Genomic DNA, 54,122 nt, shown 5'->3' with positions numbered 1-54,122 from the left:
CACCGAAAAGATCGAGAACGGCCGTTTCAGAATGAAGGATGCGCTGGGTCGTACGATCATCGACCGCCGGGCCACGCCGGCCGATGTGAGCCGTCTGAAAGCCTTGTGAAACTGGCCAGCAGGCAACGGCCAGCGCTTTGCCCGGGAAAACCGTTTCACACTATTCATGGAATTGCTCCAGCGCTTTGGTTTTGCCGCAATTCCGGACGGAAAACTGTTTCACACTTTTCCTGGAATTGCTCTAGGAGCGACTTCTGTCCCGGTCGCGGAACTCACGCACCATGAGAGCCGCTTCAGTGCGGTTTCGCACATTGAGTTTGGACAGCACCCCGGTCATGTGGTGCTTGACCGTCTTCTCCTGCAGCTCCAGGCGCAGGGCAACCTCCTTGTTGCTGAGCCCCTCCGCCACCAGCCGCAGGATTTCCGCCTGCCGTTCGGTCAGTTGCCGCAACCGGTCCGCCACGCCGTCGGCGGATTGCGGGGACTGGAGATCGGAAAGCAGCCGTGCCGACAGCGTCGGCGTAAGGTAACCCTCGCCGGCTGCCACATTGCGCAGGATGTCGGCGAGCGCGCGAGATCCGACGCCCTTGAGGATATAGCCCTGCACGCCTGCGTTCAGCGCCGTGGTTACATCGGCATTGGTCTCCGAAACCGTCAGCATGACGATCTTCTGGGCGGGATGGTCGGCAAGGATGCTGGCAACCGCGGACAGACCGCCGCCCGGCATGGAGATGTCGAGCAGCAAAATGTCAGGCTGCACCGTCGAGGCGATGCGTTCGGCATCCTGCGCTGTCGCGCCTTCACCGACGATCTCGAAACCTCCGATCTCCGACAGGCTGCGCGTCACGCCTTCACGAAATAGCGGATGATCGTCGACAATAGCGATGCGGATAGCGCCAATCATGCTTGCTCCTCGATCGAAAGACTGATCACCAATCGCGTGCCTTGCGCTCCGGTCAAGGTCTCGAACTGGCCGCCAATGCTTTCGACCCGCTCCCTGAGGCCGGCGAGCCCCAACCCATCGACCCGCGCCGGATCGAAACCCGGTCCGCTATCGGACACTTCGACAAAAAGCCTGCCATTCTTCATCCCGGCCCGCACCGTCTGATCCTTGGCCCGCCCGTGGCGATAGGCATTGTTCAGCCCTTCCTGCACGAAACGATAGATGCTGATCTTTTCGGAAGTGCCAAGATCAGGCAAATGCCTGGGCATCGTGAGCAACACGGACGTTCCCGTCCGGTGCTGATGTTCGTCGACCGCCATCCGCAATATGTCCGTTGCCGCGGCCGTTTCGATCTGCGGCAAGACGAGACCGGTGCAGATACCGCGAATTTCGCGCATCGCATCCTCCAGCGTCTTGCGGATCATCGCGACCTCGGTCGCGCGGTTTTCGCCCCAATGGCCGTCGCCGGAAAATACCGGGCTGTCCATGCGCAGCGCCGCCAGGGCCACGAGCTGCGCCGGTCCGTCATGCAGGTCGGCGCCGATCCGGCGCAAATATCGTTCGTTGAGCGCGGTGGCGCGGCGCGACGCCCGCTGCACACGCTGCCGCAAGGCGCTGTTTTGCGTCACCAGGCCTTGCAACTCCGACACCTGACGGCGCAGCGCTCCGCGCTGATCGTCGATGGTGCGGCTGGCGCGCAGCACGATGCTCGACAGCAGCAGAAAAGCCGTCAGGGTGGTACCGGCCACGATCAGCCAGCTCGACAGCAGGGCAGAGGCCAGCGTGGCCTTGAAATCGGTGGCGACCTCGAAGAATTCGGTGACGGCCACCACCTCGCCCGACCAGGGTTCGCGCACCGGATTGTAAATCTCCAGCAACGGCACGCCCACGGCCTGCTCCTTGCTTTCGGTTTCGTCGAACGCATCGAATTGGGCGGTGACGTTGCCCTGGAAGGCGGACCGCAGATCGTCGGTCAGATCAAAGCGGCGGCCGATCAAAGTTGCATCTTTCGCGTAGAGCACGGTGCCGTCTCGGCGCCAGAGCCTGAACGAGACCAGGCGCTTGCCGAGCGCGCCCTGGCCGAGCGTCTCGTCGAGCGCCTGCTTGACGGACTCGCTGAGCTCCTCGCTCTTGCGCAGGTCCGGCAGCAGCGGCGCGATCACGCTGTCGACGTAGAGCGCCGTCGTGGCGGCCGAATTGCGGGTGACGCCGTCCCGGATCTGCGACGTCACCCAGGCACCCACCACCAGCATGACGGCCAGCAGGCCAAAGCCGCCGGCAACGAGGAATTGCAGGGCAAGGGAAAGCTCGCTCCAGCGCCGCGCCAAATTCTGCAGAATACGAATCATGAGTCCCTGATCGCCCTTGGATCGAACAAGCTGGACGATATCGGCACATTGAGCCTCAGTCTTGCCGTTGCCAAGACCTTCGTTAGCAAGACCTTCGTTAGAACGAGGTCGCTTGACGTGTCGAGGCGCTTGGGAAACAAGGTCCGCGGCACATGCGGCGGCAGCCGCTTCGAGGGGATGGGACGTTGAGTTTTTCGGGACTGCTGCAGCTTGGCTTTTCGACGGTGATCTTCCTTTTGGCGGCAACCGCCGCCAAGCAATGGGGACTGGCGCCGAGCCTGGGCAAGATCCTGTTGACGCTCGCGCTCTACTCCCTGGGCAATCTGATCATGCTGCGGCTGATCCGCGAATTCGGCATGTCGGTGTCGTTCAGCCTCTCGGCGGTCATCCAGCTGGTCTCGGTCAACGTCGTGGCGCTGGTGTTCTTCGGCGAGCGCGTCAACGCGCTGCAGGCCACCGGCATCGTGCTGGCGATCGCCGCCGTGGCGCTGATCACGCTCGGGCCCTATCTGCAGGGGAGTTGATCGAGATGAAGATTGCGACACCGGCCCGATGAAAGACACCGCAAGCACCCTGCTCAACCGCATCGAATTCCCGGTGCTGCTGGCCGGCCTGGTCATCGCCGGCGGCCTTTGGGGCTTCGTGGAACTGATGGAGGTGGCGCGGGCAACCGCGCCGCACGCCTTCGACACCGAAATCCTGCTTGCCTTCCGCCAGGTTGGCCAACCGGCAATCCCGATCGGCCCATCGTGGCTGGAAGGCGCCATGCGCGACATCACCAGCCTCGGCAGCGCCAGCGTGCTGGTGCTGATCACTTCGGCAACGATCCTCTATCTGCTGTTGATCCGCCGGCCGGGGACGGCCCTTCTCATCTTCGTCGCCGTGGCCGGCGGCCAGGTGCTGTCGAGCCTGCTGAAAGTCGGCGTCGACCGGCCGCGGCCCGAGCTCGTTTCGCATCTGGTCAGCGAGACGTCGCTTTCCTTCCCGAGCAGCCATGCCATGCTGTCGGCGGTGACCTATCTCACACTCGGTTCGCTCGCGGCGCGCTTCCTGCATGGCAGGGCGACGAAGATCTACGTCTTGTCGCTGGCCGTGCTGACGACGGTGCTGGTCGGCGTCAGCCGCATCTATCTCGGCGTCCACTGGCCGTCGGATGTGCTGGCCGGCTGGTGCGCGGGCTTCGCCTGGGCGATGCTGTGCTGGCTGGTGGCGCGGGTGTTGCAGCGCCGCAAGGTGGTGGGCGACGATGCCGACGGCGCCTGACTGCACCCTCGGGCTTGCGCTCAGATCAATCGGTTGATGAGGTGTCCACCACAGCCTGCCAGAACCAGAACCATCGAAAGCAGGCATGCCGATGTCATCAAGGTCTTGAAAATATTCAACCGCGTTACCCCTGCCCAGATGGGCAACACCCTAGCCTGCAATCCTCGGGAAGTATCGGGAAAAATGGACAATCAGGCGAAGGCGCTTACGCGTCAAAACGTTTATATTGATGCTTGAAACATCATGACAATGGCATTACACATTATTCCTGCAAACTCAGACATGAGGTCCGGCCGATGATCACTGCCGCGCAGATGCGTGCCGCAAGGGCCTTGGCCGGCATCGACCAGAAGACGCTCGCCGAACGCGCAGGCGTTTCGCTTCCGACCATCCAGCGCATGGAAGCGAGCGATGGCGTGGTCCGGGGCGTGGTCGATACGCTGATGAAGGTCATCCAGGCGCTCGACGAGGCCGGGGTGGAGTTGATCGGCGAGAACCAGGCCAGCGAACGCGGCGGCAGGGGCGTGCGCCTCAAACCCGCCGTGCCGCCAGATCGCAGGGCTGAGCCGGCATAAGTCGCGACGGCGACCGCCGACATTCCTGCCGACGGTTCCGCCGCCTTCATGTGCGGAAGGCAGTCCATGGATCAGGCACGGCAGGCAGTGCATCAACCGACCCATAAGTCGGCTCGAGGGTGGGCCCACGGGTCGACAAGCCCGACATTTGCCGAATTGTTCACGCCCAAGCTGGTGACGGTCTGGCGCGAAGGCTACCACCTGCCGGGGCGTCTGCGCAAATACGGCGCACCCTGATCAACCACGGCGTCAAGCGACCGCTGGTGACCTATGCCGCCTCGATCAGCGATGCACGGACGCAACTGGCGGAGAAATGAGAGAGGCAGCCCCTTCGCAGCCAGCGTCCCTCAAGGGAGGAGGGCTGCCGGCCGTCATGGGTTGAGCGAGCTCGGACCGCTGACGAACGGGCTTCCCCTGACATAGAACCGTAGCAGCCTGTCCGCATCCTTGGTGATGCCGATCCTGATGCCCTGCCCGATGTCGCCGGCTTTTTGGCCGTCCTTCGCCAGCCATAGAGGCCCTTCCCGGCAAAGGTCGAGCCCGTCGAGCGACCGGTCGATCCGCAGCGCCGCCGCCAGCCTGCCCGGCCCGCGCGCCAGGTCACGCAAGCGCTCGACGCCGCGATTCTGACGCATGATGGCGATGCCCTCGAGCGGCTCGAGCGCCCGGATCAGGACGCCGGTTCCGGTACCTTCCGCCTCGCTTGAGACATTCAGCATCATGGAGACGCCATAGGCGAGATAGACATAGGCGTGGCCGCGCTCGAGGAACAGCGAGCGGTTGCGCCGGGTCATCCCCCTGAAGCCATGCCCGGCGGCGTCGCCCACGACATAGGCCTCGGTCTCGACGATGCGGCCGCTGACCATGCCCTCTGGCAAATCGCGCACCACCAGCTTGCCGATGAGGAAGCGGGCGAGCGCGACCGTCTCGCTAGGCAGCTCCGGACGGGCGATCGGCGGATGATCTTCCCCATGGCTCACGGCATGCGCTCGCCCGATTGCGGATAGTCGAGCACCGCATCCTCCCGGTAGATCTCATGCTCCGCTTCGAAGTCGCCGGCATCGGAGGCAGCCCAGTGACGATCCAGAGCCGTGGGGATGCCCCAGTCCTCCATGGCAATGTCTTCCATCGCAATCCTCCTTGACCATCATCGTGGGATGGACCGTCGTAGCACGGTCCATCCCACGGCCGTTAGCGAGAGGTCGCGCGGATCGGCCCTGAGCCCTCAGTCGAGCTTCAGTGCCGCGATTTCGCCCTCGTTCATCAGCGGCACGTAGAGGATCGACTTGCCGTCGGTGCCGATGTCGGCGCTGCCCGGCTTGAAATGCGCCACCGCTTCCGGCGCGCCGCCGGCCTTGTAGCGGTAGAGCGTGCCGGTCATGTAGGCGGTGGCATAAATGGTGTCGCCAACAGCGATGACGCCGTCGAGGTCGGCGAATTTCTGCGCGCCGGGCAGCGGCGAAATCGCCTTGCTGGCGAGATCGATGGCGAGCAGCCCGCCCGGCTCCGCCGTGCTGAAGTCGGGCTTGATGCCCTTGCCCCAGGAGGCGACGATCAGCCTGTCGCCGTCGGCGAAGACGCCGTTGGGCGAAGCCAGCAGCGCATCGCTGACGAACAGCTCCGGCCGGTCGCCATCGACGCGGTAGATCGTGTCGGCCAGCATGTCGCTGACATAGACCTTGCCCGTGTGGTCCGAGGTCATGTCGTTGAGGAAGACGGCATTCGGCACCACGATGCTGGCGATCAGCCTGCCGCTGGCCAGATCGACGACGCGGACCTTGGTGATGTCGGCGACATAGAGCTTGCCGCCCGATATCGCCATGCCCTTGGGCGCGTCCATGCCGTCGGTCCAGTGCTGGGTGATCGTCTTGCCGTCGAGGGACAGCACCGAGAGATAGCCATTGCCGTCGGCAGCGCCGGGATTGCCTACGATGTTGGAGACGATGATGCGGTTGTTGGCGGCGTCGAACAGCGCCGATTCCGGCTGTTCGAAGCCCGTGGCGCGCCAGAGCTCACCGGCCTGGGCGACTGGTGCGGCGGCGATACCGATGGCGACGACAAAGGCTGAGAGGCGGTTCATGGCTGTTCTCCTGTGATGACAGGCCAGACCTAGGATTTTCGATACTTTTCGGAAAGCCTAATTGCCGCTAGTATCAAATATCGATACGTAACCGCTGGCAAGAGGTGCATCCCATGAACGGTCTGATCTTCGAGGCGCTGAAGCGGACGCTGAAGGCCAAGGGCGTCACCTATCGCGAGCTTGCCGAACGCATGGGCGTTTCAGAGCCGACGGTGAAGCGCATCTTCCACGAGCGCAACTGCAAGCTCGACCGGCTGGTGGAGATCTGCACGGCCGCCGGCGTCGAGCTGGAAAACGTGCTAGGCTCGATGAACCGCGGGCCGGGACCGGTCAACCACATCGCACCCGAGATCGAGCGCCGGCTCGCCGGCCGGCCGGCGCTGCTGTTCATCTTCGTCATGCTGTCGGAGAAGTTCACGCCTGAAGGCATCATGCGTTCGCAAGGCCTGAGCGAGGCCTCGATGTTCCTCTATCTGCGCGACCTCGAGGAACTCGGCCTGATCGCGCTCGGCCGGGGTCTCACGGCAAGACTATTGGTCGAGACGCCGATCCAGTGGAATTTCGAAGGGCCGCTGAGGCCGCTGTTCGAGATGACCAACAAGAATTTCATCGGCTGGGCCATCACCCATATCGACAAGGAGGCGACCTTCGTCAGCTTCTCCAGGCGCATGCGGCCGGAAACGGCGGAGATGGTGCGGCGCGAGGCCGAGGAACTGGCCGAGCGCGCCAAGCTGCTCGCCCATCACGACCAGCATACGACGCCCGAGGACGGGCTCACCGGCTACAAATTCACCTTTGCCTTCGGCGCGACGCCGTTTCCCGCGATCATGCCGATCGGCTCGCACCCGCGCGATGCCGGCGCCCAGCCCGCCGCTCCTGCAAAGGGACGCCGTCCCTTGCCGGCCTGACCAATCATCCCAAGCAGGATTGCATCTGGCGGCTGAGCATGTCGCGCCCGCTCCGGCGGCGCCGACTGCCACCATTCGCCACCAGCTTGCCGACCGGACGAGCCATGCGACCGGCGATGCCGACCGCGCCCATAGGGCGCGCTGGGATAGAACAGATCCGGCACCAACATTCGTGATAGGATTCGCGCACCGATTTGCCAGACTGTAGAGGACGGCTTGCCGAATGCGTGACACGCCCCCGTGAAATCGAAGTGATCCTATGCCGACCGCACCAACACTTGAACTTCGCCGCTATTCGCGCCTGAAAAATTTGCGGGCGCGCGCAGAACGCCACGGTGCTGCATTGCAGTTCTGGGCGCGTACGGCATCGCTCGCCGTGATCTTCTGCTTCTTTTCATTGATCAGCCGCTGGGATGCTTCGCTGCTCTTCGTGCTGGCGGGCCTCGTGCTGTTCCAGCTCGTCGGCCTGATCCAGTTTCTCTTTGCGCGCCGTCGCACGGCGCGATGGTGGATCGGTTACCTTGTCGGTACGCTGGACATCATTCTGTTGACCGTTCTGCTGGTAACGCCCAACCCGTTTTCCCTGGAGGTCGCGCCGGCCGCGATGCAACTGCGCGAGGGCAGCTTCAAATTCCTGCTGATTTTCGTATGCCTTGGCGCGCTGACCCTTTCGACACGATTGGCGCTCTATCTCGGTGCGCTCGCGGCCTTGACGTGGGCGATCGGGGTGGGATGGGTGATTGTTCATCCGGGGACCGTCATTCCGGCGACGAACCTCTATTCGCTGCCGGTGAAAGAGCGACTGAACCTCTACCTCAACCCCAATTTCGTCGATACATTCGCTCAGGCGACCAACGTGTTGGTCGTGCTGATTATCGGCGCGATCATGGCGCTGGTCGTCTCTCGTTCCCGGCGTCTGTCGGAAGACTATGTCAAGGCAGAGCGCGCCCGCGCCAATCTCGCCCGGCATTTTTCGCCCAATGTCGTCGACCAGCTCGCCACCGATGACGAGCCCTTCGGCCCGGTCCGCCGGCAGGATATCGCGGTGCTGTTCGCCGACATTGTCGGCTTCACACACTATTCCGAGGATCATCCGGCCGAAGCAGTGTTCGAACTTCTGCGTCAGTTCCACCGTCGCATGGAGCAGGTCGTTTTCGACCACAATGGCACCGTCGATAACTATATCGGCGATTGCATCATGGCGACATTCGGGGTTCCGCAAGCCAGCCATGACGACGCCACTCGCGCCATCCAGTGCGCTGAAGCGATGGTCGCCGCTCTCGAAGACTGGAATGTGCAGCGGGTGTCCAGGGGATATCCGCCGCTGGACGTTCGGATCGGTGCACAATATGGCGCAGTCGTCATCGGCGCGGTCGGCAGCGAGCGCAATCTGTCCTTCGCGGTGGTGGGCGACACCGTCAACGTCGCCAGCCGTTTGCAGTCGCTCTGCCGGGAGCTTCAGGCGAATATTTGCTTTGGGTCACGACTGATTGAGGCCGCGAAGGCGGAATCGCCCACGGCACGGTTGAATGCGCGCGATCATGGGCCGGTGAGCATCCGCGGCCGCGACGAACCGGTCCATGTCTGGGTCGAACGCAGAGCTGAAAGCCAGGGCACCGTCGCGGTCTCGGCATGATGCAGGCCGCCATGTGAAACGCCTGCACCTCGGCCGGATAGGCCGCGCTACAGGGGCATGTCCTGACCTAGAGCAATTCCAGGAAAAGTGTGAAACGGTTTTCCGTCCGGAATTGCGTTAAAACAAAGAGTTAGAGCGGGTTGCCGTTTCCGTGAAACGGTGAACGGCTCTAGGCCGAAGCCATCACGTGTCTGGGACGATTGCTCCAGCCTTTGCGGCTCCGGCGTCTGTGCTTGCCTTGTCGTCCCAGACCATCTGCCGGTAGTCGAAACCATATTCCAGCGTCGGCTTGACGATGCGGAAAAACGGCGACAGGTCGAAGTCGCGCGGCGTGTAGAGCGAGTGGTGGCGAATGTGCAGGATCTCCTTGCGCATATAGCTCGATTGCGCCGACGCGCGGCCCGGCGCACGGGTGATCTCGGGCAGGATCGGGTAGTGGATCTCGCCATAGGCCTCGGCGATGAGCGAGGAGCAGATGGCCCGCGTCGGATTGCCGGAGCCGAAGGCCAGCATGCGGCGGCGCCAGCGCACCGGCACCGGCGGCGTCGGAAAGAAGTAGCGCAACATGTCGAAAATGTTCTTGAGGTCGTATCTCAGGCCAAGCTTGCCGATCATGAAGGCGACGACATGATCGCGGTCCTCCGGAGTGAGCCCGCTCGCCCGGCAGATGCGGGTGTTGTAGGTGCGATAGCGCGACAGCGGTACCGCCACGCAGCCTTCGCCGAGCGTCACCTCGATCAGCCGCCGCCGCTCGGTTCCGTCCTCCGGTTCGGCCAGCGCGTCGCCGACATAGAAGGCCGCATGCGACCATGTCGACTGGGTGAGGTATTTGATCGCCGCCGAAATCTTCTGGTTGCCTTCGATCAGCAGGATGTCGCCCGGCTCCAGCGTGCGGCGCAGCGTCTCGGCGTCGGATGGCGTATAGGGCTCATAGCCGGAGGATTCTTGCTGCAGCCGGCCGGCAAGCCAGCGGCCAAGTCAATCCAGAAGCGTGTCGCCGGGCTCGGTCATGGTAGAGCGTGACTAGCACGGCCCGGCGGGGGAGTGCCAGCGCGCCGGCGTTTGGTCAGACGGCGGAAGCGCTCGTCTCGTCATGCGGCGTCGGGCTGGCCAGGTCGTCGCGCGCCTTGCGGGCCAGTTTGCGTGTCGAGCGCTTGGGGCTGTCGCCGAACAGCTCAGCCGCCTCGGCAAGGCAGGATTTCCTCAGGCGCTTCTCCGAACGCTTCAAGAGCTTGCCGAGAAGCTTTGTGTCCTGGTGCGGCCCCAGCGGCTCGTCGTCCGCCTCGAGCAGGGCGCGCATGACGAACAGGTCATGCAGTTCGCCGAGCCGCTCGCCCAGTTCATCGACCGCCTTGCGCCGCGCCTTGATCGGCGTCGGCCACAGCCGGCCCAGCAGGGACAGGTGCATGCCATGCGTTTTGGCGGCCTTGCGCAAATCATGGAAATCATTGGCTTCGCCGCGCGCGCCGGCCTTGTCGAGCGCCTTTTTGGCGCGGCGCAGGGTGACGCGTGCACCTTCGGCAAGCACGTCGGCCGCCTGTTCCGGCTGGTCGGGCAAGGCGAGGCTTTCGATCCGCTTGATGCCGTCTTCGCAGGCAGCGGTTGCCGCGCCGATCGCTGCTTCGAGGCCGGCGCCTTCATGCAAATCGTGCTGACGGGCGACCAGCCTGTCGCGCACGGCGTCGAGCCCGCCATCGGCGCTCTCCTTGGGAAAAGCCGCCGCCAGCCGGTCGAGGGTCTCGATCAGCGCCGTTGCCTCGCGCGGAGCGGCAAGCAGCGCCGCCACGTTGCGATAGCATTGGTTCTCTGTCGTGCAGAATGTTTCGGCGCCGGAATGAACCAGCCGCAGCAAGGCACGCGCGCTCTTCAGCCGCTTGCGGCATTTGTGCAGCCCCTGTTCCGGCCGGCTGCGCGCCGCATCCAGATGCTGGAGCGCCTTGCCGATCTCCGCAGCAAGGATGCGTCTGACCTCGCCGGTCAGCGGCAGGCGCGGGTCGATGCGAAAGCTCATGCGGCGATCTCCGGTATCCCCCCGAGGGCGAGCGACGCGTTGTAGAATTTCTGCTCGCCGGTCACTTCACGGCCGAGCCAGTCAGGCAGCATTTCGTCCGGCACATCTTCCGGAGTCTCGAGTTCGGCCACCACAAGTCCCGCGAGTGCACCGCCAAAGACATCGACTTCATAGAGATAGCCGCGATGCCTAACATGGTGACGTGTCTTCTCGATGACACGTCCGATGGCGAAGTCCAGCATCTCCAGGGCATCCGCCAGAGGGATCGGATATTCGTACTCGTCGCGCTCGCGAGCGCCACTGCCGAATTTGAGCGTCAGCTTGGCAGAAGCGCCGTCGCTGATGCGGATGCGGACGGTTCGCCCGGGCGCCGTGGCGAGATAGAACTGGAGGATGCCGATATCCGCCTCAGCCAGCTCCCGCCATGCGGTGCTGGAGACCAGGAACTTGCGCTCGACTTCCTTGCCCATGGCCGCGCACTAAAGCGTTTGGCGCGGGCGATGGCAAGACAACTCCGAACAGAAGTTGACTTTAATCAATCGATTGATTAAAGTACTGTCATGATCAAATTGCCCGACGCCAAAAATTCCCGCCGCGAGACATCTCCGGCGGAGCCTACCCGCGCCGCGCTCGTGCAGGCGGCGCTGAAACTGTTCGGCCGGCAGGGTTTCGATGGCACCTCGACCCGGGAGATCGCGGCCGCGGCGCAGGCCAATATCGGCTCCATCGCCTATCATTTCGGCGGCAAGGAAGGCCTCCGCGCCGCCGTCGCCGACTATATCGTCGAGACTATCCAGGCGGTCGCCTCCCAGGCACTGGCAGCCGGTCAGGCGCCAGCCGGTGGCCGTGCCGCGCCGGCGGGCGATGCGGAGGCGGCGCGCGCGCAGCTTTTCGCGGCGATAGAGGGGATCGTCGGCTTCGTCGTGGCGCAGCCGCGCGCCGGCGAGATCGTGCAATTCTTGCTGCGCGAACTGCAGCATCCCACCGCTGCGCTCGACCGCATCTATGAAGGCGTGTTCGAGCCGGCGCATCGCCGGCTATGTCATCTCTGGGAGCAGGCGACCGGCGAGCCGGCCGAAAGCGAGCGGACCCGGCTCACCGTGTTCACGCTGATCGGCCAGGTCGTCTATTTTCGCATCGGCCGCGAGGCGGTGAAGCGCCGCATGGGCTGGCACGACATCGGCGCCGCCGAGGCCGCCAAGGTCGCGGCCGTCACGACGGACAATCTCAGCGCCATGCTGGCCGCCCGAATGGGATCAAAACCCCAAATTGGATCAAAACCCCCAATTGGATCAAAACGATGAGTTTCCTCTGCTCCTTGCCGCTTGCCGCTCAACTCTTCGGCGCCTGTGCGCCCGCCGCTCCGCTCGCCGTCGGCTATGTCGAGGGCGACTATGTGCTGCTGGCGCCGATCGAGGTGGCGCAGGTCGAGACCGTCGCCGTCAAGCGCGGCGATCGCGTCACGCCGGGGGCGACGGTGGTGACGCTGGAAAGCGCCGACGCCAGGATCGCGGTGGCGCAGGCCGAGGCAAGCCTCGCGCAGGCGCAGGCGCAGCTCGCCGATCTGCAGGTCGGCAAGCGGCCGGAAGAGATCGCCGCACTCAAGGCGCAGGTCGACATGGCCAAGGCGCAGGCCGACGACGCCAAGCGCAAATACGACCGCGCCGCCGATCTGTTCAAGCGCGGCACCGGCACCCAGGCCGACTACGACACCGCCTCGGCGACGCTGGAGACCGCCAACGCCCAGGTCGGCCAGGCGCAGGCCAATCTCGCCGTCGGCGGCCTGCCGGCGCGGCCCGAGACGATCAAGGCCGCCGACAATCAGGTCAAGCAGGCGCAGGCAACCCTGCGGCAGGCCGAGTGGCGGCTGTCCAAGCGCACGCTCGCCGCCCCTTCGCCCGGCCGCGTCAACGACGTCATCCGCAATCCCGGCGACACCGCCGGCCCGACCGCGCCGGTCATCTCGATGCTGCCTGACGGCGCGGTGAAGCTCAGCGTCTACATACCGGAGGCCGCCTTCGCCTCGGTCAGGATCGGCAGCCTGCTCAGCGTCCATTGCGACGGCTGCGGCCCCGATGTGAAGGCGCGCGTCAGCTATGTCTCGCCCGATCCCGAATTCACCCCGCCGGTGATCTATTCGCTCGCGAACCGGCAGAAGCTGGTCTATCTGGTCGAGGCGCGGCCGGAGGGCGACGCCGGCCCGCTGCAGCCTGGCCAGATCGTCGATGTCGACCTTGCGGAAACGGCCAAATGAACGCCATCGACGTTCACGGCCTGGTCAAGCGGTTCGGCGACAAGACCGTCGTCGACCATGTGACGATGTCGGTCGCCGAGGGCGAGATCGTCGGCTTCCTCGGCCCCAACGGTTCGGGCAAGACCACCACCATCCGCATCATGTGCGGCCTGCTGACGCCCGACGAAGGCGAAGGCACGGTGCTGGGTTTCAACATCCGCACCGACTCGCTCAGCATCAAGCGCGAAGTCGGCTACATGACGCAGAAATTCTCGTTCTACGAGGATCTGACGATCGGCGAGAATCTCGAATTCGTGGCGCGGCTCTACCAGCTGAAACCGGTCGAGGACTATGTCGCCAGGACGCTTGATGAACTCGGCCTCGCCTCGCGCCGCGACCAGCTGGCCGGCACGCTGTCCGGCGGCTGGAAGCAGCGGCTGGCGCTCGCCGCCTGCATCATGCACAAGCCGAAATTGCTGCTGCTCGACGAGCCGACGGCCGGCGTCGACCCGAAGGCGCGGCGCGAATTCTGGGACGAGATCCATCGCCTCGCCAGCGGCGGGCTGACCGTGCTGGTCTCGACCCACTACATGGACGAGGCCGAGCGCTGCCACCGCATCAGCTACATCTCCTATGGCAAGATGCTGGCCACCGGCACCGTTGAGGAGGTGGTGAAAAACGCCGGCCTGACGACGTTCGTGGTGCAGGGTCCACAGCTCGCCAAGGTGGCCGAAGAGCTGCAGGGCCGCCGCGGTGTCGACCAGGTGGCGCCGTTCGGCGCCACGCTGCATGTCGTCGGTTCCGACAGGAAGAAGCTCGAGGCAGCCCTCGCCGATGTCGAGAAGGAGCACAAGGGCGTGACCGTGGTGCCAGGCGAAACCAGCCTGGAGGACGTCTTCATCCAGTTCATGTCGGGGTCGAAGGACAATATGGCATGAGACAATATGGCATGAACAGCGTCTTCTCCTTCGCCCGGCTCGGCGCGCTGCTGATCAAGGAGTTCATCCAGATGCGGCGCGACCGCATCACCTTCGCCATGATGCTCGGCGTGCCGCTGCTGCAGCTCATTCTGTTCGGCTTCGCCATCAACAACGATCCCAAGGGCTTGCCGACGGCGCTGGTGGCGATGAGCAACGACCAGTATACGCGCGCCATGGTCTCGGCGCTGCAGGTGACGGGCTACTACCATTTCGACCATGTCACCGAGAGCGCCGAAGAGGCGGAGTTCCTGATGGCGCGCGGCGACGTTTCCTTCGTCGTCACCATCCCGGCCGACTTCGCCAGCCGGGTCGAGCGCGGCGACAATCCGCAGATCCTGATCGAGGCCGACGCGACCGATCCCTCGGCCGCGAGCGGCGCCATTTCCACACTGAGCACGGTGGCGAGCCAGGCACTGCTGCGCGCGCAAGGCATGCAGGCGGCCGCCGCCGAGAATGCCAGGCAGCAGCTGCAGGTGGTGGTGCACCATCGCTACAATCCCGAAGGCATTTCGCAATACAATATCGTGCCCGGCCTGCTCGGCGTCATCCTGCAGATGACCATGGTGATGATGACGGCCATGGCGCTGACGCGCGAAACCGAGCGCGGCACGATGGAAAACCTGCTCGCCATGCCGTCCAGTCCGGCCGAGATCATGCTGGGCAAGGTGCTGCCCTTCCTTGTCGTCGGCGCGGTGCAGGTCGCGGTGGTGCTGGTGGCGGCGAAGCTTCTGTTCGATATCCCGTTCGTCGGCAGCCTGACGCTGCTGTTGTCGTCGGTACTTGTCTTCGTGCTGTCGCTGGTGCTGCTCGGCTACACCATCTCGACCATGGCCCGCTCGCAGATGCAGGCCATGCAGCTCACCTTCTTTTTCTTCCTGCCGTCGCTGCTGTTGTCCGGCTTCATGTTCCCCTATCGCGGCATGCCGGGCTGGGCCCAGGCGCTGGGCGAAATCTTCCCGCTGACGCATTTCCTGCGCATCACCCGCGCGGTGATGCTGAAGGGCGCCGACTTCCATGCCATCGCCACCGAGATCGGCTGGCTGGCCGTGTTCGTGCTGGTGTTCGCGGGCACCGCGCTTTTGCGGTTCAGGCGCACGCTGGACTGACGGGCGCTCGCGGGAAGGTCGCTGAAAGGCTACCCTACGTGCAAGCCTCTTGATTGGATGGCAGCCCGTCGGACCGCGCCGATGGTGGGCACGGCTGAGAGGATAGGGCGATCAGGCGGCTGCCATGATCCCGGCATAGGTGCCGAAATCGACATTGCCGCCGGAAAGCACCACGGCGACACTTTTGCCGGACAGTTCGATCTCGCCCGACGACAGTGCCGCGAGCGCCACGCAGCCGCCCGGCTCGACCACCAGCTTGAGATAGGCCATGGCATCGCGCATCGCCTGTGCGGTCGCCCTGTCGGAGACGGCGACGGCGCCGGCGAGGTTCCTGCGGTTGATTTCGAAGGTGATGGCGCCCGGCTCGGCGGTCAGGATCGCGTCGCAGATCGAGCTATGGCCCGGTTCGTTCGAAACCCGGGCGCCGGCGGCGAGCGAGCGGCGCGTGTCGTCGAAATGCTCGGGCTCGACCGCCCAGACCGCGGTGCCCGGCGAGACATCCTTGACCGCCACCGAAATGCCGCTCGACAGGCCGCCGCCCCCGCAGGGGATGACGACGGCGTCGAGGCTGACGCCAAGCGCCCTGGCCTGCCGCATGAGTTCGAGGCCGATCGTGCCTTGCCCGGCAATGATGGCCGGATCGTCGAAGGGCGGCACCAGCACCATGCCCCGGTCGATATAGGGGCGAACGACGCTCATGCGGTCATCGCGAAACCGGTCGAACGGCACCACTTCCGCCCCCATCCTGCGGACATTGCCGATTTTCATCGCCGGCGCGTCCGCCGGCATGGCGATGACCGCCTTGACGCCGAACATGGCCGCCGAAGCGGCCACCCCCTGCGCATGATTGCCCGAGGAGAAGGCGACGACGCCACGGCGGCGCTCTTCCTCGCTCAGCGACGACAGCTTGTTGTAGGCGCCGCGGAACTTGAACGAGCCGGTGCGCTGCAACGTCTCCGGCTTGAACAGGATGCGGCCGCCGAAGCGCCTGTTCAGCTCGGCCGATTCGATCAAGGGGGTTTCGACGATCAGGCCGGAAAGCCGCGCCGCGGCGGCGTGGATGTCGGCAATGCCGAGAGGGGTGGTCATGCGAAGTCCAGCAAAAGAGGCAGTCTCTTCTCATGATGCCCGCAAACGGCCGTGGCGCACCATCGAAAAAATGTGACCGTTACAAAGTTGGTGGACTGTCTCCGCCGTCGCCGCGATGCCCCGCCGAAATCTCGCCGGTTTCACCCAAGCAACGTCCGCTGCCTCTTGGTCCCGCCCAGCTTGCGCCAATTGTTGAAGCGGTGGGTGGCGGCGGCAAAGGAGATCTTCATCTGCTGGGCGACCGAATAGCGCGACTTGCCTTCGTCGAACATGCGGTAGCAGCACTCCACCCCTTCCTCGGTCAGCTTGCCGTCGGGGGCCTTGTTGTGTGGGTTGGCGGGGTCGAATTTCTCGATCTGCTGCTCGACCAGGCCCTTCAGGCGCTGCAGATCGGCCTCGATGCTGGCGATGAGATCGAGAACGGGTTTCGGGTCGAAATGCTGGGGGTGCGGCTTCGTCATGCGGGGATCCTCGTTCTTGTCTTAGGTTCAGCTATATAGGGGAATCTTTGCCAATAAGGAAGAAGCGGGGCCGCTCGCACGCTTCAACAATTCTTGAACCCGTGACCCTCAGCGCGATTGACCCGGAGCAGGGCAGGCCATAGTTTAGAACAATTCTAAACTAGGGTCTTTTCCTCATGCTTTCCCGTGTTTTCGGCTTCGGCCGCCGCCCCTTCGAATCGCTCTCCGAACAGGAAATCCTGGCGCTGGCCATTTCATCCGAGGAAGATGACGGGCGCATCTACCGGGCCTACGCCGACGGGCTGGCGGAAAGTTTTCCGCAATCGGCGAAAGTGTTCGAGGAGATGGCCGAGGAAGAGGACGGCCATCGCGACTCGCTGATCGAGCTCTTCCGCAAGCGCTTCGGCGAGCGCATCCCGCTGATCCGGCGCGAACATGTGAAGGGCTATTATGAGCGCAAGCCCGACTGGCTGGTGAGGCCGCTCGGCATCGAGCATGTGCGCAGCCAGGCCGAGGCCATGGAGCGGCAGGCCTACCTGTTCTACGTCGAAGCGGCAAAGCGCACGACAGATGCCTCGACGCGAAAACTTCTCAATGACCTGGCGATAGCCGAACAGGGCCACGAGACGCTGGCGCAGCGGCTGGAGCAGAAGCACGTGCCCGGCGAGGTGAAGGATGAAGAGGCCGCCGCCGAGCAGCGCCAGTTCATCCTGACTTACGTGCAGCCGGGCCTGGCCGGCCTGATGGACGGTTCGGTGTCGACGCTGGCGCCGATCTTCGCCGCTGCCTTTGCCACGCATGACACCTGGCAGACCTTCCTGGTCGGGCTTGCCGCGTCGATCGGCGCCGGCATCTCCATGGGTTTTACGGAAGTGGCTTCCGACGACGGCAAGCTCTCAGGTCGCGGCTCGCCGATAAAACGCGGCATCACCACCGGCGTCATGACATCGGCCGGCGGCCTCGGCCACGCCTTGCCCTATCTCATTCCGCATTTCTGGACGGCGACGGCCGTCGCCGCCGTGGTGGTGTTCTTCGAACTTTGGGCCATCGCCTTCGTCCAGAACCGCTACATGCAGACCCCTTTCCTGCGCGCCGCCTTCCAGGTGGTGCTGGGCGGCGCGCTGGTGTTCGCGGCCGGCGTGCTGATCGGCAACGCGTGAGGGCGGTTCTCCCTTCCCCCACAAGGGCCACAAGGGGGGAAGGAAGAAGGCTTACCCATTCACCGCCCGGCTGTCCGCCGGCGCCTCCTCCCTTTCGGTCAGCCCATAATCCCTCACTACATGCGCGATCCGCAGTCGATAGCCGGCAAAGATTCCGCCGCGGCCGGCCTGCTGCGCCTGCCTGTGTTCTTCGGTGTTGCGCCAGGCCTTCACCGCGTCCTCGTCACGCCAGAACGACAGCGACAGGATGCGGTTCGGATCGGCGAGGCTCTGAAAACGTTCGATCGAGATGAAGCCATCACTGCCGTCGAGCAAGGGACGCAGATTGGCGGCGATGGCGAGATACGCATCGCGCTTGCCCTCGGCAGGCTGCACCTCGAAAATGACGGCGATCACGGCAGCACCAGCTTGGCGTGCGGCCCGGAGACGTGTTTCAGGAACATGCGGTCCTCCTTGAGGATGAATCGTTCTCGCTTGGCGAACTCGTAGTTTGCCTTGCCGGCGGGGTCGGCGGCAAGCCGGGCGCGATAGGCTTCATAGGCCGCCAGGCTTTCAATGTTGTAGGCGGCGTAGGCCGTCGTCGCCGAGCCTTCATGCGGAGCATAGTAGCCGATCAGATCGGCGCCGCAGCGCGGAATGGCCTGGCCCCAGTTGCGGGCATATTCCTCGAAGGCGGCCTTGCCGAACGGGTCGATCTCATAGCGGATGAAGCAGGTGATGGTCATGGTCGTCTCCTTGGGTTCCTGCATCGACGCTTCGAGCGCGGTCGAAACGTCATACGCATCGATGTGCTAGGCATTTCCTGTCAGGAGCCATTGTCCCTTGCGTCGCCGGCGCCTTGATCTGACCGGAGAATAATGGCTATCTGACAAGAATGCTTCGATAAGGAACGAACTATGCGTGAAGGACCCGACATCGCCCGCATCGCCAGCCTGGTCGGCGACCCGGCCCGCGCCAACATGCTGAACGCGCTGATGGGCGGCACGGCGCTGACGGCGAGCGAACTGGCGCTCGAGGCCGGCGTGTCGCTGCCGACCGCCTCGTCGCATCTGTCGAAACTGATGGAGGGCGGGCTGCTGACCTTGGCCAGCCAGGGTAGGCACCGCTATTACGGCCTCGCCGGCCCGCAGGTGGCCGGCATGATCGAGGCCATCACCGGTGTCGCCGAGGCTGTCGGTCCGAAGCGCGTGCGGCCCGGTCCGCGTGACGGCGCCATGCGCGTCGCCCGCGTCTGCTACGACCATCTCGCCGGCGAGCAGGCGGTGGCGATGCTCGACCACCTTGTCGAGAAGGACATATTGCTGCGCGATGACAGGGAGATCAGGCTCGGACCGTCGGCGCCATCGCATTTTGCGGCGATTGGCATCGATGTCGACGCAAAGCCGCGCCGACCGGTCTGCCGCGCCTGCCTGGACTGGAGCGTGCGCCGCTCGCACCTCGCCGGCACGCTGGGCGCCGCCATCCTCGACAAGATCCTTCTGGAAAAATGGGCGCGCCGCGAAAAAGACAGCCGCGCGGTGATTTTCTCGCCGCCCGGCAAGCAGGCCTTCGAGAAGGTGTTTTTGGCTTAGTTTGCCGGCGCCTCAACCTTCGTCATCCTACGGCGGAGCAGCCGCAAAGCGGCGTCGCGGAGACCCTAGGATCCATGCCGCGATCTCAGAGCGCCGCAACGGTGCAGAACCTTGCTGCCAGCACGGCGAGGAAGATCGCTGGATCCTGTGCCGCCGTGTTTTTCCTTGGCGTCCCGGCATGGATCCTAGGGTCTGCGCCGCGTCGCTTCGCTCCTTGCTTCGCCCTAGGATGACGAAGTCGGGTAGGCTCACCCCCGCTTCAACGCCTTCGCCTGCTTGAAGAAATCCACCCACGGATCGGCTTCCGCCAGCTGCTTCAGCGTCGTCTTGTCGCCGATTGGGAACGCGTTCGGCGCCAGGCCGGCCTCGATCTCGGCCCAGGTCACCGGCATCGACACGGTGGCTCCTTTCTTGGCGCGCGAGGAATAGGGCGCGACCGTCGTCGAGCCCCTGCCATTGCGCAGATAGTCGACGAAGATTTTCCCGGTCCGCGCCTTCTTCGACAGTGTGGCCGTGTAGCGGTCGGGGGCACCCTGTTCGAGCGCCTTGGCGAAATCATGCGCGAAGGTCTTCACCGCCTCCCAGTCGGCCGATGGCTTCAGCGGCACCAGCACATGGTAGCCCTTGCCGCCCGATGTCTTGACGAAGTTCGGCAGCGACAGCTCGTCGAGCTTGCCCCTTATATCGAGCGCCGCCTCGCGCACCGCTTTCACATCGACGCCTTCATCGGGGTCGAGATCGAAGATGATCTGGTCCGGCTGTTCAAGCTTGTCGATCGTGCAGCCCCAGATGTGGATCTCCACCACACCGTACTGGACGAGCGCCGCGACACCGTCGAAATCCCGCACGAACAGGATTTCCTCGCCATCCGTCGGGTCCTTCATCCGGGCTATTTTGTCGCTCATGCCGGCCGAGGCATGTTTCTGGAAGAAGCGCGGGCCGCCGACGCCGTCCGGCGCCCGCACAAGGCTGAGCGGCCGGTTGACGACGAATTGCTGCATGCGCGGCCAAACCCCGGCGTAATGGTCGAGCAGCCCCTGCTTGGAGATCTTTTCGTCGGGCCATAGCAGCTTGTCGGGATGGGAGAGTCTTACGCTGGTCGTCATCGTCCCGGTGGCGGTGCCGCTCGAGGCCGGCTTGGCCTTGCCTGTCGCTGCCTTGGGCTTTTCCTGCACAACGTCCTCCGCCGGCTTGTCCTCGCGCAGCCCCTGGAACGAGGCATGGCGTATTATACGGTCCGACGTCCAGCTGCGAAACTCCACTTCGCCGACGAGCTCCGGCTTGACCCAGACCAGGCCCTTGCCTTTCGGTACGGCCTTGTCGAAAGGCGAAGCCGTCGCCTTCAGCGCGTCCAGCTTCTTCTTCAGCGCGGTGGCGCCCTTGGCGGAGAAACCGGTGCCGACACGGCCGGCATACTGCAGTTTGCCGCCCTCGTAATAGCCGACCAGCAGCGAGCGCAGCCCGCGCCCGGTCTTGTCCGACGGCAGATAACCGCCGATGACGAATTCCTGCCGGGCCGTGCATTTCGACTTCACCCAGGTCGGACCGCGCCCGCTGCGATAGGGCGCGTCGGCGCGTTTGGAGACGACGCCTTCCAGTCCCATGCGGCAGGCATGTTCCAGCATGATCTTGCCGGGCTCGGAAAAATGGTCGGAGAAACGCACCGCCGCGTTCTCAGCCTGCTCGCCGAGCAGCTCCTGCAAGGCCTGCTTGCGCTCGACCAGCGGCTCGCGACGCAAATCCTTGCCGTCGAGCCGCATCAGGTCGAACACGTAGTAGATGAAGCGGTGTGTACGCTTCGCCGACAGGTCCTGCTGCAGCAGTGCGAAGGATGAGACGCCGCTGTCGGCCAGCACGACGATCTCGCCGTCGACGATAGCGTCGCTGCATTTCAGCGCGGCCAGCTCCGCGATGATCTCGCTTCCAAACTTGTCGGTCCAGTCGAGGCCGGTGCGGGTCAAGAGCCGCACTTCCGTGCCGGCGATCTGCGCCTGCATGCGATAGCCGTCGAATTTGACTTCATGCAGCCAGTCCCTGCCCGGCGGTGCATCCCGCTCCAGTGTCGCCAGCTGCGGTTCGATGAAGTCGAGTTTGCGCGCCGCTGCCTTCGCCTTGCCGGCGGCCGGCTTGTTCGAATGCCAGATCTCGGGCTTCTTGCCCTTGGCGGTCTTGCCCTCGCCGACCTCTTCGATCGTCAGGCCCGACTTCACCGATTCCGGCCTCTCCTTCAAAATGTCCTCGCCCGGGCGTGCCGCAGCGTCGTCCGACTTGATCAAGAGCCAGTTGTCGCGCTTTTCACCCGCGCGGGGTTTCAGCCGCACCAGATGCCACAGCCCATGCAGCTTATGGCCGTTGAGCTCGAAACTGAGATGCCCCTTCTTCATCGCCTTGGCCGGGTCGGTCTCCGGCACCCACGTTCCCTCGTCCCAGACGATCACCGAGCCGCCGCCATACTCGCCCTTCGGGATCGTGCCCTCGAACGGCGCATAGTCGATCGGATGGTCCTCGACATGAACGGCGAGCCGCTTCTCATGCGGATCGAGGCTAGGCCCCCGCGTCACCGCCCAGCTCCACAGCACGCCGCCATGCTCGAGGCGAAGGTCGTAATGCAGCCTGGTCGCCGCGTGCTTGTGGATGACGAAGATGCCGCCCGCTTCGCTCTTTTTCGTGCGTGCGACCTTGCCCGCCGGCTCCGACGTTTTCTTGAAATCGCGCTTGGCGTGATATTGTTCGAGGCCGGCCATTGCTTGGTCTCCTCAGGCCGATTTGCGCTTGGGCGCCGCTTTCGGCCTGGCGCGTTTGGCCGCCGGCTTGGCTTTCGCCGATGATGGTTTCGGCGAACCGGAATCCGACGACAGGCTCTTCTTCAGCGCGTCGAACAGATTGACGACATTGGAGGGCTTCGGCGCCGCCTTGGCCTTCGGCGCCTTATGCCCCGCCTTCTTGGCGCGGATCAGCTCGAGCAGCGCGTCCTCATATTTGTCGTCGAATTTCGACGGATCGAACTTGGCCTTCTTCTTGTCGATGATCAGTTCGGCGAGATCGGTCATTTCCTGGTCGGTCTTCACCGCCTTGATCTCGCCGAACACGCTGTCCGGCTGGCGCACCGTATTGTCGTAGCGAAGCGTCGTTAGCACCATGCCCTTGCCGAGCGGTTCGATGACCACGGGCCGTTCGCGTTGATAAAGCACGATCCGCGCCAGCCCGGCCATCTTCTTGCCCGCCATGGCATCGCGGATGACGGCGAATGCCTCTTCCGACACCTTGTCGGCCGGCGCGACATAATAGGGCGTGTCGAGATAGATCTGCTGGATCGAGGCCTTGTCGACGAAACCGTCGAGGCTCATCGTGTGCGAGGATTCGATCTGCACCGCCTCGATCTCGTCTTCCTCGATATGGACGAAATCGCCGTCGTCCAATTCATAACCCTTGATCTCGTCGCCATCGTCCAAGGGCTTGCCGGTTTCGGCGTCGACATAGATGCGCTTCACCGTGTTGCCGGTCTTGCGGTTGAGGATGCGAAACGACACCCTTTCGGTGTGGGTGACGACATTGGTCAGTTCGACCGCGCAGGTCACCAGCGACAGCTTCAGATAGCCTTTCCAGGCTGGACGCGGCGCCATGACAAACTCCTTGCAACGGGTTCAATCCAGAACGGGGCAAAGCCCATTCCGGTTCCGACCGCGCGACAAGGCAAGTCGGCGCCGTTGCGGCGCCGATCCTGCCTGCCATCTCACCTATTCGGCAGCCTGGAGATTGATCTTGCTTTCCGCCATCTCGGTGAGCTTGCGATCGGTCGCTTGCTCTTCCTTGAGATTCTTCGCGAGTACGTTGGCGCAATCGCTGCGGCCGAGTTGCTTGGCCCAGGCAATCAGCGTGCCGTAACGGGTCATTTCGTAATGCTCGACTGCTTGCGCAGAGGCGATCAGGGCGGCGTCCAGGACCTGCTTGTCGGCGATGTCGCCGCTCACCTCGTCAGCTTCCTCGAGGATGCCGTCAATGGCCGGGCAGTTGATCGCCTTGGCCTTGACGCCATGCAGCTCGAACACCTCTTCGACTCGTTCGATATGGCCCTTGGTCTGTTCAAGATGTTTTTCGAAGCCTGCTTTGAGCTGCGCGTTGGTGGCCTTGTCGATCATCTTCGGCAACGCCTTCTCGATCTGCTTTTCCGCGTAATAGATGTCGCGCAACGTGTGCACGAACAGGTCGTCCAGCGTTTTGATGTCCTTCGAAAAGAAGCCCATGGTTCTAGCCTTTCCATTTGCTCTTGCGGTGTTGGTGTACATGCCTGCGGCTTGCAGGCAATCTCGGACCGGCCACGCCAGTCCCGACGGTCAACGTCCGCCCTATATGCCGGTTCCTTCCTTTCCTGCCTGAGCAAGGAAATTCCATCGGCCAGCCGGAAGTTGAAACAGAACCGCGCCCAGGCGACATTCAAACGAAACATATGTGATGCAAAAGTCACACTGGCCGGAATGGCGACAAAAGGCGCGGAAACACCCCGAATCAGCCGCATTCCGGCCACGAAGCAACGGGTTTTCGACCAGATATTAACATCGTGTTCACCGACTATTCACGCCTCGATGCTATCCTTCACGCAATTCGGAAGGGACATCCGAAAATCGGGACAGGGACAGGGTAAATGAACTTCCTAACGCACCTCATCGGCTACGCCGCCGCCATCCGCGAATTCGTCGCGCCGACCTATCGGCCCGAGCGCTATTACATGCGCGGCCCCGGTCCGGCTTGCGCCCGTCGCGGCACGTCGCTGGGCGCGCACTGACCATGACGTTCGAGAGCCGCCACAACAGCCGCATCTGCAGGCCGGACACCACGACCCGCGCCACCACTTATCGTTCCGAGCGCCCGGCTCCGAGCGACAGGCGCCGTGCGACATCGCCACGTCTTTGATCCCGCTCTCGGCTGGCCTGGTGTCCCAGGACACGAGCAGCCGAGGCCCGCGTGACCGATCTTTCCCAGTCAAGTCCGCCCCAATCACGCCTGGCCAAGCCCAGTCCTCCGGCTGAACCATCTTTCGATGCCAGCCATCCGCTGATTGTCTTTGATGGCGTCTGCGTGCTGTGCTCCGGCTTCGTGCGCATGGTGGTGAGAGGCAGCCACGCCATGGCTGAGATCAATCCGGCAAGGCCGCGATCGCGACAATTTCAATGACGATGTCGGCTTGAGCCAGCGCGGCGACGCCAATCACCTCCGAGGGCGGCGGGTTGTTGTAACTGCAGTGCTTCGGGCAATGCTCGGCAAAGAACGCGTCCAGAACGTCCAGGCGAAAATTGGCAGAGCTGAGAACGCCGCCGTCGGGAAATGGTCCTCTGACAAAGAAGGTCAGTTTGACGAGGTGTTCAAGCGCGGTGCCCAGCTCCTCCAGATCGGCTTTGATGTTGCCCAGAACCTCGAGCCACTGCGCCGCCGCATCGCCAGCGAAACGACCGCCCTGCTTGCCGGCCGGATCGTAGTCGGCGGCAGTCGCCGTGTTTCCACAAAGGTAGACAAATCCCTTCGCGCCGGTGACAACTGTCCCCTTGCCCCACGGCATCAACCGGTCGCTTTTGAATTTCTTGTGGGTCACGAGTTCCATTGCTCATCTCCCATCCCTGGCGTGACGTGCCTGGATCACAAAGGATAGTGCGGCGGGGCGTCATTGCCAGCCGCCGCGGGCCGTTTGGCGAAACCTGGTCCTTGCGAAAGCGCGTGACGAAGTCGAAAGTTTTTTGCTGCGCCCTGTCGAAATCGGTCGACGCCGCGCGACATACGTCTGGCCCCGCAAGGACGCGGCCTTCGAAACACGGGAGAAGACCCATGCGATACATGCTGATGATCAACAATAGCGAAGCCGCAATGGCGGCCATGCCGATCGAGAAGGCCCAGCAGATGAGCGCGGCCTATAACGCCTATACCGATGCGCTGAAGCAATCCGGCGCTTGGCTGGCCGGCGAACGGCTGCGCCCGACCCAGGCGACCACCTCGGTGCGGATCGCCGACGGCAAGACCAACGTGATCGACGGCCCCTATGCCGACACCAAGGAGCAGCTTGCCGGCTTCTACATGATCGAGGCGGCCGACATCGATACCGCCATCGAATGGGCGGCGCGCTGTCCAGCGGCCAGCACCGGCACGGTCGAGTTGCGGCCGATCTGGGAAATGGCCGATTACATGCCCAAGCAATGACGACGTGCCAAGAAGTGACCATGTGATGGACAGTCGCCCGGAGATCGCCCGGGCGGCCGCCGAGGCCGCCGCCCGGCAGAGCTATGGCAAGCTGGTCGCCTGGCTCGCGGCGCGCACGCGCGACGTGACCGCGGCCGAGGATGCGCTGGCCGACGCCTTTGCCGCCGCGCTCGAACGCTGGCCGAAATCGGGCGTGCCTGAAAAGCCGGAAGCCTGGCTGCTCGCCGTGGCGCGGCGGCGGCGGGTCGATGCGGTTCGCCGGCGGCTCACCCGCGAGGCGGCCCGCGATCATCTCAAGCTGATTGCCGAGGAGATGGAGGCGCGCATGACCGACGAAGAGCTGCCCGACGAACGGCTGCGGCTGATGTTTGCTTGCGCGCATCCGGCGATCGAACCGGGCGTGCGGGCGCCGCTGATCCTGCAGACCGTGCTGGGTTTCGATGCCGCGACGATCGCTTCCGCCTTCCTGGTCTCGCCGGCAACGATGGGCCAGCGCCTGGTGCGCGCCAAGACGCGCATCCGCGAAACCGGCATTCCGTTCCGTGTGCCGGAGCGGGCCGAACTCGGCGAACGGCTGGGCGCGGTGCTGGAGGCGATCTACGCCGCCTTCGCCGAAGGCTGGTCCGATCCGGCCGGCACCGAGACGCAGCGCCGCAACCTCGCCACCGAAGGGATCTGGCTTGGCCGCCTGGTGGCGACGCTGATGCCGCAAGAGCCGGAAGCGCTTGGCCTGCTGGCGCTCATGCTGTTTGCCGAGGCCCGCCGCACCGCCCGGCGCAGTGCCGAAGGCGACTTCGTGCCGCTGGCCGAGCAGGACTGCGACCTGTGGGACCGTGCCCTGATCGACGAGGCGGAGATGCTTCTGTCCCATGCCGCGGCGAGCGGTGTGGTCGGCCGCTACCAGCTCGAGGCGGCCGTCCAGTCCGCCCACGCGGCGCGACGGCTCACCGGCCGCACCGACTGGCCGGCGATCCGCGCACTCTACGACGCGCTGTTTTCGATCGTAGGTTCGCCGGTGGTGGCGATCAACCGCGCGGTGGCGCTTGCCGAGACGGAAGGCGCCGTGGCGGGGCTGGCGGCGCTTTATGTGCTGGGCGACGACAAGCGGCTCAATGAATATCAGCCCTATTGGGCGGCGCGGGCCGGCCTCCTGGCCAGGCTTGGCCAGGTACCGCAGGCAACCGAGGCCTATGACCGGGCGATCGGCCTCGAACGCGACCCGGCGGTGCGCCGCTTCCTGCAAGGCAAAAGGGCGGCGCTGCGAAACTGACCTTCAGCCCGGCCACATCTCATGCGAGGTGTTGAGCGCCTTCAGCAGCGGATGGTCGCGCAGCCTGGCCCAGAGACGTTCAATATCAGGCCATGCCGCCCGCGCGCTGTCGATGTCGGGATGCCAGGCCACCAGCATGACGAGATAGATGTCGGCCAGCGACATCTGGTCGCCAACCAGCCAGTCACGCCCCTTCAGAGCGCTGTCCAGAACGGCGAAGCCGCGGTCCATCTCGGCGATTGCCGCCTGCTTGACGGCCTTCGTGCCGTCGGCGTCGGTCGTGTAGCGATGGGCGTAGTAGAACCGCAGCATCGCCGGGTAGAGCACCGACGACATGAAGGCCATCCAGCGCAGGAAATCGGCGCGGGCGGGCGCATCGACCGCCGGCGCCAGGCGGGCCTGCGGATGGCGCTCGGCGAGCAGGATGCAGATCGCCGCCGATTCGGTCATCGAGCGTCCGTCCGGCAAGGTCAGCACCGGCACCTGGTTCAGTGGGCTGATGTCGAGGAAAGCCGGATCGGGCCGCTCGGACTTCGGCACGTCGACCTGTTCGAACGGCACGTTGGCCAGCGCCAGCGCTGCCTCGACGACGAAGCCGCCGCTGCCGGGACGGGTATAAAGCTTGTACATGAAATTCTCCCCTGGCCCGTGCAAAGCGGACCGCGCGATATGACCCGGAAGCAGGGTTCTGCTCAAGCCGGGTCACAGGCGCCACGGGAGGATTTTTCAACGGGCCAGCGACGCACGGCGGCCCGTCGATGGGGGCTGACCTAGGCCCCCAGCCCCTCGAACAAGATCGTCGACAGGTAGCGTTCTGCGAAATCGGGGATAACCACGACCAAGGTCTTGCCCTTGTTCTCCGGCCGCGAGCCGACGACGATTGCCGCCTGCAGCGCCGCACCCGACGAGATGCCGACCGGCACGCCTTCGAGGCGGGCGACGAGGCGGGCATTGGCGACCGAATCCTCGTTGGAAACCTTGACGATCTCGTCATAGATCGTGGTGTCGAGGATCTTTGGCGCGAAGCCGGCGCCAATGCCCTGGATCTTGTGCGGGCCGGGCTGGCCGCCCGACAGCACCGGCGAGGCTTCCGGCTCGACGGCGACGACATGCACGGATGGCTTGAGCTTCTTCAGCACCTGGCCGACGCCGGTGATGGTGCCGCCGGTGCCGATGCCGGCGACGAAGATGTCGACCTCGCCCTGCGTGTCGTTCCAGATCTCCTGCGCTGTCGTCTTGCGGTGGATTTCCGGATTGGCCGGGTTTTCGAACTGCTGCGGGATGACGGCATTGGGGATCGTCGCGGCCAGCTCGTCGGCCTTGGCGATGGCGCCCTTCATGCCTTTCGGGCCTTCGGTCAGCACCAGTTCGGCGCCGAGCAGCGCCAGCATCTTGCGGCGCTCGACCGACATCGTCTCCGGCATGGTCAGGATCAGCTTGTAACCCTTGGCGGCGGCGGCGAAGGCAAGCGCGATGCCGGTATTGCCCGAGGTCGGCTCGATCAGCGTGGTCTTGCCGGGCGCAATCTTCCCGGCCGCCTCGAGCGCCTCGATCATCGCCACGCCGATGCGGTCCTTGACCGAGGCGATCGGGTTGAAGAACTCGAGCTTGGCGACGAGCTTGGCGACGACGCCCTTCTCCTTGGCGAGTTTGTCGAGCCGGACCAGGGGCGTGTCGCCGATCGTGTCGGTGATGGAACTGTAGATGCGGCCGCGGCCGGGGACGCGGGCGGAGGTGACTGGCTTGTTCATTGGTTTCGCTCCCAGGATTTCAGGCAAGTGGCATTGCAGCCGGCAAGATAAGGCTTTCAGCCGCGCAACATAAGCTGTTGGCCGGAAATATCCGAGTGGGGCCCGTGTCTAAAACGCCCATGTCCCGGAAAAGCATTTCACCGGGAAGCCTGCCCCCGGAATGTTTTGGCTGAAAGCATGCTATTGGCGGGCCGCGATCGCCGCCGCCGCGCCCACCATGAAGCCAGCGGCGGTGCGGTTCAGCAGCTTCAGCGCGCGCGGCGATTTCAAGAACCAGCGCGCCTTGGCGGCGAGCGCCAGGTAGGGAACCAGCACGACGAACAGCACGACCACCGTCAGCGCGGCGAGAATGCCGTAATCGGCCAGCGTAATGGTCTTCAGGTCGACGATGGTCGGCGTGATCGCGAGGTAGAAGATCATCGTCTTCGGATTGCCGAGCGTGACGGTGAGGCCGGCGATGAAACTCGACACCAGCCCGCCCTTGCCCTTCCGGGCCTCGACCGTTTCGGGCGTGATGCCGGCGGTCCAGAAGCGCCAGCCCAGAAATGCCAGATAGGCAACGCCGGCCCATTTGATAGCCAGGAACACCATGCCGAAGGTCTGCGCCACGAAGGCGAGGCCGAGCACCACGGCGGTCAGATAGGTGAGGTCGCCCAGCATCAGGCCAAAGGACATGGCCAGCGACGAGCGAAAACCGGAGCCGAGCGCCCGCGCGACAAGCGCGGTGACGCCGGGGCCGGGAATGGCGGCGGCGATGCCGAGGGCGGCACTGTAGGCGAGGAAGCCGGTGAGGGTCATGGATAGGTCCCAGATTGAAGGGCCATATTGCATACATCCGAATGGAATTGAATTTCCTGAGGATTGGATTTGATTGCACCAGACAGCGCGGTCTTCGCCCTATAAGGCCCCCCTCATCCGACCGCTTCGCGGCCACCTTTGCCGGGGCGAGTCACGGGCCTCGCCCGTCCTTCGGACCCCCGTGGGGGAGAAGAGAAAGTCGCCGGCGCTAACAAGCTCCTGTCCCCGAGGGGGAGAGGTCGGATTGCCCCGAATTGCCCTTCGCAATTCGGTTGGCAATCCGGGTGAGGGGGTCTGCATTGTCCAAGCAGGATCAGGAACGGCCGCCGTCATAGGTCACACGCCAGATCGTACCGTTGCCGTCCTCGGTCATGATCAGCGCCCCGTCATGGGCCACCGCCACGCCGACCGGCCGGCCCCAGACCTCGCCGTTGGAAACGACGAAGCCGGTCATGAAATCCTCATATTCCCCGGTCGGCCTGCCGTCCCTGAACAGCAGGCGGACGACCTTGTAGCCGGTCCTGTTGCCGCGATTCCACGAACCGTGCAGGGCGACGAAGGCATCCCCCCGGTATTCCTTGGGAAAACCGCTGTCGGCGGGCAGGTCCTTGCGGTCGTAAAAGGTGATGTTGAGCGGCGCCGAATGCGCCTGCATCAGCACATCGGGAATGGTTGCCTTGCCGGCGAGGTCGGGCCGCGCGCCCTTGTGACGCGGGTCCTCGTGGTTGCCGATATAGTACCAGGGCCAGCCATAATACGCGCCGTCCTTGACCGAGGTGGCGTATTCGAACGGCACATTGTCGCCCAGCGCGTCGCGCTCGTTGACGACGCACCACAGCGCCCCGGTCGCCGGCTGGATGGTCATGCCCGAGCAGTTGCGCAGGCCGGTGGCGACGATGCGGCCGTTCTTGCCGTCCGGATCGAAGGCTTGCACGTCGGCGCGCCCCTCTTCGGAGCCCCAGCTTGCGCCGAGCGGCTGCGATGTCACCCACGCGTCGAGGCCGCCATCCGGCGCCTTGCCCATGTCCTCGGCGACGTTCGAACCGGAGCCGACCGACAGATAGAGCGTCTTGCCATCCGGCGAAAAGACGATGTCGCGGGTCCAGTGATGGTTCGAGGGAATGTTGGCGACGATGATTTCCGGTTCGCCGGATGCCTTCAGGTCGCCACCGCGGTAGGCAAAGCGCACGATGCTGTCGCTGTTGGCGACATAGACCCATTGCGGATCATCGCCCGGCGGATAGAAGGCAATGCCATAGGGCTGGTTGAGATTGCCGGCGAAAATGCGGTCCTCGGCGGGCTTGGCGCTGTCCTTGGCCAGGCGATAGACGCGGATCTGGTTGGCTTCGCTGTTGGCGACGAACAGGTCGCCATTGGGTGCGACGCGCACGGCGCGCGGATTGTCGATGCCGGAGGCGATCAGTTCGGCCGAAAAACCCGGCGGCAATTGCGGCTTCGCGCCCGTCGGCATGTCGGCAAGGCCGGCGCTGTTCGACACCGACTTGGTGACGTAAGGCTTCGGCAGGTCTTCCGGCTTGATCAGGCGGCGCACGCCCGGTCTGTCGGCACGCCAGTCGCCGAAGGCGGCCGCGCCCTTCAGCACCGGCTGGTCCGCCTGCTGGGCGAATGCCGCGCCTGTGAGAAAGAGGGCGGGGATCACCAGTCCGGCCAATCGGATCATCTTGTCCTCCATCTGGTCGCGAAGGAAACCAACGGCCGGCTTGTCTCCGGGTTCCGCCTCACTCGACCTGATGAGAAAGCGAAAGTCCGGCTTTATGTCCCGGCCGCGTAAAAATCGTCGTCGAGGCGTTTTTCCAGCGCGACGAGATCGGCCGGCAGCGGCAGGCCCATGGCGCGCATTTCCCGCAATTTCTCGCGCAATTGTTCCTGGATTTCGTGCTGGTCTTCCGGCTGGTTGACCATCTCCTCCAGCAGCAGGCTGATCCGGGCCTTGAGTTCTTCGAGCGCCATTCTTTTTCTCCTTGCTGCCCGTTTCGATCTTGGCACTAAGGTGCAGAGCTTCAGGTCAGGCCGAGCCGAAAATGGTCGATACCGAGAACCGGAGCGTACTGGTCGTACGCGAGTACCGGAAGCGCAGGTATCAGCCATTCGCAGGCCGGCATCACCCGAATATCCACACCTTAGCGCAACATGCGCGATATCAACTGCGCCGTATAATCGACCATCGGCACGATGCGGGCGTAGTTCAGCCGGGTCGGGCCGATGACCCCGAGCGCGCCGACGACGCGGGCGTCCTTGTCGCGATAGGGCGCGACAACCAGCGACGAGCCCGACAGCGAAAACAGCTTGTTTTCCGACCCGATGAAGATGCGCACGCCCGATCCCTGCTCGGCGAGGTCGAGCAGCTGGATCAGCCCGTCCTGCGTTTCCATGTCCTCGAACAGATGCCGCAGCAGCTCGATGTCGGCCTGGGCGGTGACGTTTTCGAGCAGGTTGGCGCGGCCACGCACGATAAGCCGTGCCGGCAGGCCGCTTTCGGCGCCCGCCCACACCGCCAGGCCTTTCTCGACGAGGTCCTGCGACAGCGTGTCGAGGGCCGCTCTCGTCTCTTCCTTGATGCGGGCGATTTCGGTGCGCGCCTCCGCCAGCGTACGGCCGCGAATATGGGCGTTGAGGAAATTCGAAGCCTCGTGCAACTGCGAGACGGTGATGCCCGCCGGCAGCTCGACGACGCGGTTCTCGACGTCGCCATTTTGCGACACCAGCACGGCGAGCGCCTTGGTCGGCTCGAGCTGGATGAATTCGATATGCTTCAGCGCCACCTCGTTCTTGGCGGCCAGCACCAGGCCGGCGCCGCGCGACATGCCCGACAGCATCTGGCTGGCCTCGGTCAGCATGTGCTCCAGCGTCGCGCCAGAGCCTGAGGCCCGCACCTGCGCCTCGATGGTGCGGCGCTCCTCGTCGGAGAGGTCGCCAAGTTCCATGAAGGCATCGACGAAGAAGCGCAGGCCGGCCTGCGTCGGCAGCCGTCCGGCCGAAATGTGCGGCGCGTAGATCAGGCCGAGATGCTCGAGGTCGCTCATCACATTGCGGATGGTGGCCGGCGACAGCGAGGACGGCAGGATGCGCGACAGGCTGCGCGAGCCCACGGGCTCGCCATCCCTGAGATAGGAATCGACGATGCGCCGGAAGATGTCACGAGAGCGCATGTCGAGTGATTGAAGTGCGAGCGGCTGCGAACCCGGATCGATTGCCTTGGTCATTCGGCCAAAAACCTCCGTCCTCAGGATATAGACTTCGGCACGGTGGGCGCAACCGGTCTCTGTATCGGATCGCCCGGTCCGTTTTCCTTTGCGCGCTGCCCCCCAATGCGGCTAAAAGCCGGCCACGATTCCGAAAAATGACTGGGAAAGAAGCCTGAATGCGCCCCTCCAAACGCCAATTCGACGAAATGCGCGCCATCTCCTTCGAGCGCGGCGTCTCCAAGCACGCCGAAGGTTCGTGCCTGGTGAAGTTCGGCGACACCCATGTCCTGTGCACGGCGAGCCTCGAGGAGAAGGTGCCGGGCTGGATGCGCAATTCCGGCAAGGGCTGGGTGACGGCCGAATATGGCATGCTGCCGCGCTCGACCGGCGAGCGCATGCGCCGCGAGGCCTCCGCAGGCAAGCAGGGCGGCCGCACGCTGGAAATCCAGCGCCTGATCGGCCGCTCCTTGCGCGCCGTGGTTGATTTGCAGGCGCTGGGCGAGCAGCAGATCACCGTCGATTGCGACGTCATCCAGGCCGATGGCGGCACCCGCACCGCCTCGATCACCGGCGGCTGGGTGGCGCTGTACGACTGCCTGCGCTGGATGGAAGCCCGGCAGATGGCCAGTGTTTCGAAGGTGCTGAAGGACCATGTCGCGGCGATTTCCTGCGGCATCCATGACGGCCAGCCGGTCATCGACCTCGATTATCTCGAGGATTCCGCGGCCGGCACCGACGCCAATTTCGTCATGACCGGCAAGGGCGGCATCGTCGAGATCCAGGGCACGGCCGAGGGCGAGCCTTTCTCGGAAGACCAGTTCGCCGAGTTGATGGGCCTGGCCAAGAAAGGCATTTCGCGGCTGGTGAGTTTGCAGCAAATGGCGGTGGCGTAGGTTTTAGATGCCGAGCCCAGGCACCCCCCTCTGGCCTGCCGGCCATCTCCCCCTCAAGGGGGGAGATCGGATGTCATCTCGGCCTTCGCCAATCTCCGGCGTTGCAAGATGGGCGGCGAGATTGAGGCTGCTGATCTCCCCCCTTGAGGGGGAGATGCCCGGTAGGGCAGAGGGGGGTGCCTCGTGACACCCAATGCAATTTTGGAATCAGCGCTCTATGTGACTGATCTCAACGCGGCCGAGCATTTCTACACCGACATCCTCGGCCTCACGTTCCTCGGCAAGGTCGACGGCAGGCATCTTTTCTTTCGCTGCGGGCCGGGCGTGCTGCTCATCTTCAACGCCGAGGCAACCAAGATCCCGCCGGCGCCGGATGCCCGGCTGCCGGTGCCGCCGCACGGCGCGGTCGGCGAAGGTCATCTCTGCTTTGCCGCCAGCGCGGATGAAATCGTGGCTTGGAAAGCGCATCTCGAGGCGAAGAAGATCGCCATCGAAAGCGAATTCGAATGGCCGCAAGGCGGCCGTTCGCTCTATATACGCGACCCCTCGGGCAATTCGATCGAGTTCGCCGAGCCGAGAATCTGGGGCCTTTGATGCATACACTTGATGGCAAGAAGATCGTCGTCGCCAGTCACAATGCCGGCAAGCTGCGCGAATTCGCCGACCTGATGGGACCCTTCGGCTTCGAGGCGAAGTCGGCCAAGGACTACGGTCTGCCGGAACCGGACGAGACCGGCACGACCTTCGAGGAAAACGCCTACATCAAGGCGCTGGCCGCGGCGAAGGCGACCGGCCTGCCGGCGCTGTCGGACGATTCCGGCCTCTGCGTCGACGCCCTCGACGGCGCGCCCGGCGTCTACACCGCCAACTGGGCCGAAACCCCTGACGGCAGCAGGGACTTCGCCATGGCCATGCAGCGCACCGAAGTGGCTTTGCAGGAAGTCGGCGCCGCCTCGGCCGAACGGCGCAAGGGCCGCTTCGTCGCCGTCATTTGCCTGGCCTTTCCCGACGGCGCGGCCGAATATTATCGCGGCGAGGCCGAAGGCACGCTGGTCTGGCCGCCGCGCGGCGAGCTCGGCTTCGGTTACGACCCGGTGTTTTTGCCCAATGGCTTCGACAAGACGTTTGGCGAGATGAGCGCTGAGGAAAAGCACGGCTGGAAACCCGGCCAGCCAACGGCGCTCTCACATCGCGCCCGCGCCTTCCAGAAATTCGCCCAAGCACGGTTGGATCTGCCTAGATTGGGCTCGGCATGACCGGACCTGGCATGATCATGCCGCTCGACCGCAGCCCCGGCTTCGGCGTCTACATCCATTGGCCGTTCTGCGCGGCCAAGTGCCCCTATTGCGACTTCAACAGCCATGTCCGCCACCAGCCGGTCGACCAGGAGCGCTTTGCCGCCGCCTTTGAGGCGGAACTGGCGACGATGCGTGAGCGGACCGGGCCGCGCGAGGTGACCAGCATTTTCCTCGGCGGCGGCACGCCCTCGCTGATGAAGCCGGAGACGGTGGCCAGGGTTCTGGACGCCGTGGCGAAGAACTGGACGGTGCCTGACGGCATCGAAGTGACGCTGGAGGCCAACCCGTCCTCGGTCGAGGCCGAACGCTTTCGCGGCTATCGCGCGGCCGGCGTCAACCGCGTCTCGCTCGGCGTGCAGGCCCTGAACGACAAGGATTTGCGCTTCCTCGGCCGGCTGCACAATGTCGACGAGGCGCTGCACGCCATCGGGCTCGCGCGCGAAATCTTTCCGCGCCTGTCCTTCGACCTGATCTACGCCCGGCCGGGCCAGACGCCGGAAGCCTGGGCGGCCGAACTCGAACAGGCGATCGGCCACGCCGCCGACCATCTGTCGCTCTACCAGCTGACCATCGAGGAAGGCACGCCCTTCCACGCCCTGCATGCGGCAAAGAAATTCGCCATTCCCGACAATGACCACGCCGCCGACCTCTATGCTTTGACGCAGGAGATCACCACGGCGCACGGCCTGCCGGCCTATGAGATTTCCAACCACGCCCGGCCGGGCGCGGAAAGCCGGCACAATCTGACCTATTGGCGCTATGGCGAATATGTCGGCGTCGGCCCCGGCGCGCATGGCCGCTTCGTCGAGAACGGCCGACGCACGGTGACGATCGCCGAGCGGATGCCGGAGACCTGGGCCAACCTCGTCGAGGCCAAGGGCCATGGCGTCACCGGCGGCGAGATCCTAACACGTTCGGAAGAGGCCGACGAATTCCTGCTGATGGGGCTGAGGCTGGCCGAAGGCATCGACCTTTCGCGCTACGAAGCCTTCTCCGGCCGCGGCCTGTCGAGCGCGCGGCTGTCGGTGCTGCAGGGCGAGGGACTGGTGGCGCCGATCGGCAACGCCCGCCTGCGCGCCACGCCGGCCGGCATGATCGTGCTCGACGCAGTGGTGGCCGATCTGGCGCGCTGACCTTTGAAAAACGTCCTGTTCGTCTGCAGCCAGAACCGCCTGCGCAGCCCGACCGCCGAGCAGGTGTTTTCAACGCGCCGGGACATCGAGGTCGCGTCGGCGGGGACCAATCATGACGCGGATACGCCGCTGACGCATGAGCTGGTCGCCTGGGCCGACATCATCTTCGTCATGGAAAAGGTGCACCGCACGAAACTGCAGAAGAAATTCAAGGCCAGCCTGAAGCAGGCCCGGGTCATCTGCCTCGATATACCGGATAATTATGAATTCATGGATCTCGAGCTGATTGACCTTCTGAAGGCGCGCGTTTCACGCTATCTGGGGTGAACCAGTCATCCCCGGGTCCATGCCGCGTGGCTCCGCCCGCTATAACGAAGCGAGAGCAGTCGCGGCCAGAGATCGCAGTGGTCAGGCGTCGTGCTTGAAACGGCGCTTGCCGCGATCCTTCTCGGCATGCGCCTCTCCGTTGCGGGCCGGTTTGGCGTCGGCCTTTTCGCGGCGAACGCTGTGCTGGTCGTTCATCGGATGTGGCGGCACGCCTTCCCTGGCGCTTTTCGTTTCAAGACGGGTGATGAAGATATCGAAGCGATTGGGCATCGTCCGGTCAGTGCTCCGTCGTGCTGTCTGGTTGGTTGTCGGAAAGCCTGACATTCGTCGGCAGGGCGGTCGTCGCCCGCTCGGTCAGGCTAGTGTCGGTCTTGGCAGGCAGGCGCTTGTCCCTGGGGCCGGCAACGCGCTTGCGGCCGGCATAGTAAGGCTCGAAAGCGTCCTGTATCTTCAGGCTGTCCATCCTGTCCTCCCTTTAGGAATCAGGGGCTAAATCTGCCAATGCCGGTTTGGTTCCCTACTGTGGCGAAGGCATGGCGATCACCTTACATCGGCGTGAGCTTTTGCAAGCCCGCGCCAGCCATGCCAAACAAGATTTGGCAGGCCAACAGGGCTGAATGGAGACGGCATCAGTGACCGACGAGACGGGCAAGCGCATCTATGTCGTCGGGCAGGCCGAATTTCCCGCCCGTCCGCTCGAGCCGGCGCTCTATCTGGTGGCGACGCCGATCGGCAATCTCGCCGACATCACGCTGCGCGCGCTGGAGACGCTGGCCGCCGCCGACATCGTCGCCTGCGAGGACACCAGGGTGTCGCGCGTGCTGCTCGACCGCTACGGCATCCGCCGCCGCACCACGGCCTATCACGAGCACAATGCCGGCGAGGCCGGGCCGAAGCTGATCGCGGCGCTTCAGGCCGGCCAGAGCGTGGCGCTGATTTCCGATGCCGGCACGCCGCTCGTCTCCGATCCCGGCTACCGGCTGGTCGGCGAAGCAATCGACCAAAGCATTCGCGTCGTGCCGATCCCCGGTCCGTCGGCGCCGCTGGCCGCGCTCACCGCGTCAGGCCTGCCGTCCGACGCTTTCCTGTTCGCCGGCTTTTTGCCGGTGAAGACTGGGCAGCGGCTGACGCGGCTGGAGGCACTGAAGGCGGTACCGGCGACGCTGATCTTCTTCGAATCGCCGCGCCGGTTGGCCGAATCGCTCGGCGCCATGGTCGAGGCGCTCGGCGGCGAGCGCAAAGCCGCAATCGGCCGCGAATTGACCAAGACCTTCGAGGAAATGCGCACCGGCACGCTGCGGGCGCTGGCCGACCACTATGCGGCCGCCGACACGCCGAAGGGCGAGATCGTCGTCTGCATCGGCCCCGCCGAGGCCAAGGCGGACGAGCCCGAAGACATTGACCGCCTGCTTTTGTCGCTCGCCGCCGAAATGCCGGCCTCCAAAGCGGCGGCGGAGGCCGCGAAGATGACCGGCGGCCAGAAACAGGCGCTTTACCGGCGGCTGCTGGAACTCAAGGACACCTCAGGAGAAGGCGACGGTGGCTGAGCGCCCGAGCGCCAACCGCCGGAAAGCCTATCGGCGCGGCCATCGCGGCGAGTGGCTGGCGGCTGCCGCGCTGATGCTGAAGGGCTACCGCATCCTCGCGCGCCGCCATCGCACCCGCTTCGGCGAGATCGACCTGATCGCGCGGCGCGGCGATCTCGTGCTGTTCGTCGAGGTCAAGGCTCGGCGTTCGCTGATGGAAGCCATGGAAGCGATCGGCCATGAATCGGAGCGCCGCATCGAGGCCGCCGCCGACATCTGGCTCTCGCGGCAGGCGGATTACGGCAGGTTGTCGATGCGCTTCGACATGGTCGCCGTGCTGCCCTGGCGCTGGCCGGTGCATGTCGAGAATGCGTTTTATGGGCGGAATTAGAGGGGAGGCGCTCCTTGCTCCGCCCGTGGATGACGAAGTCGAGGAGGTTGTTCGAGTCTCAAGCGTTGCTCGCCCTTCGCTGGCTCAGGGCGTTCGTCGTTCGGAAAGCCAAGCAATTGGCTTTCCGTCCGCTTCGCGGACCACTCCTCACCCCCAGATCAGCAATGCGACCAGCCCGACGATACCCACCACCAGCCGCCACCAGCCGAACAGCGCGTAGCCGTTGCGCGAGACGTAGTCGAGCAGGAAGCGCACCACGATGAGCGCCGCGACGAAGGCGGCGACGAAACCGATGGCGATGATCGGCAGGTCGGCGGAGGTCAGCACGTTGCGGTTCTTGAACAGGTCAAAGGCGAAGGCGCCGACCATGGTCGGGATCGCCAGGAAGAAGGAAAATTCCGCCGCCGCCCGCTTGTCGACGCCCAGAAGCAGCGCGCCGACGATGGTCGAACCCGAGCGTGACGTGCCGGGGATCAGCGACAGGCACTGGAACAGGCCGATCTGCAGGTAAAGCCTGGTCGGGAAGCGCTCCACATCGCGATAGACCGGTTTCAGGTTCATGCGGTCCACCGCCAGCAGCACGACGCCGCCGATGATCAGCATGATGCAGATGAGCCTTGGCGATTCGAACAGCACCGTCTTGATGAAATCATGCGCCAGCGCGCCGATGATTGCCGCCGGCAGGAAAGCGATCAGGATGCCGATGACGAAATGCCGCGTCAGCCGGTCATGCGGCAGGTCGAGCAGCATCTGCCACAGGCGGCGGAAATAGACGCTCAGGATCGCCAGGATGGCGCCGAGCTGGATCAGGATCTCGAAGGCCTTGCCGGTTGAATTGAAGCCGAGGAAATGGCCGGCGAGCAGGATATGGCCGGTCGAGGACACCGGTATGAACTCGGTCAGGCCCTCCAGCAGGCCGAGCAGCAGGGCTTCGACGATGGTCTGGCTTTCCATGGCTACCTCGGCTTTGCGCGACGGCTAACTGAACGGCTTGCTTGTCATGGCGTTGAAGTCCCCCTATAGGTCGCAACACCCTGACGGCCCGCTAACCGGGCGGCCAAGACTTACCGGTGCGCCCGGCGATTCGCCAGTGTGCAATCCGGAATTCGCCTCACCTGGGAGTAGCGCGATGCGCGAATTCCGGATTCTGAGCCACACTGTGACTTTAAGTTCTAGTGCGGTTTGGATTTGAAGTTCCTGAACGCTGATGCCATTGAGGGGGGCAGGAACTTCAAATCCACCACACCAGTGCGCTTTATCATCGCGGAACCATGCTGACGCTTTTCCATCATCCCATGTTCGCCACCTGCCGCTTCGTCCGCCTTGCTTTCGGCGAGTATGGCGAGGAGCTGGCGCTGATCGAGGAAAAGCCGTGGACGCGGCGCAAGGAGTTTCTGGCGCTGAATCCGGCCGGCACGCTGCCGATCCTGCTCGCCGAAGGCGATGTGCCGATCGTCGGCGCGACGGTCATCTCGGAATATCTCGACGAGACCCGCGGTGTGCTCAAGCGCGACAAGCGGCTGTTCGCCGAAGACCCGATGCAGCGCGCCGAAATCCGCCGGCTGATCGACTGGTACCTCAACAAGGCCGAAAGCGAAGTCACCCGCCATCTGGTGCGCGAACGCGTGCTGAAGCCGATCATGCCGGAAACCGCCGGTGGCGGTTCGCCCGATTCGGGCGCGATCCGTGCGGCGCGCGCCAACATCCGCCAGCACATGAAATACACCAACTGGTTGGCCGGCACCCGCCATTGGCTGGCCGGCGGCCGGGTCACCTATGCCGATCTCGCCGCCGCCGCGACGTTGTCGGTGCTCGACTATCTCGGCGAGATCGACTGGCGCGAACATGCCGCGGCGCGCGAATGGTACACGCGGGTGAAGTCGCGGCCCTCCTTCCGGCCGCTCTTGACCGACCGCGTGCGCGGCCTGTCGCCGGTGTCACACTATGCGGACCTCGATTTCTGACGCCGCAAAACTGCGCGCGCTGATCGACGCGGAGGCGCAGCGCGCCGGCTTCGATGGCATTGCCGTCACCACCCCCGACGCGATCCCGCTGGCTCCGGCTCGCCTGGCCGAATTCGTTGCCGACGGCTTTCACGGTTCGATGGACTGGATCGCCGAGACGATTGCAAGGCGCAGCGAACCTTCCACGCTTTGGCCTGACGTGCGCTCGATCGTCGTGCTGGCGATGAACTATGGGCCGGACCATGATCCGCGTGTGCTGCAGGCCAGGCATGACCGGGGGGCAATCTCGGTCTATGCGCAGAACCGAGATTATCATGATGTGATGAAAGGCCGGCTGAAGGAAATCGCCGGCAAGATCGTCGCGCGCGCCGGCGGCGACGTTAAGGTGTTCGTCGACACCGCGCCGGTGATGGAAAAGCCACTGGCGCAAGCCGCCGGTCTCGGCTGGCAGGGAAAACACACCAATCTGGTCAGCCGCGAGCACGGCTCCTGGCTGTTCCTCGGCACCATCTTCACCACGGCCGAATTGGTCCCCGACCGCCCCGAGATCGACCATTGCGGCTCCTGCCGCGCCTGCCTCGACGCCTGCCCGATCGATGCTTTCCCGGCGCCCTACCGGCTCGATGCGCGGCGCTGCATTTCCTACCTCACCATCGAGAACAAGGGGCCGATCCCGCACGAATTCCGCGAAAAGATCGGCAACCGCATCTATGGCTGCGACGATTGCCTGGCCGCCTGCCCGTGGAACAAGTTCGCCCGCGCCGCGTCGGAAGCAAAACTCGCCGCGCGCAACGATCTGCGCGAGCCGCCGCTCGCCGATCTGCTCGAACTGGACGACGCGGCCTTCCGCGCCTTCTTCTCCGGCTCGCCGATCAAGCGCATCGGCCGCGACCGCTTCATCCGCAACGTGCTGATCGCCGCCGGCAATTCCGGCGATGCCGCGCTCGCAGTCCCTGTGCGCGCGCTGCTCGGCGATCCCTCGCCGCTGGTGCGGGGCGCGGCAATATGGGCGCTGGCGCGGCTGGTGCCTGACGCCGAATATGCCGAGCGGGCCGCGACCGGTCTGAAAACCGAGAACGATGCGGCGGTGCGCGAGGAATGGCGCCTGGCGCGGCCAGACGGGGCGCATGCATGAGTGAAAAGCAGATCTTCATCTTCGGCGCCGGTTACTCCGGCAAGGCCTTTGCCCGCGCCAACAGGGATGCCGCCGCGATCCTTGGCACGACGCGGTCCAATGAAAAATTCGCGGCCCTGCGCCAGGCCGGCATCGCGCCGCTGCTGTTCGATGGCGCGTTGACCGGCGAAATCGGCGAAGCGCTGCAAAAAACAACCCATCTGGTGATTTCGGTCGCCCCGGAAGAGGCCGGCGACCCCGTCTTGAATGCCGCCCGGGAGGCGATCGCGGGGATGCCGGCGCTCGAATGGATCGGCTATCTCTCGACCGTCGGCGTCTATGGCGACCATGGCGGCGCCTGGGTCGACGAAACGGCCGCATGCCGGCCGGTGTCGAAACGCTCCGTCATGCGGGTCGAGGCTGAGCAGGCGTGGCTGAAGCTCGGCGGGGAAATCGGCAAGCCGGTGGCGATCCTGCGTCTGTCCGGCATTTATGGTCCTGGCCGCAATGCGCTGGTCAATCTGGAAAACGGCACCGCGCGGCGGCTGGTCAAGCCCGATCAGGTGTTCAATCGCATCCATTGCGACGATATTGCCGGGGCGTTGTGGCAACTCATCGAGGACAACAAGGGCGGGATCTTCAACGTCACCGATGATGAGCCGGCGCCGCCGCAGGATGTCGTTGCCTATGCCGCGTCGCTGATGGGCGTCGCGCCGCCGCCGGAAATTCCTTTCGACACCGCCCAACTTTCGCCCATGGCGCGGTCCTTCTATGGCGAGAACAAGCGTGTCGCCAATGCGGCGATCAAGGCGACGGGCTATCGCTTTCGCTTTCCCGACTACCGCGCCGCCTTCGACCATATGTGGGCAAGCGGCGACTGGCGCGACGGCGAAGCGCGCAGCCCGATGAAGGGCTAAGCAATTCCAGGAAAGGCGTGAAACGGTTTTTCCTCAGGAATTGCGCCAAGGGTTAGGGCGATCGAAGCAGGCTGCGTTGCGTGCTATGATTCGGCCTTGGGATGCGGTGGGATCCGGTTTCATGAAGACAGCGTCACGGCCGGTTGTGGCCAAGAAATCACTGCTGGCGGCAGCACTTGGCCTGTTCGTTCTGGCCGCGCAGCCCGCGGCGGCCGAGGAACGGGCAAAAGACCTGTTCGGCGCCGAAAAATTGCCGACCGCGACCACCCCGCAATCCTTCGGCTTCTACTCCAAGGGCTGCTTCGCCGGTGGTGTCGCCATCCCCATGGACGGCCCGACCTGGCAGGTCATGCGGCCCTCGCGCAACCGCCGCTGGGGCCACCCGGCAATGATCGCGCTGATCGAGAAACTGTCGCGCGACGCCGCCGCCGACGGCTGGCCGGGCCTTCTGATCGGAGACATTTCGCAGCCGCGCGGCGGCCCCATGATGACAGGCCATGCCTCGCACCAGATCGGGCTCGATGCCGACATCTGGCTGACACCAATGCCTGACCGCGCCATGACCAGGGCGCAGCGCGAATCGATGAGCGCCACCTTGATGGTCGACGAGAAGACACATCTGGTGAAGGACGCGCTGTGGACGCCGCAGCACACCGCGCTTCTGAAGCGGGCGGCGAGCTACCCCGAGGTGGAACGCATCCTGGTCAATCCGGGGATCAAGAAAAAGCTCTGCGACACCGTCAAGGGCGACCGCGGCTGGCTGCGCAAGATCCGGCCGTTCTGGGGCCACGACTATCATTTCCATATGCGCATCGGCTGCCAGCCGGGCTCGCCCGACTGCAAGGCGCAGGAGGCGACGCCGGATGATGACGGCTGCGGCAAGCCGCTGGCCTGGTGGTTCACCGAAGAACCCTGGCGGCCGAACAAGAACCCGGATGCGCCGAAGGCCCGCGACGTGATGACGATGGCCAACCTCCCCAAGGAATGCCGCGCCGTGCTCGACGCGCCGAGCCCGGTGTCGGCCGAGGCGGCGACCTATCATGGCGGCGCCGTGCCGGTCGCGGTCGCCGCACCCGAACCGGAGGTGCCATCGCAGCCTGCCGTCGCGGCCGGTGGCAGCGGCGATTTGCCAGGCGCGGCAAATGCTTTCGCCGCGACGCCCAGGATGGGCGCGCCGGTGCCACGGCCACGGCCGCCCGCGAACTGATTGCCTCCACGCCACCGGCCGGCTCAATCGGTTTAGCCAGCCGTTTTCGGGAAATAGTGGCCGTTTGGCCGCAGAACCCCTCTCCGTGCGCGGACGGGTTCGAAAACCGTTTCCCTTTTCAAACTCATGCGCTAGTCAACGGAGGAACGGCGAGACGCCGTCAGGGGCGCCGGAGACGGACGAGAGCATGCCAAGCGTGAGCGATACCGACACGTCGTTGCGGTTTCCGATCCTGATCGGCGACATTGGCGGCACCAATGCGCGCTTTTCGATCGTGCTTGACGCCAATTCCGAGCCGACCGAGCCGCAGATCGTCCAGACCGCCAATTTCAACACGATCGACGAGGCAATCCAGGCGGCGGTGCTCGACCGCTCGTCGGTCCGCCCCAATTCGGCGGTGCTGGCGGTGGCCGGCCCGGTCGACGGCGACGAGATCGAGCTCACCAATTGCCCGTGGGTCGTCAAGCCGAGGCAGATGTTCGCCAATGTCGGCTTGAGCGACATCGTCGTGCTCAACGATTTCGAGGCGCAGGCGCTGGCCGTCGTGGCGCTCGGCGAAGAGCATATGGAAAAGATCGGCGGCGGCACGCCTGAGCCCAATGCCGGCCGCGTCGTGCTCGGGCCTGGAACCGGTCTCGGCGTCGCCGGGCTGGTCTATGCGCTACACCACTGGATCCCGGTGCCCGGCGAGGGCGGCCATATGGACATCGGCCCGCGCACGCCGCGCGATTTCGAGGTGTTTCCGCATATAGAGAAGCTCGAGGGCCGCATTTCCGGCGAACAGATCTTGTGCGGGCGCGGCCTCGTCAACGTCTACCGGGCTGTCGCCAAGGCGGACGGCAAGCCGGCGCCTTTCACCACGCCGGCCGAGATCACCGGCGCGGCGCTGGCCAAGACCGATCCGGTGGCGCAGGAAGCGCTGGAGACCTTCGTCACCTGCCTTGGGCGCACCGCCGGCGATCTTGCCCTGGTGTTCATGAGCCGTGGCGGCGTGTTTTTGACCGGCGGCATCGCGCAGAAGATCGTGCCGGCGCTGAAGGAGGGCAATTTCCGTGCCGCCTTCGAGGACAAGGCGCCGCACAGCGCGCTGATGCGCACCATGCCCGTCTATGTCATCACCCATCCGCTGGCCGCCCTTCTCGGCCTTGCCGCCTATGCCAGGAACCCGTCGCTGTTCGGCGTCCAGACGGCCGGCCGGCGCTGGCAGGCCTGAACCCCAGCGCGAATCGTCGGGGCGCCCGCGACGAAGTTAATCAGCCGCGGGCATAGGCAAGCCGGCCGCATGGCGCTAAGAGGAGTGCCGAATTGCAGCCCGGTCCCAGGCGAAAAACCCACGAAGCTCCCGATTTGACACTTCAAGCTCCAAACAAGCAGAAAGCCAGCGTTGGCGAAGTCAACGCCGTGCTGCGCCGCATCCTCTCCGAAAACGGCCGCGATCATCGCTGGTCCTATGTCGTCGCCGTCTCCTGCATGCTGCTGGTGTCGGGCACGACCGCCTTCACGGCCTGGATCATGAGCCCGATCGTCAACCAGATCTTCTACGAACGGCGCGGCGACCTGGTCGTGTGGATTTGCGCCGGGATCATGGGGGCCTTCCTGGTGCGCGGCTTCGCCGGCTACGGCCAGGCGGTGGCGCTGGCCACGATCGGCAACAATCTGGTGGCGCGCTACCAGAAACGCATCTTCGACCATCTGATGAAGCTCGGCGTCGGCTTCTTCAACGATACGCGCTCCGGCCGGCTGGCGGCGCAGGTCAACGAGAATGTCGGCGGCATCCGTGACCTCTTGTCGATCACGCTGACATCCATCACCCGCGACGCGGTGACCCTGGTCGGCCTTGTCGGCATCATGATCTACCAGGATCCGGTTCTATCGCTGAGTTCGCTGCTGATCGGACCGCCGCTGATCTGGGCGGTCGTCCACCTGACGCGTCGGGTGCGGCGTATCACGCGGGAATCCGTGCTGATCAATTCCCGGCTGATCGGCGCTGTCCAGGAAGCCACGCAAGGCATCGCCATCGTCAAGGCCTTCACCATGGAGGAACAGCTGGCGGCCCGCATCGGCGCCTTGGCCGACACGGCCGAACAGCGGTCGAACAAGATCGCCCGCGTCTCGGAGCGGCTGGCGCCGATTTCCGACATGCTGGCCGGCCTCGCCGTCACCTCCGTCATCGCCTATTCCGGCTACCGGGCACTCGTTCTCGGCCAGCCGCCGGGCGCGGTGTTTTCCTTCATCACCGCGCTGATCCTGGCCTACGATCCGGCACGGCGCCTGGCGCGCATGCAGGTCGGCATGGAGCGCGCGCTGGTCAATGCCCGCATGATCTACGAACTGCTCGACCTCGAGCCGCAACAGGGCGACGCGCCGGATGCCGTCGAGGCACACTTCACGTCGGGTGAAGTGCGCTTCAACAACGTGTCCTTCCGCTATGTCGAGGAGACGCCGGTGCTGCAGGAGCTGAGCTTCGTCGCCGCCGCCGGCAAGATGACCGCCATTGTCGGCGCCTCGGGCGCTGGCAAGACGACGCTGGTGGCGCTACTGCAGCGTTTCTACGACGTCGAGTCCGGCACTATCGAGGTCGATGGCCAGGACATTTCCAAGGTGACCAAACAGTCGCTGCGCGGCTCGATCGCCTATGTCTCGCAGTCGCCCTATCTGTTCGAAGGCACGATCCGCGACAACATCCGCTATGGCCGCATCTCGGCCACCGACGCCGAGATCGAGCGCGCGGCAAGCCAGGCAGCGGCCGACGAGTTCATCCGCCAGCAGCCGCAAGGCTACGACACGCCGGTCGGCGAGAACGGGGCGACGCTGTCCGGCGGCCAGCGCCAGCGCGTCTCGATCGCCCGCGCCATCGTGCGCCAGGCGCCGATCCTGCTGCTCGACGAGGCGACCTCGGCGCTCGACAACGAGGCGGAGGCCCGCGTCCAGGAAGCGCTGACCCATGTCATGGAAGGACGCACCACCATCGTCATCGCCCACCGCCTGTCGACGGTGGTCAATGCCGACCACATCGTCGTCATGGAACAGGGCCGGGTGGTCGAGGAAGGCACGCATGCCGCGCTGATGGCAGATCCGCACAGTGTCTATGCACGGTTCCACAGGGTGCAGGGCAAGAAGGGTCTGGGGCTTGTCGATGACAGCAAGCCGATCCAAACTCCGGTCCGGGCCACGCGTGCGAAAAAGACGGCGGTGAGGAGCACATGAACGATCAAGGCGATATGGGCCTTGTGGTGGTGGGGGCAGCCGGCCGCATGGGCCAGACGCTGATCCGCGCCATCCACACCATTCCGGGCGCCCGCGTCATCGGCGCGGTCGAGCGCGCGGATTCGCCCCATCTCGGCAAGGATGCCGGCGAGCTCGCAGGCATAGGCATCATCAACGTGCCGATCGGCGATGATCCGCTGCCGGTTTTCGCCAAGGCCGACGGCGTGCTCGACTTCACCACGCCGGGCTCATCCGTCGAATTCGCCGGCTACGCGGCGCAGGCGCGCATCGTCCACGTCATCGGCACCACCGGCTGTTCGGCCGACGACAATGCGAGGATCGCGGCCGCGGCGCGCCACGCGACGATCGTCAAGTCGGGCAATATGAGCCTCGGCGTCAATCTCCTGGCGGTGCTGGTCGAACAGGCGGCACGCGCGCTCGACGCCGACGATTTCGACATCGAGATTTTGGAAATGCACCACAAGCACAAGGTCGACGCGCCTTCGGGCACGGCATTGCTGCTCGGCGAGGCCGCCGCCGCCGGGCGCGGCATTGCGCTCGCCGGCAATGACGTGCGTTCACGCGACGGCCATACGGGCGTGCGAAAGAGCGGGTCCATCGGCTTCGCCACGCTGCGCGGCGGCTCGGTGGTCGGCGACCACAGCGTCATCCTCGCCGGCACCGGCGAGCGCATCACGCTGTCCCACCATGCCGAGGACCGCGCCATCTTCGCGCGCGGCGCCGTCAAGGCGGCGCTGTGGGCCCGTGGCAAGAAGCCAGGACTCTATTCGATGCGGGACGTGCTCGGCCTGAGCTGAAGCGGCCAATCTGCCAATTTTGCCAATCTGAAGGAGCAAACATGTCGAGAACCCTCGTGCTCGTGCGCCATGGCCAGAGCGAATGGAATTTGAAAAACCTGTTCACCGGCTGGCGTGACGTCGACCTGACCGAGCAGGGTCACGCCGAGGCCAAGGCCGCCGGGCAAAAACTCAAGGCGCGCGGCATGAAGTTCGACATCGCTTTCACCTCGGCGCTGAGCCGGGCGCAAAAGACCTGCCAGCATATTCTCGACGCCGTTGGCCAGAGCGATCTCAAGACCATCCGCGACCAGGCGCTCAACGAGCGCGACTATGGCGACCTTTCCGGCCTCAACAAGGACGATGCCCGCAAGAAATGGGGCGAGGAGCAGGTGCATGTCTGGCGCCGCTCCTACGACGTGCCGCCGCCAGGCGGCGAAAGCCTGAAGGACACCGGCGCCCGAGTCTGGCCTTACTATTTGCACGACCTGCAGCCGCACGTGCTGCGCGGCGGCACGGTGCTGGTCGCCGCGCACGGCAACTCGCTGCGCGCGCTGATCATGGCGCTGGACGGCAAGTCTGGCGAGGAGATCGTCAAGCTGGAACTCGGCACCGGCGTGCCGGTCATCTACCAGCTGAACGCCGATTCGACCGTGGCGTCGAAGGAAGTGCTGGAGGGCTGAGGCTTGCTGAGCCGGCAAGCGGAAGTCCAGCCTCGGCTGGAACATGGCGCTTTGCCAAAGCTGTGTTTCCAGCTTTCGGCGGCATGGTCCAAAAAGCGCGTTGACAGCAATCGCTTGCCCGCTTACATGAGCCCGCACCAGCCCAGATGGCGGAATTGGTAGACGCGCACGGTTCAGGTCCGTGTTCCGCAAGGAGTGGAGGTTCGAGTCCTCTTCTGGGCACCAAATTCCCGTTTCGAACTATTCGATGGTTCAGAGACCCAAAGAAAAAGCCCGGTTCGTCCGGGCTTTTTCTTTGTCCGGCATATCGGCGTTGTCCGGTGCCCGACTGTCAGCGAACTGACAGGTTCCTCCAGCCAATGTCCCGCCAGGTCGCGATCGCCAAGCCCGGTTCCACAACCGCTCTCGTCGGGCCAACCGTCACGGCCCCCTCGATTGCCGTCGAAGGGACCGACCCGACAAAGCTTTGACATGATCGCGGCTAGTTTAGAAACATTCAAAATTGGACAGCCTTGCATGAACCCTACCTACACAAGCGCACAGAAGGCCATTCATTGGGCCGTGTTTCTGCTGGTTATCGGCCTTTACGGCCTGACTTATGTCGCGGATATCTTTCCACGCAACGACCCCGGCCGGGCACTCGTCTGGTGGTTCCACATCTCGTTCGGGATGCTGCTGTTGGCGCTGGTCGTCATCCGCATTGGCCTGCGCCTGATCTTGGGAACCCCGGGGCTGCCGCGGGACATGTCGGAGCTGGAACGATGGGTGGCCAAGGTCGCGCATCTCGTGCTTTACGGGCTGCTTGTCGCCATTCCGGTTCTTGGCATCCTGGTGACCTGGTACAGGGGCGACGCCTTGAGTTTCTTCGGCCTCTTCACCATCCCGGCTCCGGTCTCCGCGGACAGCGCCACGGCCCGAACCATAAGGGAATTGCACAGCCTCTGCGCCAATCTGATCCTGATCGTTGCCGGTCTGCACGCGGCGGCTGCGCTCTGGCATCACTATATCCGCGGGGACGACGTGCTCAAGCGTATGCTGCCGGGGACAACTGGCCCCTGATTGCAAGGCAACGTCGGCGGGCGATGCCCTTTGCCGTGTTTGCGGACCAGGAGACAAGGCCAGGTGACGAGCCGGATTGAAACACAAGGTCTGCTGCATGGCCCTCGGATGAAACCGATGCTGAAACATCTGGCGACGGCGAGCCTGGTCGGGCTTGTCCTGCTTCGACCGGTCCACGCCCGCGCGGACGAGGATGACGATGGCGATCACGACCGGGCGCGGGACCTTTACGAGCGTGGCGAAATAAAGGGCCTGGCCAATATCCTTGGCGTGGTTCACGCCGATGCACCCGGCGACATCGTGGCCGTCGATTTCATCCGGATCGGCGACCGCTGGGTCTATCGCTTCCAGGTCGTCGCCCCTGACGGACGCCGCAGGATCGTTGATGTCGATGCCGGCGCCGGCGTGCTGATGCGCGGCAGGGGCGGTGACTGATGAAGATACTGCTTGCCGAAGACGAGCCGCGCATCGCCAGCGACATCGCGGCGGTGCTCAAGGCCGCGGGGATGGCCGTCGATACCGTGCGCGACGGAGAGGCCGCCTGGTTCGCGGGCGACGTCGAGAATTACGACGCGGCGATCCTCGATCTCGGATTGCCGAAACTCGATGGCCTGACCGTGCTGAAGCGCTGGCGGGCCAACATGCGCCGCTTTCCCGTCCTGATCCTGACGGCACGGGGCCTCTGGACCGAGCGCGTCGAAGGCATCAATGCGGGCGCCGACGACTATCTGCCCAAGCCGTTCGAAATGGACGAGCTGCTGGCGCGGCTGCGCGCGATCCTTCGCCGTTCGACAGGCCAGGCGGCGCCGGTGCTGAAATCCGGACCGCTGCTTCTCGACACGCGCCAGATGCGCATTTCGCTGCGCGGCGTTGCCGTCGCATTGTCGCCGCTGGAATACCGGCTGATGGCGTTCCTGATGCATCATGCCGGGCGCGTGGTGGCGCCGACCGAACTCGCCGAGCATCTCTACGATTCCGGCAATGATCGCGATCCGAACACAATCGAGGTCATTGTCGCGCGCCTGCGCCGCAAGCTCGGCAACGACGTCATCGAGACTCGGCGCGGGTTCGGATATTTCGTCCCCGACGAGCCGTCCTGATGGGCAATTCGATCCGCTTCAGGCTCTGGTCGGCGGCCACCATTTCGATTCTCGTCGCCCTGGCCATTGCCGGGGTCGGGCTGCGCTATCTGTTCGAGCTGAATGTCGAGAGGCGTATCGTCGGCGAACTGACCGCCGATCTCAATGAACTGATCGGCGCGACCAGCTTCGCGGCCAACGGCCAGCTTTCGGTCGCGCCGGACCTGACGGACCCTCGCTTCACCAATCCATTGTCGGGTCATTACTGGCAGGTGGAAGACCTGGCCAGCCATGGTCTGGTTCGCTCGCGTTCGTTGTGGGACGCAACGCTTGCGTTGCCCGACCAGGGCGCGAGCGGCGAACTGAGAACGATCGAGGAACTCAAGGGACCTGGCGGCGAACTCACCGTGGCCGTCGTGCGCACCATAACCGATGCCGACGGCCGGTCGTTTCGCGCCATCGTGGCGGAAGATCATGGCAGCGTCACAGTGTCGGTGCGCGAATATGTACGCGATCTCGTCCCGGCGCTCCTCCTGCTCGCCGCCGCCCTCATGGTGGCCTTTTTCGTCCAGATCACCGTTGGCCTCGCGCCACTGGAAAGCCTGCGGGACGCCGTCCGGAACGTGATCGCGCAGCGGACGGCACGACTGGACGTGGCGGCGCCGAGCGAGGTGCAGCCGCTCGCCGACGAAATCAACCGCCTCCTCGATGCGCAGGAGAAGGCCCTTGCACGCGCCCGGTCGCGCGCCACCGACCTGGCGCATGGCCTCAAGACGCCACTGCAGGTGCTGTCGGCCGACATCCGGGCCCTGCGCGGCAAGGGCGAGACCGAGCTGGCCGACGAGATCGAGAAGAGCGCTGGAGCGATCCGACGTCATGTCGAGCGCGAACTCGCGCGCGCCCGTCTGGCGCCCGGCGTTTCCGGCAAGGCATCGTGCCGCGTCAGGGAAGCCGCGGCCGGCGTCATCGCCGTCATCAAGCGCACGCCGGGCGGCAAGCAGCTCTCGTTCCGGATCGACGTCGCGGAGGATTTCACCGCGCCGGTAGACGAGGGCGACCTTTCGGAAATCCTCGGCAATCTGGTGGAGAACGCGGCGCGCTTCGCAAGATCCTCGGTCCGGGTCAAGGCGTGGGCAGCCGGCAGCGAGGTGTCCATCGCCGTCGCCGACGACGGCCCGGGCATCCCCGACGCGGACCGGGAATCCGCCCTGTCACGCGGGGTGCAGTTGGACAGCAAGGGCGGCAGCAGCGGGCTGGGCCTGGCCATCGTCGCGGACATTGTCGAAGCCTATGGCGGACGGCTGACGATGAGCAACGCCGACCCCGGCCTGGTCGTGACCATCACCCTGCCCCGGCAAGGTTGATCGACGCTCAGGCAAAGCCGGGGAAATAGTCGACCTTTATCTTCGAGCGGCGAACACCCATGCCCAGCAGCGTGTCGCGCAGCGCTTTGACCATGGCCTGGGGGCCGGAAATGTAGAAGGTCCGCTCCAGATAGTCGGGGATGGCCAGGCGCACCAGGCGCGCGTCGATATAGCCTGGATACTGGCCCCGCTCGGCCCCCCGGGCCACGGCAAGCACCGTCCTTATGCCCAGTTCCCGTCTCGCCGCGCCGAGCACATCGCGATAGGCGATGTCCTGCTGGGTCTCGGCCCCGTAGAGGACGACGATCGGCCGCCTTTCACGGCTGTCGATGAGATATTGCAGCATCGAGCGGAATGGCGTGATGCCGATGCCGCCGGCCAGGAAGGCAACCTTGGTTTGGCGATTGGCCGGCAATGTGAAGTCGCCGGCCAGTTGGGAGGCGTGGATCGTGCTCCCCGGCTTCATTGTGCCCAGCATTTGCTTGAAGGCGCTCGATTGCGGGTAGAACTTGACCCCGAGCCGTATGGATTGCTCCGTGGGCGCCGACGCCACCGTGAAATAGCGGCGGTTGCCGCGACTGTCCGATCGGTCGAGCCCAAGTGTCCATTCCAGATACTGTCCAGCCTGGAAGGCAAGCTTTCGCGGTGACCTGAAGATGAAATCATAGCTGTCGACCGCCGATTGCTCGATGCGCTCGAGCGTCAACACGAAGCGTCCCCTTGGGCTCACCGCGTAGGCAAACAGATTGCCGGTCAGAAGCGCCAGTTCCGGCGTGAAATAGAACGAGCCGACATGGATGTTTGGCGCGAACAGGAAGCCGACGATGGCGGCGAAGGCGATGCGCGGCCACCGTGTGGTCGGCGCGGTCAGCGGCTCGGTCAGCATCACGAAGGCGAAGAACAGCAGCGGCGACGAGCCCAGCGTCTCCGTCAGCGCGGCGGCGTACTGCGACGGCTCGGTGGTTGCCAGGATTGTCGTCAGCGCGACGACACCGAAGGTGGCGACCAGATCGAGCCGGCGCAGCTTGCGCACCATGAGGAGGCCGCCGACAAGCACGACGGGAAGCAATGGCAGATTGCCGCCGACCCACCAGCTGGCCGGCTGGTCGAGCAGCAGCGCGGTCAGCGCCACGCCCAGCGCTGCGGGATTGAACAGGTGTTTCCCGCCGATGGCGAGGATGAACTTGGATGAAATCGCCCAGACGCAGGCGAACACCACCGCGCATATCCCCTTGAGGTCCGTGGCGGCCACCGGATCGAGGATGAGCGCCAGGATGAGGGCGGTGATGTAGACGGACTCGGTGTTGGCCGGAACCTTGAAGACGGCCGCAAAAACCCTGTTGGTGACCCAGCAGGCGGCCAGCATCAGCCCCGTCGTGAAGGAGAGCATGACCGGATCATGCGGCACCAGCTTGAGGAAGCCGAGCACGACGGCCGTGCCCAGCAGGGCGATCAGGTAATAGAGGACCAGCCGGTACATGGTCTGATGGTCGAGAAGCCGGTCGATGGTCTTGATCATGGCAGGCAAAAAGCTCCGAAGCCGCTCGTCGGCGTGGCCCGACGGTTGCTGTCGACGACGTAGCCTTCGAGGCCAGGCGCCTGTTCGAGGAAGAGAATGCCCCGCCGGCCCATGGCGAAGGCGGCGGTGGCGAAACGGTCGGCCTCGAACACATCCGAGCCGATGACGGTCAGGCTGACGATTTCGGTGATGGGATCGCCGGCCCCGAGCGGATTGTAGATGTGCTGCCCGCGCACATAGGTGCCGGAGGTGGCGACGCCGTGTCCTCGCGGATAGACGATCTTGATGACCTCTTCGGCATTGAAGGGATTGCGGATGCCGACGCTCCAGTCGAGACCCGAAGCATTTCGGCCGCAGGACTGGATGTCGCCGCCCGCCTCGATGAAGAAATCGCCGACGCCGGCCCGGCGAACGATCCCGGCGGCATTGCGGATGGCCCAGCCCTTGACGATGCCGGACGGGTCCAGCGATCCGTCTGGCTTGCGGATGTCGAAATACCCGTCCGTCTGGTTTTTCGTCTGTGCGGCAAGCGCCATCACTTCCGTCATTTCGGCGCTCCAGTCGCGGATCGGAAGATCACCCCGGTTGATGGTCGAAATCTCGCTGTCGGTCCGGTAGGTGCTGAAGCGGCGGTCGATGTGCTCGAAATAATCGAAGACCGTGTCGACAAGTGTGGAGCCCGAGACACCGGCGATGTCGACGGTGATGGGCATGCCCATCAAGATCCTCGTATCGCGCATGGATCAGGACGATGCCTTCTTCAAGGCGCCGCCAAGCGACTGGATGAAGGCCTTGCTGGTCAGCGTGGCGCCCGAAATGATGTCGACATCGGCGCTCTGCGCACGGATCGCCTCGTCACGCAGCATCGGCAGCGCCTGCCTGTTGATGCTGATCGAGGTGCGGCGGTCATTCGGGTATTTCAGCACCTTGAGCGCCGTGAGGCGGCCGCCCTGGATCGAAGCCTGAATCTGGATGAGGCCGTAATAGGCATCGGCGGCAGGACCGGTGTAGGTACCGTCGGCAAAGCCGTGCCCCGCCGGCTTGGTGCCCGGGCTTACAGCCAGCTTC

Annotated in this window: 61 protein-coding genes, 1 tRNA gene and 1 pseudogene (2 of these 63 only partly in view); 35 read left to right on the top strand and 28 right to left on the bottom strand. The window is 64.7% G+C overall.

Translation table 11 applies throughout. The annotated features are described in order from the left end of the window. Window positions 1-109, top strand: partial view of a hypothetical protein gene (locus tag CK228_RS17415; RefSeq protein WP_095788642.1) — the end only. 395 nt of this gene lie to the left of the window's left edge; the window shows 109 of its 504 coding nt (coding positions 396-504); its start codon lies beyond the left edge, outside the window; its stop codon occupies window positions 107-109. Between the two features lie 132 nt (window positions 110-241). Here the strand turns inward: CK228_RS17415 and CK228_RS17410 are convergent, their stop codons facing one another. Further along, complete coding sequence (locus CK228_RS17410) at window positions 242-904, bottom strand: response regulator transcription factor (protein ID WP_095788641.1); 663 nt, start codon at window positions 902-904, stop codon at window positions 242-244. Continuing rightward, window positions 901-2,292 (bottom strand): sensor histidine kinase, encoded by a 1,392-nt coding sequence (locus CK228_RS17405; RefSeq protein WP_095788640.1) that lies wholly within the window; start codon window positions 2,290-2,292, stop codon window positions 901-903. Before CK228_RS17405 ends, CK228_RS17410 begins: the two co-directional genes overlap by 4 nt. A 185-nt stretch (window positions 2,293-2,477) precedes the next feature. Here CK228_RS17405 and CK228_RS17400 point away from each other — a divergent pair, with 185 nt between their 5' ends. From CK228_RS17400 to CK228_RS17390, 3 genes are all read left to right on the top strand, one after another. Then, window positions 2,478-2,816: a hypothetical protein gene (locus tag CK228_RS17400; protein ID WP_095788639.1), complete on the top strand. Its 339-nt coding sequence runs from the start codon at window positions 2,478-2,480 to the stop codon at window positions 2,814-2,816. 28 nt (window positions 2,817-2,844) lie between these two features. Next, the gene (locus CK228_RS17395; RefSeq protein WP_095788638.1) at window positions 2,845-3,555 is read left to right on the top strand and encodes a phosphatase PAP2 family protein; all 711 of its coding nucleotides are present in this window, start codon (window positions 2,845-2,847) and stop codon (window positions 3,553-3,555) included. A gap of 296 nt (window positions 3,556-3,851) precedes the next feature. Continuing rightward, window positions 3,852-4,130, top strand: coding sequence for a helix-turn-helix transcriptional regulator (locus CK228_RS17390; protein ID WP_095788637.1), 279 nt, complete (start codon window positions 3,852-3,854; stop codon window positions 4,128-4,130). 371 nt (window positions 4,131-4,501) lie between these two features. Here the strand turns inward: CK228_RS17390 and CK228_RS17380 are convergent, their stop codons facing one another. From CK228_RS17380 to CK228_RS17370, 3 genes and pseudogenes are all read right to left on the bottom strand, one after another. Next, window positions 4,502-5,128 carry a DNA-3-methyladenine glycosylase gene (locus CK228_RS17380; protein ID WP_179295959.1) on the bottom strand — a complete coding sequence of 209 codons (627 nt, stop codon included), beginning with the start codon at window positions 5,126-5,128 and terminating at the stop codon, window positions 4,502-4,504. Further along, window positions 5,113-5,244 (bottom strand): annotated as a pseudogene (locus CK228_RS17375) (nuclear transport factor 2 family protein); the annotation flags it as partial. The gene CK228_RS17380 and the pseudogene CK228_RS17375, both read right to left, overlap by 16 nt. Window positions 5,245-5,355: 111 nt before the next feature. After that, window positions 5,356-6,210 carry a PQQ-binding-like beta-propeller repeat protein gene (locus CK228_RS17370; RefSeq protein ID WP_095788634.1) on the bottom strand — a complete coding sequence of 285 codons (855 nt, stop codon included), beginning with the start codon at window positions 6,208-6,210 and terminating at the stop codon, window positions 5,356-5,358. A 113-nt stretch (window positions 6,211-6,323) separates the two neighbouring features. Between CK228_RS17370 and CK228_RS17365 the strand changes: the two genes are divergently transcribed. Together CK228_RS17365 and CK228_RS17360 are read left to right on the top strand one after the other, a co-directional pair. After that, entirely contained in the window at window positions 6,324-7,118 is a 795-nt protein-coding gene (locus tag CK228_RS17365) for a helix-turn-helix transcriptional regulator (protein ID WP_095788633.1), read from the top strand. Between the two features lie 259 nt (window positions 7,119-7,377). Continuing rightward, window positions 7,378-8,754 carry an adenylate/guanylate cyclase domain-containing protein gene (locus CK228_RS17360; RefSeq protein ID WP_095776158.1) on the top strand — a complete coding sequence of 459 codons (1,377 nt, stop codon included), beginning with the start codon at window positions 7,378-7,380 and terminating at the stop codon, window positions 8,752-8,754. 183 nt (window positions 8,755-8,937) lie between these two features. On the opposite strand, the gene CK228_RS17355 is transcribed toward CK228_RS17360, so the two are convergent. The 3 genes from CK228_RS17355 to CK228_RS17345 form a co-directional block, all read right to left on the bottom strand. Continuing rightward, entirely contained in the window at window positions 8,938-9,708 is a 771-nt protein-coding gene (locus CK228_RS17355) for a lipo-like protein (RefSeq protein ID WP_245438055.1), read from the bottom strand. A 112-nt stretch (window positions 9,709-9,820) separates the two neighbouring features. Beyond that, window positions 9,821-10,765: a CHAD domain-containing protein gene (locus CK228_RS17350; protein WP_095788632.1), complete on the bottom strand. Its 945-nt coding sequence runs from the start codon at window positions 10,763-10,765 to the stop codon at window positions 9,821-9,823. Next, the gene (locus CK228_RS17345) at window positions 10,762-11,235 is read right to left on the bottom strand and encodes a CYTH domain-containing protein (protein ID WP_095788631.1); all 474 of its coding nucleotides are present in this window, start codon (window positions 11,233-11,235) and stop codon (window positions 10,762-10,764) included. The genes CK228_RS17350 and CK228_RS17345 overlap by 4 nt, the downstream gene beginning before the upstream one ends. A gap of 90 nt (window positions 11,236-11,325) precedes the next feature. On the opposite strand from CK228_RS17345, the gene CK228_RS17340 reads away from it, so the two are divergent. The 4 genes from CK228_RS17340 to CK228_RS17325 are packed head-to-tail and all read left to right on the top strand — an operon-like array spanning window position 11,326 to window position 15,084. Next, the gene (locus CK228_RS17340) at window positions 11,326-12,069 is read left to right on the top strand and encodes a DUF1956 domain-containing protein (protein ID WP_095788630.1); all 744 of its coding nucleotides are present in this window, start codon (window positions 11,326-11,328) and stop codon (window positions 12,067-12,069) included. Further along, window positions 12,066-13,019, top strand: a complete 954-nt coding sequence (locus CK228_RS17335; RefSeq protein WP_095788629.1) for an HlyD family efflux transporter periplasmic adaptor subunit — start codon at window positions 12,066-12,068, stop codon at window positions 13,017-13,019. Before CK228_RS17340 ends, CK228_RS17335 begins: the two co-directional genes overlap by 4 nt. After that, complete coding sequence (locus tag CK228_RS17330; protein WP_095776152.1) at window positions 13,016-13,936, top strand: ABC transporter ATP-binding protein; 921 nt, start codon at window positions 13,016-13,018, stop codon at window positions 13,934-13,936. Before CK228_RS17335 ends, CK228_RS17330 begins: the two co-directional genes overlap by 4 nt. Before the next feature lie 11 nt (window positions 13,937-13,947). Then, window positions 13,948-15,084 (top strand): ABC transporter permease, encoded by a 1,137-nt coding sequence (locus tag CK228_RS17325; RefSeq protein WP_032932402.1) that lies wholly within the window; start codon window positions 13,948-13,950, stop codon window positions 15,082-15,084. A 111-nt stretch (window positions 15,085-15,195) separates the two neighbouring features. Here the strand turns inward: CK228_RS17325 and CK228_RS17320 are convergent, their stop codons facing one another. Then, entirely contained in the window at window positions 15,196-16,173 is a 978-nt protein-coding gene (locus CK228_RS17320) for a threonine/serine dehydratase (RefSeq protein WP_095788628.1), read from the bottom strand. A gap of 140 nt (window positions 16,174-16,313) precedes the next feature. After that, window positions 16,314-16,634, bottom strand: a complete 321-nt coding sequence (locus CK228_RS17315) for a hypothetical protein (protein ID WP_019862259.1) — start codon at window positions 16,632-16,634, stop codon at window positions 16,314-16,316. A gap of 176 nt (window positions 16,635-16,810) precedes the next feature. Between CK228_RS17315 and mbfA the strand changes: the two genes are divergently transcribed. Then, window positions 16,811-17,794, top strand: a complete 984-nt coding sequence (mbfA, locus tag CK228_RS17310) for an iron exporter MbfA (protein WP_095776150.1) — start codon at window positions 16,811-16,813, stop codon at window positions 17,792-17,794. Between the two features lie 51 nt (window positions 17,795-17,845). Here the strand turns inward: mbfA and CK228_RS17305 are convergent, their stop codons facing one another. Together CK228_RS17305 and CK228_RS17300 are read right to left on the bottom strand one after the other, a co-directional pair. After that, window positions 17,846-18,190 (bottom strand): antibiotic biosynthesis monooxygenase, encoded by a 345-nt coding sequence (locus CK228_RS17305; RefSeq protein WP_095776149.1) that lies wholly within the window; start codon window positions 18,188-18,190, stop codon window positions 17,846-17,848. Continuing rightward, entirely contained in the window at window positions 18,187-18,519 is a 333-nt protein-coding gene (locus CK228_RS17300) for an NIPSNAP family protein (protein WP_095776169.1), read from the bottom strand. Before CK228_RS17300 ends, CK228_RS17305 begins: the two co-directional genes overlap by 4 nt. 171 nt (window positions 18,520-18,690) lie before the next feature. Between CK228_RS17300 and CK228_RS17295 the strand changes: the two genes are divergently transcribed. After that, window positions 18,691-19,365: a winged helix-turn-helix domain-containing protein gene (locus tag CK228_RS17295; RefSeq protein WP_095788627.1), complete on the top strand. Its 675-nt coding sequence runs from the start codon at window positions 18,691-18,693 to the stop codon at window positions 19,363-19,365. 248 nt (window positions 19,366-19,613) lie between these two features. Here the strand turns inward: CK228_RS17295 and ligD are convergent, their stop codons facing one another. The 3 genes from ligD to CK228_RS17280 form a co-directional block, all read right to left on the bottom strand. Next, a complete protein-coding gene (gene ligD, locus CK228_RS17290) occupies window positions 19,614-22,109 on the bottom strand; it encodes a DNA ligase D (protein ID WP_095788626.1) in 2,496 nt (831 codons plus the stop codon). A 12-nt stretch (window positions 22,110-22,121) separates the two neighbouring features. After that, a complete protein-coding gene (locus tag CK228_RS17285; protein ID WP_095788625.1) occupies window positions 22,122-22,988 on the bottom strand; it encodes a Ku protein in 867 nt (288 codons plus the stop codon). Window positions 22,989-23,102: 114 nt separating this feature from the next. Continuing rightward, the gene (locus CK228_RS17280) at window positions 23,103-23,609 is read right to left on the bottom strand and encodes a ferritin-like domain-containing protein (protein WP_095788624.1); all 507 of its coding nucleotides are present in this window, start codon (window positions 23,607-23,609) and stop codon (window positions 23,103-23,105) included. A 398-nt stretch (window positions 23,610-24,007) separates the two neighbouring features. Between CK228_RS17280 and CK228_RS17275 the strand changes: the two genes are divergently transcribed. Then, the gene (locus tag CK228_RS17275; RefSeq protein ID WP_013892047.1) at window positions 24,008-24,148 is read left to right on the top strand and encodes a hypothetical protein; all 141 of its coding nucleotides are present in this window, start codon (window positions 24,008-24,010) and stop codon (window positions 24,146-24,148) included. A 351-nt stretch (window positions 24,149-24,499) separates the two neighbouring features. Here the strand turns inward: CK228_RS17275 and CK228_RS17265 are convergent, their stop codons facing one another. Continuing rightward, on the bottom strand, window positions 24,500-24,961 hold the full coding sequence (locus CK228_RS17265) for a RidA family protein (protein ID WP_095788623.1): 462 nt from the start codon (window positions 24,959-24,961) through the stop codon (window positions 24,500-24,502). Window positions 24,962-25,182: 221 nt separating this feature from the next. Between CK228_RS17265 and CK228_RS17260 the strand changes: the two genes are divergently transcribed. Both CK228_RS17260 and CK228_RS17255 read left to right on the top strand, forming a co-directional pair. Next, window positions 25,183-25,551 carry a YciI family protein gene (locus CK228_RS17260; protein ID WP_095788622.1) on the top strand — a complete coding sequence of 123 codons (369 nt, stop codon included), beginning with the start codon at window positions 25,183-25,185 and terminating at the stop codon, window positions 25,549-25,551. Between the two features lie 25 nt (window positions 25,552-25,576). Next, window positions 25,577-26,821 carry an RNA polymerase sigma factor gene (locus tag CK228_RS17255; protein ID WP_095773409.1) on the top strand — a complete coding sequence of 415 codons (1,245 nt, stop codon included), beginning with the start codon at window positions 25,577-25,579 and terminating at the stop codon, window positions 26,819-26,821. Window positions 26,822-26,824: 3 nt separating this feature from the next. Here the strand turns inward: CK228_RS17255 and CK228_RS17250 are convergent, their stop codons facing one another. The 6 genes from CK228_RS17250 to hrcA form a co-directional block, all read right to left on the bottom strand. Next, on the bottom strand, window positions 26,825-27,451 hold the full coding sequence (locus tag CK228_RS17250; RefSeq protein ID WP_095788621.1) for a glutathione S-transferase family protein: 627 nt from the start codon (window positions 27,449-27,451) through the stop codon (window positions 26,825-26,827). 140 nt (window positions 27,452-27,591) lie between these two features. Next, entirely contained in the window at window positions 27,592-28,572 is a 981-nt protein-coding gene (cysK, locus tag CK228_RS17245) for a cysteine synthase A (RefSeq protein ID WP_095788620.1), read from the bottom strand. Window positions 28,573-28,752: 180 nt separating this feature from the next. Then, the gene (locus CK228_RS17240; protein WP_095773406.1) at window positions 28,753-29,370 is read right to left on the bottom strand and encodes a LysE family translocator; all 618 of its coding nucleotides are present in this window, start codon (window positions 29,368-29,370) and stop codon (window positions 28,753-28,755) included. A gap of 313 nt (window positions 29,371-29,683) precedes the next feature. Beyond that, on the bottom strand, window positions 29,684-31,051 hold the full coding sequence (locus CK228_RS17235; protein WP_095788686.1) for a sorbosone dehydrogenase family protein: 1,368 nt from the start codon (window positions 31,049-31,051) through the stop codon (window positions 29,684-29,686). Between the two features lie 92 nt (window positions 31,052-31,143). Beyond that, window positions 31,144-31,341, bottom strand: a complete 198-nt coding sequence (locus CK228_RS17230) for a hypothetical protein (RefSeq protein WP_010912574.1) — start codon at window positions 31,339-31,341, stop codon at window positions 31,144-31,146. A gap of 170 nt (window positions 31,342-31,511) precedes the next feature. Next, complete coding sequence (gene hrcA / locus CK228_RS17225) at window positions 31,512-32,594, bottom strand: heat-inducible transcriptional repressor HrcA (protein WP_010912575.1); 1,083 nt, start codon at window positions 32,592-32,594, stop codon at window positions 31,512-31,514. A 158-nt stretch (window positions 32,595-32,752) separates the two neighbouring features. Here hrcA and rph point away from each other — a divergent pair, with 158 nt between their 5' ends. The 5 genes from rph to CK228_RS17195 all read left to right on the top strand — a co-directional run bounded on the left by rph (window position 32,753) and on the right by CK228_RS17195 (window position 36,227). Next, complete coding sequence (gene rph, locus CK228_RS17220; protein WP_095773405.1) at window positions 32,753-33,469, top strand: ribonuclease PH; 717 nt, start codon at window positions 32,753-32,755, stop codon at window positions 33,467-33,469. A 183-nt stretch (window positions 33,470-33,652) separates the two neighbouring features. Continuing rightward, the gene (locus CK228_RS17210; protein WP_095788618.1) at window positions 33,653-34,063 is read left to right on the top strand and encodes a VOC family protein; all 411 of its coding nucleotides are present in this window, start codon (window positions 33,653-33,655) and stop codon (window positions 34,061-34,063) included. Continuing rightward, the gene (gene rdgB, locus CK228_RS17205; RefSeq protein WP_095788617.1) at window positions 34,063-34,725 is read left to right on the top strand and encodes an RdgB/HAM1 family non-canonical purine NTP pyrophosphatase; all 663 of its coding nucleotides are present in this window, start codon (window positions 34,063-34,065) and stop codon (window positions 34,723-34,725) included. Before CK228_RS17210 ends, rdgB begins: the two co-directional genes overlap by 1 nt. After that, window positions 34,722-35,900: a radical SAM family heme chaperone HemW gene (gene hemW / locus CK228_RS17200; RefSeq protein WP_179295949.1), complete on the top strand. Its 1,179-nt coding sequence runs from the start codon at window positions 34,722-34,724 to the stop codon at window positions 35,898-35,900. Before rdgB ends, hemW begins: the two co-directional genes overlap by 4 nt. Before the next feature lie 3 nt (window positions 35,901-35,903). Continuing rightward, window positions 35,904-36,227, top strand: coding sequence for a low molecular weight protein tyrosine phosphatase family protein (locus CK228_RS17195; protein WP_095788616.1), 324 nt, complete (start codon window positions 35,904-35,906; stop codon window positions 36,225-36,227). A gap of 81 nt (window positions 36,228-36,308) precedes the next feature. Here CK228_RS17195 and CK228_RS17190 read toward each other — a convergent pair whose 3' ends face one another. Next, window positions 36,309-36,497, bottom strand: a complete 189-nt coding sequence (locus CK228_RS17190) for a hypothetical protein (protein ID WP_038650961.1) — start codon at window positions 36,495-36,497, stop codon at window positions 36,309-36,311. A 7-nt stretch (window positions 36,498-36,504) separates the two neighbouring features. After that, window positions 36,505-36,690 carry a hypothetical protein gene (locus CK228_RS17185; RefSeq protein WP_095788615.1) on the bottom strand — a complete coding sequence of 62 codons (186 nt, stop codon included), beginning with the start codon at window positions 36,688-36,690 and terminating at the stop codon, window positions 36,505-36,507. A gap of 154 nt (window positions 36,691-36,844) precedes the next feature. On the opposite strand from CK228_RS17185, the gene rsmI reads away from it, so the two are divergent. Further along, entirely contained in the window at window positions 36,845-37,774 is a 930-nt protein-coding gene (gene rsmI / locus CK228_RS17180; RefSeq protein ID WP_095773397.1) for a 16S rRNA (cytidine(1402)-2'-O)-methyltransferase, read from the top strand. Beyond that, entirely contained in the window at window positions 37,767-38,144 is a 378-nt protein-coding gene (locus tag CK228_RS17175; RefSeq protein WP_095773396.1) for a YraN family protein, read from the top strand. The genes rsmI and CK228_RS17175 overlap by 8 nt, the downstream gene beginning before the upstream one ends. 147 nt (window positions 38,145-38,291) lie before the next feature. Here CK228_RS17175 and CK228_RS17170 read toward each other — a convergent pair whose 3' ends face one another. Next, window positions 38,292-39,098, bottom strand: a complete 807-nt coding sequence (locus CK228_RS17170; protein ID WP_095788614.1) for an undecaprenyl-diphosphate phosphatase — start codon at window positions 39,096-39,098, stop codon at window positions 38,292-38,294. A gap of 317 nt (window positions 39,099-39,415) precedes the next feature. Between CK228_RS17170 and CK228_RS17165 the strand changes: the two genes are divergently transcribed. From CK228_RS17165 to CK228_RS17105, 13 genes are all read left to right on the top strand, one after another. Continuing rightward, window positions 39,416-40,108, top strand: a complete 693-nt coding sequence (locus tag CK228_RS17165; RefSeq protein WP_010912586.1) for a glutathione S-transferase family protein — start codon at window positions 39,416-39,418, stop codon at window positions 40,106-40,108. Beyond that, window positions 40,089-41,243 carry a tRNA epoxyqueuosine(34) reductase QueG gene (queG, locus tag CK228_RS17160; protein WP_095788613.1) on the top strand — a complete coding sequence of 385 codons (1,155 nt, stop codon included), beginning with the start codon at window positions 40,089-40,091 and terminating at the stop codon, window positions 41,241-41,243. The genes CK228_RS17165 and queG overlap by 20 nt, the downstream gene beginning before the upstream one ends. Further along, window positions 41,240-42,139 carry an SDR family oxidoreductase gene (locus CK228_RS17155; RefSeq protein WP_095788612.1) on the top strand — a complete coding sequence of 300 codons (900 nt, stop codon included), beginning with the start codon at window positions 41,240-41,242 and terminating at the stop codon, window positions 42,137-42,139. Before queG ends, CK228_RS17155 begins: the two co-directional genes overlap by 4 nt. A 121-nt stretch (window positions 42,140-42,260) precedes the next feature. Continuing rightward, window positions 42,261-43,346: a penicillin-insensitive murein endopeptidase gene (gene mepA, locus CK228_RS17150; RefSeq protein ID WP_095788611.1), complete on the top strand. Its 1,086-nt coding sequence runs from the start codon at window positions 42,261-42,263 to the stop codon at window positions 43,344-43,346. A 187-nt stretch (window positions 43,347-43,533) separates the two neighbouring features. Next, entirely contained in the window at window positions 43,534-44,559 is a 1,026-nt protein-coding gene (locus tag CK228_RS17145; protein ID WP_095773391.1) for a glucokinase, read from the top strand. Window positions 44,560-44,693: 134 nt separating this feature from the next. After that, window positions 44,694-46,553 (top strand): ABC transporter ATP-binding protein, encoded by a 1,860-nt coding sequence (locus CK228_RS17140; protein ID WP_095788610.1) that lies wholly within the window; start codon window positions 44,694-44,696, stop codon window positions 46,551-46,553. Beyond that, window positions 46,550-47,371: a 4-hydroxy-tetrahydrodipicolinate reductase gene (gene dapB / locus CK228_RS17135; RefSeq protein ID WP_095773389.1), complete on the top strand. Its 822-nt coding sequence runs from the start codon at window positions 46,550-46,552 to the stop codon at window positions 47,369-47,371. Before CK228_RS17140 ends, dapB begins: the two co-directional genes overlap by 4 nt. A gap of 41 nt (window positions 47,372-47,412) precedes the next feature. Then, window positions 47,413-48,033, top strand: a complete 621-nt coding sequence (locus tag CK228_RS17130; protein ID WP_095773388.1) for a 2,3-bisphosphoglycerate-dependent phosphoglycerate mutase — start codon at window positions 47,413-47,415, stop codon at window positions 48,031-48,033. 140 nt (window positions 48,034-48,173) lie between these two features. Next, window positions 48,174-48,258 (top strand) — tRNA-Leu (locus tag CK228_RS17125). Between the two features lie 291 nt (window positions 48,259-48,549). Continuing rightward, window positions 48,550-49,092 carry a cytochrome b gene (locus CK228_RS17120; RefSeq protein WP_095773387.1) on the top strand — a complete coding sequence of 181 codons (543 nt, stop codon included), beginning with the start codon at window positions 48,550-48,552 and terminating at the stop codon, window positions 49,090-49,092. Window positions 49,093-49,209: 117 nt separating this feature from the next. After that, window positions 49,210-49,527, top strand: coding sequence for a hypothetical protein (locus CK228_RS17115; RefSeq protein WP_245318145.1), 318 nt, complete (start codon window positions 49,210-49,212; stop codon window positions 49,525-49,527). Then, window positions 49,527-50,192, top strand: coding sequence for a response regulator transcription factor (locus CK228_RS17110; protein ID WP_095788609.1), 666 nt, complete (start codon window positions 49,527-49,529; stop codon window positions 50,190-50,192). Before CK228_RS17115 ends, CK228_RS17110 begins: the two co-directional genes overlap by 1 nt. Continuing rightward, window positions 50,192-51,535 carry a HAMP domain-containing sensor histidine kinase gene (locus CK228_RS17105; protein ID WP_095788608.1) on the top strand — a complete coding sequence of 448 codons (1,344 nt, stop codon included), beginning with the start codon at window positions 50,192-50,194 and terminating at the stop codon, window positions 51,533-51,535. The genes CK228_RS17110 and CK228_RS17105 overlap by 1 nt, the downstream gene beginning before the upstream one ends. A gap of 7 nt (window positions 51,536-51,542) precedes the next feature. Here CK228_RS17105 and CK228_RS17100 read toward each other — a convergent pair whose 3' ends face one another. The 3 genes in view from CK228_RS17100 to CK228_RS17090 are tightly spaced (at most 24 nt apart) and all read right to left on the bottom strand, a layout consistent with a single transcriptional unit that may run on beyond the window. Then, window positions 51,543-53,054, bottom strand: a complete 1,512-nt coding sequence (locus tag CK228_RS17100) for an RnfABCDGE type electron transport complex subunit D (RefSeq protein WP_095788607.1) — start codon at window positions 53,052-53,054, stop codon at window positions 51,543-51,545. Next, window positions 53,051-53,773 (bottom strand): FAD:protein FMN transferase, encoded by a 723-nt coding sequence (locus tag CK228_RS17095; protein WP_245438052.1) that lies wholly within the window; start codon window positions 53,771-53,773, stop codon window positions 53,051-53,053. Before CK228_RS17095 ends, CK228_RS17100 begins: the two co-directional genes overlap by 4 nt. Window positions 53,774-53,797: 24 nt before the next feature. Continuing rightward, window positions 53,798-54,122, bottom strand: partial view of an FMN-binding protein gene (locus CK228_RS17090; RefSeq protein WP_095788605.1) — the end only. It continues 512 nt past the right edge of the window; 325 of the gene's 837 nt are visible here — the last part of the coding sequence; the start codon falls outside the window, past its right edge — the gene reads right to left on this strand; the stop codon is at window positions 53,798-53,800.

It is taken from the genome of Mesorhizobium sp. WSM4312, from assembly GCF_002294875.1.
In the GTDB taxonomy this organism is placed as follows: domain Bacteria; phylum Pseudomonadota; class Alphaproteobacteria; order Rhizobiales; family Rhizobiaceae; genus Mesorhizobium.
The sequence above is the reverse complement of the archived record's forward strand: the minus strand, read 5'-3'. Positions and strand labels throughout refer to the sequence as shown.

Bases quoted from the DNA above. Each gene is read 5' to 3' on its own strand.
- CK228_RS17230 (WP_010912574.1), bottom strand. From the start codon at position 31,341: ATGGCGCTCGAAGAACTCAAGGCCCGGATCAGCCTGCTGCTGGAGGAG.
- dapB (WP_095773389.1), top strand. From the start codon at position 46,550: ATGAACGATCAAGGCGATATGGGCCTTGTGGTGGTGGGGGCAGCCGGC.
- rsmI (WP_095773397.1), top strand. From the start codon at position 36,845: ATGGAGACGGCATCAGTGACCGACGAGACGGGCAAGCGCATCTATGTC.
- CK228_RS17250 (WP_095788621.1), bottom strand. From the start codon at position 27,451: ATGTACAAGCTTTATACCCGTCCCGGCAGCGGCGGCTTCGTCGTCGAG.
- hemW (WP_179295949.1), top strand. From the start codon at position 34,722: ATGACCGGACCTGGCATGATCATGCCGCTCGACCGCAGCCCCGGCTTC.
- CK228_RS17320 (WP_095788628.1), bottom strand. From the start codon at position 16,173: ATGACCACCCCTCTCGGCATTGCCGACATCCACGCCGCCGCGGCGCGG.
- CK228_RS17100 (WP_095788607.1), bottom strand. From the start codon at position 53,054: ATGATCAAGACCATCGACCGGCTTCTCGACCATCAGACCATGTACCGG.
- CK228_RS17265 (WP_095788623.1), bottom strand. From the start codon at position 24,961: ATGGAACTCGTGACCCACAAGAAATTCAAAAGCGACCGGTTGATGCCG.
- ligD (WP_095788626.1), bottom strand. From the start codon at position 22,109: ATGGCCGGCCTCGAACAATATCACGCCAAGCGCGATTTCAAGAAAACG.
- CK228_RS17185 (WP_095788615.1), bottom strand. From the start codon at position 36,690: ATGGACAGCCTGAAGATACAGGACGCTTTCGAGCCTTACTATGCCGGC.
- mepA (WP_095788611.1), top strand. From the start codon at position 42,261: ATGAAGACAGCGTCACGGCCGGTTGTGGCCAAGAAATCACTGCTGGCG.
- CK228_RS17105 (WP_095788608.1), top strand. From the start codon at position 50,192: ATGGGCAATTCGATCCGCTTCAGGCTCTGGTCGGCGGCCACCATTTCG.
- cysK (WP_095788620.1), bottom strand. From the start codon at position 28,572: ATGAACAAGCCAGTCACCTCCGCCCGCGTCCCCGGCCGCGGCCGCATC.
- hrcA (WP_010912575.1), bottom strand. From the start codon at position 32,594: ATGACCAAGGCAATCGATCCGGGTTCGCAGCCGCTCGCACTTCAATCA.
- CK228_RS17300 (WP_095776169.1), bottom strand. From the start codon at position 18,519: ATGACCATCACCTGCTTCATCCGCTATGAGATCGACCCGTTCGGCAAG.
- CK228_RS17370 (WP_095788634.1), bottom strand. From the start codon at position 6,210: ATGAACCGCCTCTCAGCCTTTGTCGTCGCCATCGGTATCGCCGCCGCA.
- CK228_RS17350 (WP_095788632.1), bottom strand. From the start codon at position 10,765: ATGAGCTTTCGCATCGACCCGCGCCTGCCGCTGACCGGCGAGGTCAGA.
- CK228_RS17340 (WP_095788630.1), top strand. From the start codon at position 11,326: ATGATCAAATTGCCCGACGCCAAAAATTCCCGCCGCGAGACATCTCCG.
- CK228_RS17275 (WP_013892047.1), top strand. From the start codon at position 24,008: ATGAACTTCCTAACGCACCTCATCGGCTACGCCGCCGCCATCCGCGAA.
- CK228_RS17110 (WP_095788609.1), top strand. From the start codon at position 49,527: ATGAAGATACTGCTTGCCGAAGACGAGCCGCGCATCGCCAGCGACATC.
- CK228_RS17280 (WP_095788624.1), bottom strand. From the start codon at position 23,609: ATGGGCTTCTTTTCGAAGGACATCAAAACGCTGGACGACCTGTTCGTG.
- CK228_RS17295 (WP_095788627.1), top strand. From the start codon at position 18,691: ATGCGTGAAGGACCCGACATCGCCCGCATCGCCAGCCTGGTCGGCGAC.
- CK228_RS17255 (WP_095773409.1), top strand. From the start codon at position 25,577: ATGGACAGTCGCCCGGAGATCGCCCGGGCGGCCGCCGAGGCCGCCGCC.
- CK228_RS17365 (WP_095788633.1), top strand. From the start codon at position 6,324: ATGAACGGTCTGATCTTCGAGGCGCTGAAGCGGACGCTGAAGGCCAAG.
- CK228_RS17165 (WP_010912586.1), top strand. From the start codon at position 39,416: ATGCTGACGCTTTTCCATCATCCCATGTTCGCCACCTGCCGCTTCGTC.
- CK228_RS17335 (WP_095788629.1), top strand. From the start codon at position 12,066: ATGAGTTTCCTCTGCTCCTTGCCGCTTGCCGCTCAACTCTTCGGCGCC.
- CK228_RS17390 (WP_095788637.1), top strand. From the start codon at position 3,852: ATGATCACTGCCGCGCAGATGCGTGCCGCAAGGGCCTTGGCCGGCATC.
- mbfA (WP_095776150.1), top strand. From the start codon at position 16,811: ATGCTTTCCCGTGTTTTCGGCTTCGGCCGCCGCCCCTTCGAATCGCTC.
- CK228_RS17410 (WP_095788641.1), bottom strand. From the start codon at position 904: ATGATTGGCGCTATCCGCATCGCTATTGTCGACGATCATCCGCTATTT.
- CK228_RS17285 (WP_095788625.1), bottom strand. From the start codon at position 22,988: ATGGCGCCGCGTCCAGCCTGGAAAGGCTATCTGAAGCTGTCGCTGGTG.
- queG (WP_095788613.1), top strand. From the start codon at position 40,089: ATGCGGACCTCGATTTCTGACGCCGCAAAACTGCGCGCGCTGATCGAC.
- rdgB (WP_095788617.1), top strand. From the start codon at position 34,063: ATGCATACACTTGATGGCAAGAAGATCGTCGTCGCCAGTCACAATGCC.
- CK228_RS17405 (WP_095788640.1), bottom strand. From the start codon at position 2,292: ATGATTCGTATTCTGCAGAATTTGGCGCGGCGCTGGAGCGAGCTTTCC.
- CK228_RS17235 (WP_095788686.1), bottom strand. From the start codon at position 31,051: ATGATCCGATTGGCCGGACTGGTGATCCCCGCCCTCTTTCTCACAGGC.
- CK228_RS17120 (WP_095773387.1), top strand. From the start codon at position 48,550: ATGAACCCTACCTACACAAGCGCACAGAAGGCCATTCATTGGGCCGTG.
- CK228_RS17260 (WP_095788622.1), top strand. From the start codon at position 25,183: ATGCGATACATGCTGATGATCAACAATAGCGAAGCCGCAATGGCGGCC.
- CK228_RS17130 (WP_095773388.1), top strand. From the start codon at position 47,413: ATGTCGAGAACCCTCGTGCTCGTGCGCCATGGCCAGAGCGAATGGAAT.
- CK228_RS17325 (WP_032932402.1), top strand. From the start codon at position 13,948: ATGAACAGCGTCTTCTCCTTCGCCCGGCTCGGCGCGCTGCTGATCAAG.
- CK228_RS17155 (WP_095788612.1), top strand. From the start codon at position 41,240: ATGAGTGAAAAGCAGATCTTCATCTTCGGCGCCGGTTACTCCGGCAAG.
- CK228_RS17360 (WP_095776158.1), top strand. From the start codon at position 7,378: ATGCCGACCGCACCAACACTTGAACTTCGCCGCTATTCGCGCCTGAAA.
- rph (WP_095773405.1), top strand. From the start codon at position 32,753: ATGCGCCCCTCCAAACGCCAATTCGACGAAATGCGCGCCATCTCCTTC.
- CK228_RS17115 (WP_245318145.1), top strand. From the start codon at position 49,210: ATGCTGAAACATCTGGCGACGGCGAGCCTGGTCGGGCTTGTCCTGCTT.
- CK228_RS17345 (WP_095788631.1), bottom strand. From the start codon at position 11,235: ATGGGCAAGGAAGTCGAGCGCAAGTTCCTGGTCTCCAGCACCGCATGG.
- CK228_RS17315 (WP_019862259.1), bottom strand. From the start codon at position 16,634: ATGACGAAGCCGCACCCCCAGCATTTCGACCCGAAACCCGTTCTCGAT.
- CK228_RS17330 (WP_095776152.1), top strand. From the start codon at position 13,016: ATGAACGCCATCGACGTTCACGGCCTGGTCAAGCGGTTCGGCGACAAG.
- CK228_RS17095 (WP_245438052.1), bottom strand. From the start codon at position 53,773: ATGGGCATGCCCATCACCGTCGACATCGCCGGTGTCTCGGGCTCCACA.
- CK228_RS17395 (WP_095788638.1), top strand. From the start codon at position 2,845: ATGAAAGACACCGCAAGCACCCTGCTCAACCGCATCGAATTCCCGGTG.
- CK228_RS17190 (WP_038650961.1), bottom strand. From the start codon at position 36,497: ATGCCCAATCGCTTCGATATCTTCATCACCCGTCTTGAAACGAAAAGC.
- CK228_RS17145 (WP_095773391.1), top strand. From the start codon at position 43,534: ATGCCAAGCGTGAGCGATACCGACACGTCGTTGCGGTTTCCGATCCTG.
- CK228_RS17240 (WP_095773406.1), bottom strand. From the start codon at position 29,370: ATGACCCTCACCGGCTTCCTCGCCTACAGTGCCGCCCTCGGCATCGCC.
- CK228_RS17170 (WP_095788614.1), bottom strand. From the start codon at position 39,098: ATGGAAAGCCAGACCATCGTCGAAGCCCTGCTGCTCGGCCTGCTGGAG.